The 47,233-nt window shown below is 44.8% G+C and carries 36 protein-coding genes and 11 tRNA genes; 8 read left to right on the top strand and 39 right to left on the bottom strand.

Translation table 11 applies throughout. The annotated features are described in order from the left end of the window. The 4 genes from IEY46_RS35345 to IEY46_RS35365 form a co-directional block, all read right to left on the bottom strand. Nucleotides 1–445, bottom strand: a 445-nt coding sequence (locus tag IEY46_RS35345; protein ID WP_189000865.1) for a DUF5060 domain-containing protein, incomplete at its 3' end; no start/stop codon positions are given. 225 nt (nucleotides 446–670) lie between these two features. Further along, the gene (locus IEY46_RS35355) at nucleotides 671–1,459 is read right to left on the bottom strand and encodes a carbohydrate ABC transporter permease (protein ID WP_229750762.1); all 789 of its coding nucleotides are present in this window, start codon (nucleotides 1,457–1,459) and stop codon (nucleotides 671–673) included. 29 nt (nucleotides 1,460–1,488) lie between these two features. Continuing rightward, complete coding sequence (locus tag IEY46_RS35360; RefSeq protein WP_189000874.1) at nucleotides 1,489–2,403, bottom strand: carbohydrate ABC transporter permease; 915 nt, start codon at nucleotides 2,401–2,403, stop codon at nucleotides 1,489–1,491. Between the two features lie 104 nt (nucleotides 2,404–2,507). Further along, a complete protein-coding gene (locus IEY46_RS35365; RefSeq protein ID WP_189000877.1) occupies nucleotides 2,508–3,875 on the bottom strand; it encodes an ABC transporter substrate-binding protein in 1,368 nt (455 codons plus the stop codon). Between the two features lie 220 nt (nucleotides 3,876–4,095). On the opposite strand from IEY46_RS35365, the gene IEY46_RS35370 reads away from it, so the two are divergent. Continuing rightward, a complete protein-coding gene (locus IEY46_RS35370) occupies nucleotides 4,096–5,952 on the top strand; it encodes a cache domain-containing sensor histidine kinase (RefSeq protein ID WP_189000880.1) in 1,857 nt (618 codons plus the stop codon). Then, nucleotides 5,933–7,573, top strand: a complete 1,641-nt coding sequence (locus IEY46_RS35375; protein WP_189000883.1) for a response regulator transcription factor — start codon at nucleotides 5,933–5,935, stop codon at nucleotides 7,571–7,573. The genes IEY46_RS35370 and IEY46_RS35375 overlap by 20 nt, the downstream gene beginning before the upstream one ends. 275 nt (nucleotides 7,574–7,848) lie before the next feature. On the opposite strand, the gene IEY46_RS35380 is transcribed toward IEY46_RS35375, so the two are convergent. The 14 genes from IEY46_RS35380 to IEY46_RS35445 all read right to left on the bottom strand — a co-directional run bounded on the left by IEY46_RS35380 (nucleotide 7,849) and on the right by IEY46_RS35445 (nucleotide 25,885). Beyond that, nucleotides 7,849–8,457, bottom strand: coding sequence for a phytanoyl-CoA dioxygenase family protein (locus tag IEY46_RS35380; RefSeq protein WP_268239563.1), 609 nt, complete (start codon nucleotides 8,455–8,457; stop codon nucleotides 7,849–7,851). Between the two features lie 90 nt (nucleotides 8,458–8,547). Continuing rightward, the gene (locus tag IEY46_RS35385) at nucleotides 8,548–10,794 is read right to left on the bottom strand and encodes a helix-turn-helix domain-containing protein (RefSeq protein WP_189000889.1); all 2,247 of its coding nucleotides are present in this window, start codon (nucleotides 10,792–10,794) and stop codon (nucleotides 8,548–8,550) included. Between the two features lie 95 nt (nucleotides 10,795–10,889). Further along, nucleotides 10,890–12,515 (bottom strand): extracellular solute-binding protein, encoded by a 1,626-nt coding sequence (locus IEY46_RS35390; RefSeq protein ID WP_189000892.1) that lies wholly within the window; start codon nucleotides 12,513–12,515, stop codon nucleotides 10,890–10,892. A 29-nt stretch (nucleotides 12,516–12,544) separates the two neighbouring features. Then, nucleotides 12,545–13,456 carry a carbohydrate ABC transporter permease gene (locus tag IEY46_RS35395; RefSeq protein ID WP_189000895.1) on the bottom strand — a complete coding sequence of 304 codons (912 nt, stop codon included), beginning with the start codon at nucleotides 13,454–13,456 and terminating at the stop codon, nucleotides 12,545–12,547. A 12-nt stretch (nucleotides 13,457–13,468) separates the two neighbouring features. Beyond that, nucleotides 13,469–14,422, bottom strand: coding sequence for an ABC transporter permease (locus IEY46_RS35400; RefSeq protein ID WP_189000898.1), 954 nt, complete (start codon nucleotides 14,420–14,422; stop codon nucleotides 13,469–13,471). Nucleotides 14,423–14,754: 332 nt separating this feature from the next. Beyond that, the gene (locus IEY46_RS35405) at nucleotides 14,755–15,657 is read right to left on the bottom strand and encodes an aldose epimerase family protein (RefSeq protein ID WP_189000901.1); all 903 of its coding nucleotides are present in this window, start codon (nucleotides 15,655–15,657) and stop codon (nucleotides 14,755–14,757) included. Nucleotides 15,658–15,674: 17 nt separating this feature from the next. Beyond that, nucleotides 15,675–16,826, bottom strand: a complete 1,152-nt coding sequence (gene dgoD, locus IEY46_RS35410; protein ID WP_189000904.1) for a galactonate dehydratase — start codon at nucleotides 16,824–16,826, stop codon at nucleotides 15,675–15,677. Beyond that, on the bottom strand, nucleotides 16,823–17,611 hold the full coding sequence (locus IEY46_RS35415) for an SDR family NAD(P)-dependent oxidoreductase (RefSeq protein WP_189000907.1): 789 nt from the start codon (nucleotides 17,609–17,611) through the stop codon (nucleotides 16,823–16,825). Before IEY46_RS35415 ends, dgoD begins: the two co-directional genes overlap by 4 nt. After that, the gene (locus tag IEY46_RS35420; RefSeq protein ID WP_189000909.1) at nucleotides 17,604–18,713 is read right to left on the bottom strand and encodes a glycoside hydrolase family 2 TIM barrel-domain containing protein; all 1,110 of its coding nucleotides are present in this window, start codon (nucleotides 18,711–18,713) and stop codon (nucleotides 17,604–17,606) included. The genes IEY46_RS35415 and IEY46_RS35420 overlap by 8 nt, the downstream gene beginning before the upstream one ends. A gap of 57 nt (nucleotides 18,714–18,770) precedes the next feature. Further along, complete coding sequence (locus tag IEY46_RS35425) at nucleotides 18,771–19,667, bottom strand: carbohydrate ABC transporter permease (RefSeq protein WP_229750759.1); 897 nt, start codon at nucleotides 19,665–19,667, stop codon at nucleotides 18,771–18,773. A 16-nt stretch (nucleotides 19,668–19,683) separates the two neighbouring features. Further along, nucleotides 19,684–20,625: an ABC transporter permease gene (locus tag IEY46_RS35430; protein ID WP_189000914.1), complete on the bottom strand. Its 942-nt coding sequence runs from the start codon at nucleotides 20,623–20,625 to the stop codon at nucleotides 19,684–19,686. An 85-nt stretch (nucleotides 20,626–20,710) separates the two neighbouring features. After that, nucleotides 20,711–22,483, bottom strand: a complete 1,773-nt coding sequence (locus tag IEY46_RS35435) for an extracellular solute-binding protein (protein WP_189000917.1) — start codon at nucleotides 22,481–22,483, stop codon at nucleotides 20,711–20,713. A 148-nt stretch (nucleotides 22,484–22,631) separates the two neighbouring features. Further along, nucleotides 22,632–24,233, bottom strand: coding sequence for a response regulator transcription factor (locus IEY46_RS35440; protein WP_189000920.1), 1,602 nt, complete (start codon nucleotides 24,231–24,233; stop codon nucleotides 22,632–22,634). After that, the gene (locus IEY46_RS35445) at nucleotides 24,233–25,885 is read right to left on the bottom strand and encodes a sensor histidine kinase (RefSeq protein ID WP_229750760.1); all 1,653 of its coding nucleotides are present in this window, start codon (nucleotides 25,883–25,885) and stop codon (nucleotides 24,233–24,235) included. Before IEY46_RS35445 ends, IEY46_RS35440 begins: the two co-directional genes overlap by 1 nt. Nucleotides 25,886–26,401: 516 nt before the next feature. Here IEY46_RS35445 and IEY46_RS35450 point away from each other — a divergent pair. From IEY46_RS35450 to IEY46_RS35460, 3 genes are read left to right on the top strand one after another with little or no spacing between them, the layout of a single operon-like run. Then, a complete protein-coding gene (locus IEY46_RS35450) occupies nucleotides 26,402–26,716 on the top strand; it encodes a hypothetical protein (protein ID WP_229750761.1) in 315 nt (104 codons plus the stop codon). Between the two features lie 53 nt (nucleotides 26,717–26,769). Further along, the gene (locus IEY46_RS35455) at nucleotides 26,770–27,132 is read left to right on the top strand and encodes a MerR family transcriptional regulator (RefSeq protein WP_189000930.1); all 363 of its coding nucleotides are present in this window, start codon (nucleotides 26,770–26,772) and stop codon (nucleotides 27,130–27,132) included. A 14-nt stretch (nucleotides 27,133–27,146) separates the two neighbouring features. Continuing rightward, nucleotides 27,147–27,965 (top strand): SDR family oxidoreductase, encoded by an 819-nt coding sequence (locus IEY46_RS35460; protein ID WP_189000933.1) that lies wholly within the window; start codon nucleotides 27,147–27,149, stop codon nucleotides 27,963–27,965. Nucleotides 27,966–28,396: 431 nt separating this feature from the next. Here the strand turns inward: IEY46_RS35460 and IEY46_RS35465 are convergent, their stop codons facing one another. The 14 genes from IEY46_RS35465 to IEY46_RS35535 all read right to left on the bottom strand — a co-directional run bounded on the left by IEY46_RS35465 (nucleotide 28,397) and on the right by IEY46_RS35535 (nucleotide 44,344). Beyond that, nucleotides 28,397–29,584 (bottom strand): YhgE/Pip domain-containing protein, encoded by a 1,188-nt coding sequence (locus IEY46_RS35465; protein ID WP_189000936.1) that lies wholly within the window; start codon nucleotides 29,582–29,584, stop codon nucleotides 28,397–28,399. Between the two features lie 93 nt (nucleotides 29,585–29,677). After that, the gene (locus IEY46_RS35470) at nucleotides 29,678–30,295 is read right to left on the bottom strand and encodes a TetR/AcrR family transcriptional regulator (RefSeq protein WP_189000939.1); all 618 of its coding nucleotides are present in this window, start codon (nucleotides 30,293–30,295) and stop codon (nucleotides 29,678–29,680) included. Nucleotides 30,296–31,245: 950 nt separating this feature from the next. Next, nucleotides 31,246–33,066: a glutamine--fructose-6-phosphate transaminase (isomerizing) gene (gene glmS, locus IEY46_RS35475; protein WP_189000942.1), complete on the bottom strand. Its 1,821-nt coding sequence runs from the start codon at nucleotides 33,064–33,066 to the stop codon at nucleotides 31,246–31,248. A 925-nt stretch (nucleotides 33,067–33,991) separates the two neighbouring features. After that, nucleotides 33,992–35,338, bottom strand: coding sequence for a phosphoglucosamine mutase (gene glmM / locus IEY46_RS35485; protein WP_189000948.1), 1,347 nt, complete (start codon nucleotides 35,336–35,338; stop codon nucleotides 33,992–33,994). Nucleotides 35,339–35,508: 170 nt separating this feature from the next. Next, nucleotides 35,509–37,095, bottom strand: coding sequence for a CdaR family protein (locus IEY46_RS35490; RefSeq protein WP_189000951.1), 1,587 nt, complete (start codon nucleotides 37,093–37,095; stop codon nucleotides 35,509–35,511). After that, nucleotides 37,088–37,927 carry a diadenylate cyclase CdaA gene (gene cdaA / locus IEY46_RS35495; RefSeq protein WP_189000954.1) on the bottom strand — a complete coding sequence of 280 codons (840 nt, stop codon included), beginning with the start codon at nucleotides 37,925–37,927 and terminating at the stop codon, nucleotides 37,088–37,090. The genes IEY46_RS35490 and cdaA overlap by 8 nt, the downstream gene beginning before the upstream one ends. Nucleotides 37,928–38,154: 227 nt before the next feature. Continuing rightward, nucleotides 38,155–38,781 carry a zf-HC2 domain-containing protein gene (locus IEY46_RS35500; RefSeq protein ID WP_189000957.1) on the bottom strand — a complete coding sequence of 209 codons (627 nt, stop codon included), beginning with the start codon at nucleotides 38,779–38,781 and terminating at the stop codon, nucleotides 38,155–38,157. A gap of 110 nt (nucleotides 38,782–38,891) precedes the next feature. Beyond that, the gene (sigW, locus tag IEY46_RS35505; protein WP_189000960.1) at nucleotides 38,892–39,458 is read right to left on the bottom strand and encodes an RNA polymerase sigma factor SigW; all 567 of its coding nucleotides are present in this window, start codon (nucleotides 39,456–39,458) and stop codon (nucleotides 38,892–38,894) included. Nucleotides 39,459–39,715: 257 nt separating this feature from the next. After that, complete coding sequence (gene ppc / locus IEY46_RS35510) at nucleotides 39,716–42,523, bottom strand: phosphoenolpyruvate carboxylase (protein ID WP_189000963.1); 2,808 nt, start codon at nucleotides 42,521–42,523, stop codon at nucleotides 39,716–39,718. Between the two features lie 285 nt (nucleotides 42,524–42,808). After that, a tRNA-Gly gene (locus IEY46_RS35515) sits at nucleotides 42,809–42,882 on the bottom strand. Between the two features lie 7 nt (nucleotides 42,883–42,889). Beyond that, nucleotides 42,890–42,966 (bottom strand) — tRNA-Pro (locus tag IEY46_RS35520). 26 nt (nucleotides 42,967–42,992) lie between these two features. Then, a tRNA-Arg gene (locus IEY46_RS35525) sits at nucleotides 42,993–43,069 on the bottom strand. 6 nt (nucleotides 43,070–43,075) lie between these two features. After that, nucleotides 43,076–43,150 (bottom strand) — tRNA-Gly (locus IEY46_RS35530). Between the two features lie 333 nt (nucleotides 43,151–43,483). Then, nucleotides 43,484–44,344, bottom strand: coding sequence for an ABC transporter ATP-binding protein (locus IEY46_RS35535; RefSeq protein WP_189000965.1), 861 nt, complete (start codon nucleotides 44,342–44,344; stop codon nucleotides 43,484–43,486). Nucleotides 44,345–44,653: 309 nt separating this feature from the next. Between IEY46_RS35535 and IEY46_RS35540 the strand changes: the two genes are divergently transcribed. From IEY46_RS35540 to IEY46_RS35550, 3 genes are all read left to right on the top strand, one after another. Further along, entirely contained in the window at nucleotides 44,654–45,310 is a 657-nt protein-coding gene (locus tag IEY46_RS35540; protein ID WP_189000967.1) for a TetR/AcrR family transcriptional regulator, read from the top strand. Continuing rightward, nucleotides 45,310–45,675: a DUF4180 domain-containing protein gene (locus IEY46_RS35545; protein ID WP_189000968.1), complete on the top strand. Its 366-nt coding sequence runs from the start codon at nucleotides 45,310–45,312 to the stop codon at nucleotides 45,673–45,675. Before IEY46_RS35540 ends, IEY46_RS35545 begins: the two co-directional genes overlap by 1 nt. A gap of 64 nt (nucleotides 45,676–45,739) precedes the next feature. Next, nucleotides 45,740–46,384: a formylglycine-generating enzyme family protein gene (locus IEY46_RS35550; protein WP_189000971.1), complete on the top strand. Its 645-nt coding sequence runs from the start codon at nucleotides 45,740–45,742 to the stop codon at nucleotides 46,382–46,384. A 109-nt stretch (nucleotides 46,385–46,493) separates the two neighbouring features. Here IEY46_RS35550 and IEY46_RS35555 read toward each other — a convergent pair. The 7 genes from IEY46_RS35555 to IEY46_RS35585 form a co-directional block, all read right to left on the bottom strand. After that, a tRNA-Leu gene (locus tag IEY46_RS35555) sits at nucleotides 46,494–46,578 on the bottom strand. Between the two features lie 36 nt (nucleotides 46,579–46,614). Continuing rightward, nucleotides 46,615–46,690: transfer RNA gene (locus IEY46_RS35560), tRNA-Lys, on the bottom strand. An 8-nt stretch (nucleotides 46,691–46,698) separates the two neighbouring features. Continuing rightward, nucleotides 46,699–46,773 (bottom strand) — tRNA-Gln (locus IEY46_RS35565). 6 nt (nucleotides 46,774–46,779) lie between these two features. After that, nucleotides 46,780–46,855, bottom strand: a tRNA-Val gene (locus IEY46_RS35570). Nucleotides 46,856–46,865: 10 nt separating this feature from the next. Then, nucleotides 46,866–46,940, bottom strand: a tRNA-Glu gene (locus IEY46_RS35575). A gap of 57 nt (nucleotides 46,941–46,997) precedes the next feature. Next, nucleotides 46,998–47,073: transfer RNA gene (locus IEY46_RS35580), tRNA-Thr, on the bottom strand. 5 nt (nucleotides 47,074–47,078) lie between these two features. After that, a tRNA-Asn gene (locus IEY46_RS35585) sits at nucleotides 47,079–47,154 on the bottom strand. Between the last annotated feature and the right edge of the window lie 79 nt (nucleotides 47,155–47,233).

A 47,233-nucleotide genomic window follows, 5' to 3' on the forward strand; every position in this document is an offset into this window, starting at 1 on the left:
AAGTGAAATATCTCCCATTGTCACTGATCCGCAAAAAACCATGTTTGTATATTTCCAATTTCCCTTTATACGGAGTGGCGACAATTTTGCCGGTCTGATTATGCAATCCTGCGTTGGAGGTGTCGGCCGAAGTAATGATATAAGACCACGCCCCCGGTAGCGTTGGAGCAAAACGCACTTTCCACGTATTCCCCCCGTCCCAATAGCCCGGCAGGGTAATGACTGTGTTTCCCGGTCCATTGAACGTGGCGGAAATTTCATTGTCCATGAAAGGGTTATCGTACGACACCGTACTTGTAAGAGTAATCTCCGCAACCTTCCACTGATCCACCTTCATTTCGACAGGTGCCGCCACCGCTAAACCGCCCGAACCGACTATAGAAATAAGTAAACACAGTAACATAAATACCGAAATTGTTTCTTTTCCTTTCCGATTGCGTACCATACCTAAACGCCCTCCTTTATAATTGGTAAAGTTTACGGCATTGTATCGTTTCCGAATACGCCGCGGATTGCCTCCAAATATTGCATGCCGGGAAAACGCGGCTTTGCTGCCTTTACCAGCTCCCATTCCTTGCTTAACTCCATTTTTTCATATTGGTTTACTGAGTTTTTATCCTTTAACGGCCCAGCCGTGATACATGCACCACCTACTTTCACGAGTCTTCTTCTATCCCTTAACCGCACCAACGGCTACTCCACTATAGAAATGCTTCTGATTGAGCAAGAAAAATAGAAACGGCGGAATAAATGAGAGACACATGAGTGCAAAAATAGATCCATAGTCGGTCTGTGTTTTGCTAGAGAATGCATAAACAAGCAGAGGCAAAGGAAATTTCGCACTATCCCGCAGGAAAAGCATCCCCGTAAAAAAATTATTCCACATCCCTAACGCGGTAAGTACGATAAATGCAATCATAACGGGTTTGGAAAGCGGAAGAATAAGATAAAGATACCTTCTGAAATAACCAAATCCATCAATAATAGCCGATTCATCCAGTGCACGGGGAATGGACTTAATAAATCCGCTGAATAGCAAAATTCCCATGGGAATCGTTCCCGTTGTGAATAACAGGATCATGACCGATCTGGTGTTAACCAGATCAAGCTTCATAACAATCGTGTAAAGAGCCGAGAGGCTTGAAGTTGCAGGAATCATCATCGACATAAGAAAAAAATAATAGATGAGCCCGAATATTTTTTCTCCGCGCCTTGCAATTGAATATCCTGCAAGGGATACAATGAACACGGCTGCTGCACTTGAAGCAGCTACATAGAACACCGAGTTGAACAGGCTCAAATAGAAATCATTTTTCGACAGAATAGTGAAATAATTCTTAAATTCAAGTTTCTCTGGCAGAAATGTGATCCGGTTGATTTCAATGTTATTTTTAAAGCTGTTTAGTATAACCACCGCTACTGGAAACAGCGCCATGACCAGAAAGAACAAAACGTACACATATTTCAACGAGTGAGATATCCTGGCTATCACAATTCCACCTCTCTTTTTCGCGTAATCCGAAGTTGAATGATAGAAAGTGTGGCAATAAATAGGAAGAATACAAAACCCATTGCACTGCCCAATCCAAACTGATTACGAGTAAATAGTACCTTGTAGATTAATGTTGTTATTGTAGTCGTGGAGTTGTTCGGGCCTCCATCGGGCGTCATCAGGAAAGGTAGATCAAATATTTGCAATGAGCCAACTATGCCCATAAACCACAATACGCTTAACGATGGCATGATCAGTGGGAAAGTAATCCTAAAGAATTTCGCCAGTCCATGGGCTCCGTCAAGATCAGCCGCTTCATTCACTTCCTTGGGAATTCCGTTAAGGCCGGCAGTAATGAGGACAATCCCTACCCCGAGGCTTTCGAACATATTAACGAAAATAATCGTATTCATAGCTGTGGCTTGATTTCCAAACCAGTCTATGGGTTCCTTGATCAGGTGGAGCTGCTCCAATATCATATTGATGTATCCGGTATACTGGAAAATATTGCGCCATGATAAGGACATAACTACAGCGCTGATCACAAGCGGAATATAAAATATCGCTCTCGCAATATTTTTTCCTTTGAAGTTTCTATATAGCATTAATGCGAGAGATAACTGCAATACTGTCCCAACGCTCATAGAAACTACCGCGAAATAAATTGTATTCCAAAAGGCTTGCAAAAAAAGCGGCTCGTTAAATACATTTTTAAAGTTATTCAGGCCAATGAAATTATAATTCAGACTCATTCCGTTCCAGTCCGTCAGCATATAGACCATGTTAAGAAAAAGCGGGCAAATCGTGAATACCGCATATAGAATCAATGCTGGAACTACTGCAACTAAGGCACTCAACATTTCATTCTTGAAGGAAAGTTTAGATTTTCTGATGGCCACGATTGGTTTCATTGAATGATTGTTATCCCTTCATTTCGCTTATTACCGTAGAGCGCCCTATCTTGCTCGGGATACGACGCTCTTCGGTACATATCAATTCCTGACTTTATTTTCCGTTATTCTAACTTTTTTACGGATTCCTTAACGATATCCCACTCTGTCTGAAGGTCTTTTAGCGACTTCTCCACGGTGACACCGCTATTGATAGCATCGAACATCGCTTTTTTATAAACATCCCCGAAAGAGGCCGGAACTTCATATTTGTCAGGATCACCGATAACCTTATTAACGTTAGGAGCATAAAGCTGATCATTTGATTGCTGTAATGCCGGGTCTAGTTCCAGCTTAATCCCCGGATGTATTGTCGTTGCTCCCATGCCTTGCACCATCATTTTAATGCTGTCAATGGAAGTCAAGCCATCGAATGCTTTTTTCGCCTGTTCTGGATATTTGGTCTTTGCATTGATCGCCAATCCATATCCTGGTGAAACCGTCATATTAATCTTTTTATTAGAATCAGCCGGATAAGGTAGCATGAATGAATTGAGCTTGAATTTCGCAGGATCAGCTTTTGTAATGGCTTCCAAAGTAGGAACCCAATTCCCTTGAGGCAGCATCGCAGCTCTGCCATCTGCGAAATACTGGACAGACTGGTCATATTTCAAAGTTGCAGAAGCTTTGGATACGTAACCTCCATCAGACAGCTTCTTCAGCATGGTGAATGTGCTTTCATAGATTTGCGGAATGGTGGCCGTACCTTCAACCAATGCATTAACTGCGTTTTTTATTCCTTGGTTGTTAACAGTAACGTCTCTGAATGGATTGGCTAACAGCCTGTATCCTGCCCAGTCTCCCGCACCAAATACCAATGGATCGACTCCGCTTGCTTTAATTGCCTCGCAGACTTGATAGAATTCTTCCATCGTTGTAGGCACGGAAAGATTTAATTTATCAAAGATGACTTGATTATAAAAGATCATATTCGTGCTGGCCCCGCTGTCGACCACAGACAGATAAACTTTGCCATTTATCTCCCGCGCATTGTACAGTTCCGGCAAATTTTCTTTAAGATCCTGAATTGAAGGCCGGTCAGTTACATCCATGAGATATCCGTTTTCTGCCCACTGTGGTGTCTCTCCCCTGTCCATGAACAACAGATCCGGCGCGTCTCCGGATTGAAACCGTGTCGTATATATGGTCTGCCAACTGTTCCCATCAATAATTTCTTCTTTAAGCTGAATATCTGGATTAGCTTTGTTCCAAGCCTCTATTGCCGGTGTAAGTTCGTTCTTGGAGTACCAATCAATTATTGTAAGGGTGACAGGTTCTACTGGCTCTGCGGAAGCACCTTCAGTTGGTGTTGTAGAAGCAACGCTACCCGCCGATGCAGGTGTATTCTCTTTATTCCCATTCGTCCCGCATCCTGCTAATAATGCAACGATAAGAATCGATACAATTCCAAATGATATAAAGCGCTTTCTCATTGATGAATCCCCCTGATTATGAATTTTACCGAGCTGATCATATGCATCTGATCAACCGGTTTGTGACATCCCTAGCTTAGCATTGAAATTGAAGTGTTAAATAGGGGGAATAACTTAAGAAAAGGAGTGCTTTTTTATTCAGTTTCCTTTCTTCCACTGATTTCATAAGGGAGTGATGATAGAATAATGATTATCAGCTAATCAGATCGCCGGACAGAAGGTGGAGAAAGCCATAGCTAAAACTCACATTTTTAATCGAAACATTGTCTACAAGCTTTTTGCCATCATGCTTCTGCTTACGATCATCCCGATCCTTATATTTGGAATTGCATCCTATTATTTGTCTGCTCGTGTGATGGAGAGCGATTCGATCAAGAACAGCCAGCTATCGAATGAGCAAATCCTTATCAATATGAACAACATTATCAGCACGCTGCAACAGCAGTCCTATGCACTGAACATGAGCTTAAAGGATATCCTGCCGATCGTTACGACATCCCCTGAAACTAATCCGAATTACAACGATGTACAGGTAAGAGTAAAGAATTATATGTCTACCTTGCTATTGTCCAATAAAAATATTAACTCTATCATCATTTATAACTTGGAAGGCTACCCTATCTTTTATATTGATAAGTCTGGAGGATCATTGCCATTAATTTCTTCCAGCGGGGAGTCATGGTTTGAACGGGCCATCCGCTTAAAGGGAGCTCCGGATTTATTAGAGCCGCACTCCAATAACACAACAAGTATAGTAGGAAGAAAAACAACCGTTATTTCGATAGGAAGAGCATTAGTCGATATCATTAACTCCCCTAAATACGAAACTAAAGGCGTACTTGTAGTGGATAGTAGCATTACCAATTTCGCCGATGCAGTAGCCACTAGTGGAGCTACACCGGATGTCCTGAACGTTATTTACAGCAACGGCGGAAACGTTATCTATTCCAAAGGTGCTCTGAGTGAACCGGAATATGCGAAACTGTTTTCCACCATCAATAAGTCTGAAAAATCTACATTAAATATGAAACTAGATAACAAAGACTATTTGATTACCAGTAATCCTTCTTCACAGTTCGGCTGGACTGCCGTTACCGCGATTCCTATTTCCACACTGCAAGCCAAGAGCGTATTTATCAAACAGATTAATATTTCGCTTGCCTTAATCATGGTATTCCTATGTCTGGCAGGCTCGGTTGGAATCAGCATATGGATCACATCCCCTCTAAAAAAACTGATGCGTGCTTTTGTAAAGCTCCGCAATGGCAACTTTGAAGCTCAGGTTGAGATCAGGGGGCAAGACGAATTCAGCATTATTGGGCTATCATTCAATATGATGGTGCGGAATATTAAACAGCTGATTATGGAGAAATATGAAATGACGCTGCTTCACCGACAGGCTGAGCTTGAGATTCTGCAAAGTCAGATCAATCCACACTTTCTGTACAATACCCTAAACTCCATAACAGCCGTTATCAAACGAAAGGATTATGAGAATTCAGTAGAAATGATTATGAGTCTCTCTGACATTTTTCGTTATTCACTCAACAAAGGGGTATATATTGTCACCATTGCGGACGAACTGGAGAATATCCGGAAATATTTGTTTCTTCAGCATTTCCGTTTCGCTGACAGGTTCAGTGTAAGCTATGACATCGCCAACGATGCTTTGCAATGCCCTATTCCACGGCTGACCCTGCAACCCATTATTGAGAATGCGATTATTCATGGCTTGAAGGAAGCTGCCGAAGACGGGAAAATCTCTATCATAGTCAAAACATATGGAGATAAATGCTTCGTATATATTTCGAATACCGGAAATATCATTGCACCGAAGAGAATAGAAGAAATCAATGCTTCTTTGGCACAAATACACTTCGGCTATACGGATAAGAAAGCAAATAAAATCAGTACGGGCATTTATAATGTCTGTGCACGAATTAAGCTATTGCTAGGTGATGAATATGGTATAAAAATCATGAGCAGTCCCGAAATGATAACAACCGTAAAATGTACTCTCCCTATTGATATAAAAAAAACGATAGGTGGCGATGTTGTTGAAGATTCTTATCGTTGACGATGAAAAACTGGCGCGTGAAACCATTGTCTCTATGGTTGTCGAGTTCTCAGAGAAGATGTCATTCGATGTCGAGATTCTGGAGGCTAAAGACGGAGAAGAAGCATTGCATATCATTCAAGGATATCAACCGGAAATCGTGATCGCTGATATCATGATGCCTAATCTGAACGGCATTGAATTGCTTTCGCAAGTAAATGAACTAGAGCTTCCAACCCTGTTTATATTTGTAAGCGGTTTCGACTCTTTCGAGTATGCGCAGAAGGCTGTTTCATTGGGCGCCTTTTCCTATATCCTCAAACCGGTTCACCAGAACGAGATGGAAGAAATACTAACTAAGGCTCACATCAAGCTTGAGAAGGAAACTAAAGCTGTAATAAGCAATCTACATCAGGATATTTTATTTAACAGGAACCTGAAGATTCTCCAGAAAAGCTTTATGACGAAGCTGGTTACGCACGTAAATAACACAGATGTCTCCGAGTCTATCGTTTTACAGCAATTGAAAGAAATCAATCTCCATTTTAGATATGACTGCTTTACCGTTATGCTCATCCATCTCAACTTCATAGCAGAAGATAACGAACGATCACGAATTGAAATTGAATCTGATATTGTCCTGAAAGAAATATTCCTGAAGAACAATATAGACGGCTACGAATTCGATGTGGATGGGAAGCTGGGTTATGTTCTTAACTTTACGTCATGCAGTAACATTAAAGAGATCATTTCCGATTGCTGCAACCAAGTTACACAGTATCTAAACAGCTTCTCCCACTGCACCATATCGACTGGGATTGGCCTGTTTACGAGCAGCCTTAACATGTTGCACACCTCTTACCGTGATTCAACCAATGCACTATTTCAAATCTGGTTTAAGTTTCAATCTGCTAACGATGTAACGCAAAACAACCTCGTATATTATGAGTCCGATCATGTTAACGAATCCATCATTGATGAAGAAATTAACGTTAATTATGTAGAAAATCTTAGGCATCAACTGGATTTAGGAGGAGCAAGCCATAACAAAACCGGTGCACTTGAACTCATTAACAAATACTATTCTATATTTTTCAATAATCACCTTGGACTTCCCCATGATCTGATTTCAAATATGAATTTTCAAACCATTATGGTTTTGACCACATTTTTGGATAAAGCCGGACTAGATCCCGATGATATTCTTGGCACCGAACTTTTCCTGTACAACAAGCTTAATTCCTGTACAACTGCTGAAGCGGTATTGTTATGGTGCGATGAGAAAATTACAATAGCACTCGATGCAACAAAGTCAGCCTTTGAAAATAACAATTCAAAATTGGTCAACCGTGTAAAGGAGTTTGTAAAAACCAACATCGATAACAATGTCAGTCTGACTATGGCCGCTAATCATATTTTTATGACTCCACAATACTTAAGCAAAATTTTTCACCAGGTAGAAGGTGATAACTTCGTAAACTATGTAAAGAAAGCAAAAATCGAACGAGCAAAACAACTGCTTAAACAAGGCTATAAACCAAACGAGGTTTCGGAGACATTAGGATTTAGCGATACCAAATATTTTTTCAAGGTTTTCAAGCAAGCTACCGGACTTTCCCCCTCTTCTTATAAAAAAATTTAGCAAATACAGCAAAAAGTCCTGCGGTGTCGGCCGCTAGAGCCTCCTTCGGAGCCGCCGCCCAACACCTCCAGGTACCCCGTGAGCTCCGCCTTATCCAGCTCCCGGTCCATCCATTCCTTGCAGGAAGCGCTCGCGCATCAGCGTGCGCGACACTTCGCGGTGCCGCTGGTGCCGCTCCAGGTTAAATGATCCGCTCGCGGCTGCGCTCCTCGTTCTCCGTAAACCTGAGGGACGGCCTCGAACATTAGTCGATCATTAAAAAAGACGTAACGGCATTATGCCGTTACGCCTTTTTTGTATATGACCGGGTACATGTCTCCCTGAACGATATCGCCATCTTTACCGCCTGAAGCCATGAATTGTTTGGTCGACAAGTATTGGTGTCGCTCATCGTACCGAAAGCGCGTTTCGCCGGTCATTAAGTGAAGCGCCGACGAGCGGCGTACCCGGTCCGAAATGTTAGGCCCGCTTCCGTGTATTGTCAAGCTGTGATGGAAGCTGACTTGACCCGCTTTCATGACGATCGGCATAGTTCGAAACACTTGTCCCTCAGGCACGTTCATTCCATTCTTTTGATTATCTAAATTTTGTTCGTAAAAGTCACTACCATTCAGAAGCCCCCATTGGTTGCTGCCCGGCACCATCATCATGCAGCCATTCTCTTCGTCAACGTCATCGTAAGCCACCCATGCCGTAAGCAACGTCTCTGGGTTCTGAAAGCACTTCCAATACGTATAGTCCTGATGCCAACCCACGTTTGAAGCGTGTCCTCCGGATTGTTCAGGTTTATGCAACAGCTGATCGGCCCAGAAACGGATTGTATCCGTCTCCGTCAAAGCAGCGGCAAGCTCGCCGATCACCGGATCGTGGGCGAGTGCACGGATCGTTAAGTCGGCATAGCTTTTTCACTCAGATTCCGCGTTTTCTCTATCGAACATAAAAACATTCAGAAGAGGCAAATATCCCATTGACCATTAAGCATATTGTTCATCGGATTTCTGTTTGTATTCATTCGGTTTAATTCCTTCATACCGGATGAAGGCACGTTTGAATGAATAGACGTTGTCATAGCCTACCCGGGACGCGACATTGTTGATTTCGCCGGGCTTCTCCCTTAGCAGCTCCTTGGCCTTTTCCATCCGCAGCCGGCATAAATAATCATAGAAATTGACGCCAGCCACTTCCTTAAATGTCTTCGATACGCCGGATACTGACATTTCGAATATCGCTGCAAGCGTCTTAAGCGATACGTCCGCTTCAGTATAATTCATTTTGACATACTGAAGCAGTTTACCACCGATCTCCATCGCGGATGGGGTGTTGGAATATTGAATTCGTTCACATATGACCGTCCCAACTTCGAATACATAACCCCACATAGGAGCGATATCCTCCGTGACCACATGACTCTCAAATTGCTTTGCATATATGATCGCATCCATGTTTAACTCGGTGAGTACCCGCAGCATGGTTTCTAGTAATAAGGAGACCAGCCTGATGGTAACCTTTGCCGGCAGGTTGCGCCGCTCGTTCTCCGCTCTGATCTCACTTAGAATATGAATGGATGTATCCATGTTCCCCACTTTCAAGTTATTGATCAGCTGGACTTCCCAGTCCGTTGGGTAATAATAGTGGACATCCGCATGGACCACTTCCTCCTGGCGGACCAGAACATGCCCTCGCGAGAAGATCGCCATCTGCAGGCTTTCATTTGCCGCATAATATGATTTACTGATGCCAATCAGTCCTTGCTCGACCGCACCATACCAAATATCGGGTTTCACCTGACAGGCCTGCTCTATGCCTGCCGCTATATCCGAAGCGATGCATCCCATCACCCCATGATCTCCAAACGGCTGCACCAACGATACGATGATAGCTTTATCCGCATCCGTCACCTCGAACAGCTCATAGTCCAATGAGTAACGCTTGAATACTTGTTCGGCGACGTATATGGTTATCATCTCGATTTGCTGAATTCTCGCGATATCCGTATAATCGTGAATACTAAGAAACCGCAGCAGCATCGTGCAGTAATACATATCGTTGGTATAGCTGACTCCAAATTTTCGGAAATCAACCAGCTGCTGATCGGCTATAAAGTACCCCTTCAGTAAGCGAAGCAGTAAGTTCGAGCGCGCAGCAAGTTCATAAGCGGACATTGCTTGCTGGAGAGCTTGATTCTCATGAATCAGCTGTTCAAACGAATTCTCGATCCGGTTGTACTCGCATCGTGCCGACTTCGCGTCCGTCTCGTCTCGCTGTGCAACAGAGAGCTTGTTCAACAATGCAGCAAGCGGTCGATAACTAATCTTCGCCAACCCGTACGCTGCCATAGTCCCCACTATGATGGAGATGAAGATGGCAAGGAGAGAACCGAACAAATTTTTCGCACTAATCAAACTGTCGTCGAAATAAGAAACGGTATACTGCCAATCACTTGCTTGGGAGTTAATTGTGAGCTCGTCTTCCATTCTTCGTTCTCTCTCCGTATCGCTTAAACCGCTTCTCACTTGCTTGTAGATGATCGCATCGAATGCAGAGATGGTGAAATCACCCGAATCGATACCACCTAACCGGTTCAAATACTCGATCAGATACGCATTATCGATGAACAGAACCAAGGTGGCCCGCGGATGGCCCACAACCTCCAAACTCTGCAGGACGGGAATGACTTTCTTTACGGTACCCCAGGTTCGGATGGTTTGCGGCTGTCCGATATCAAAATAGCGATAAAGACTGACATCATGCATCAGATTACGGCGTGCAGTTTCGTCAAACACGACAACATCCGAGAAGAAATCATTCTCAGCATAAGATCCCCATGGTGACAAGACCAGATGCTTCTCAGGATAGATGACTGCCCCGGAGGAAACGATGCCCAGCGATCCGACAAGATTTTGAAAGTCTTTTTTAATATCCAACATATTCAGAGCATCAAAATCTTGGTCAAATACATTGCTGTTTTCCATCCTTTTCTGAACCCAAGGCTTCTGACTCAGTACTTTGCCCGCGTTTTGCAGCTCATATAATTTGTTATCCATGATAGCTGAGGTCCGTTGAGCGTCTGTCATGTGCTTCTCATATAACCGATCCTGTTCTTCCTTCACATTTCGCTGCATGTTGATCACGCTGAATACGAAGATGGGAATCATCAGTATTCCAAAATAGGACAAGAAAGTTTTCTGAAAGATGCTACTTGCCAAACGCCACTTGAGCATTGTAAATCCCCCCTCAACCGACCGCTATAGACAAAGGGGCAGATCGGAGCTGAACGGGATCTGCCCCTTGCTCATGAATTCATCGCTCTCAATCGTTAATCGATGCTGTTATACCGGTCCAGCAGCTGCTGCTCGATCTCGATTAGCTGATCCAGTCCGAGTTTTTTCAATTCAGCGATATATTTATCCCAATCGTCGAGTGAACTTTGACCAAGTGCCAGCTTCGTGGCAAGCTCAGTGGAGTACGTCGTCAGATTGGTTAATAATTTGGTCTTGGTCTCCAGCTGCTTCTCATCGGGGATGGATAGATAGTTGTCATTTGAGCTTACATAATAGGGCTTGTAGGTAAGAACCTTCATTTCATTATCGGCCTTCTGCTGAGGAACACGGGACAATTCAAATTCCAGGTTCGGGAACTGAATGCGCGGAAAGACCGTGCCGCCGAACAGCAGTGCGCCCTGGACCTGCTTCTTATCGGCGAGCTCCTGATCCGAGCCGTTGTTCATGAACGTCTTGGCGCCGTTTGCGTCTAAGTTATATGTCTGATCTTTAATACCCCAGTATAACAAATCGGCGTATTCCTTCGAATAGACCACATCGAAGAATTTGATGGCAGCCTCGACATCCTTGGCATCCTTCGTAATGGCGTACTTTTCCCACACCAGATAAGGAGGCTCAATTTGTATGGCAGGGGTAATACTGTCAACTGCTTTTAGAGGCATCAGCGGAAGATAGCTTCCACCGCTCTGAACATTCAGCTCAGACCACATTTCCAGGTTGTAGTTATTGAAAGAGGAGATTTTGTTTTCGATCATTTTTTGCTGCGTTTGCTCGCTGTTAGCGGCAATCAAATTCGTATCAAGAACGCCCTCCTTCACCATACGCTGCAAATACTTGAAGTAATCCTGGACTCCGTCTTGATACCACGGGGAAACGATTTTTTTGTTCTCGACATCGACGGCTGTAATGCCGGTGCCCAGCCCGAACCATTGTGCGATAGATTCCGAGAAGGCGCCAGGATTGTAGAGGAGCACCTCATCCTTCTGACCGTTACCGTTAGCATCCTTATCGCGCATTATCTTGAGCGTCTGCAAATATTCCTCGGCGGTTGCGGGTACCGGGAGGTTTAGCTTATCGAGCCAGTCTTTACGTATCAGCATCGTTAAGGAAACAGGCGCGGGCTGTTTGTCTTGATACAACTTTTTGTGAAGACTGCTGAACCAGTACATCTTACCGTCTGGGGACGTGGTCGTCTTCTTGGCGAATGGGAACTCCTCATCATACATTTTTTTGATATTACCGTTACTGTATTTCTCAATAAGCGGATTCAAGTCGAGCAGCGCCCCCTGCTTGGCCAAATTAAGCACCGTCGTATTGTCCAGTGCGGAGATGTTTACGATATCGGGAAGCTTGCTGCCTGAAGCCATTCTCGTCTTGATCACGACGCTATACTGCTCATTGGGAACCAGCTCGTAATCCGGATCAAGCCCTGCATGGGTCAGCATCTTGTCCAATTCCGTCCATACGGGATATTTCTCCCGATCATCGAACTTGATGAACCGGCTCGTATTGGCAGGACCAAGCAGTCGAAGCTTGCTGAGCTGTTGTCCATCGTTGGAGATACTACCCTCTTCATTGTTGCTGCCACATGCGCTTACAGTCACGACTAATGCTAGAGCTACTGAGCCTGGTAAGAGCTTGTTTGTCCAATTTTTCTTCATTAATATCCTCCTTGAATGTGGGTTAAGACCTATTCCTTCAAAGAACCGAGAAGCGCTCCTTTGATAAAATATTTCTGGAAAAATGGATAGGTGAAGATGACGGGCAGTGCAGTGAACACAATAATCGAATATTTCAGCTGGATGTTCGACAGAATCTGGGTCATGGCATTAGCTGAATCTTCCATTGTCATCGCCTTTAAATCTACGGTCTGCTGGACGATGACGCGGTACAGATACATCTGCAGCGGATGCAGCTTCTCGTTAGGCAAGTAGACAAGCGCGTCGAACCAGCTGTTCCAGATTCCAACGATGCTATATATGGCAATGACAGCCATAATCGGCTTGGATACGGGCAGAATGATCCGGAAAAGAAGCTGCCAGTGGGAGGCACCATCCATGAAGGCGGACTCCTTCAATCCCTCCGGAATCGACATAAAGAATGTCCGGACAAGGATAATATTCCATATACTGACTGCACCGGGGATAATGATTGCAAATATTGTATTGTATAGACCCAGATTGTTCACCAGGAGGAAGGACGGGATCAGTCCACCCCCGAAATACATAGGAATAATCAGATAGGCAATGACCCATTTGCGTCCTTTCAAATGGCGGACCGTTAACGGATATGCACCCAGTATGGCTGTAAGACAGTTCAGCAGCGTACCGCTCAGAACGTAGATAATGGTATTGGAATACGCCCACCACATCTGCTTATCCTTGAGGATCAGCTCATAAGAGCCCAGAAAAAAGCCTTTGGGATACCAAAACACGTTCATTGCCGCTACCTCTCTCGGCGAGCTAATGGACATAATGATGACAAAATAGAACGGATACAGTGTGGCGAGACAGATAGCAATCACAATGGCATAAATAATGAAATCTACTAAGGTCGAGCCTTGCCGAACGGCATTCGGATTTCTTCTGACCCAGGTGCTCATCGCACTCCTCCTTTACCACAAGGCATAATCAGAATATTTGCGGCTCAGCTTATTCGCCAAGAACAACAATGAGAAATTAATTAGGGAGATGAACAGTCCAATTGCCGTTCCCGAGCTGAAATTGCCTCCTAGAAGACCATCGCGGTACAAATAAGTTCCAATGACGTCGGCAGTCTCATACAGAATCGGATTGTAGATGAGCAGAATGAACTCGCTGTTCGCCGTCAACAGATTGCCGATTGCGAATATGAGTAGAATGAAGATGGTAGGCCGAATAGATGGAAGTGTAATATGTAGAATCTGCTTGAACCGATTTGCTCCATCCATCTTTGCCGCTTCGTACATATGGGGATCGATCGACGACATGGCTGACATATAGAGAATGCTCCCCCAGCCGAAGGACTTCCAAATGGTCGTAATCGTGTAGATGGCGGGAAAATAGCCCGGCTCAGTATTGAGCGAAAGCGGCGAACCGCCAAACAGTTTGATGATGGCATTAATGATTCCATCCGTATTGATGAAAGACAAGACCATCCCCGCAACGACCACATTGGAGATGAAGTGAGGCAAGTAGCTGGCTGTCTGCACATACTTCTTCAAGAAGCCATTCCTCAGTTCATTCATCAGCAGTGCGAACAGAATCGGCACCCAGAAACCAAAGACCAGTGACAAGAAGCTGAGGGTGAACGTATTGCGCATTAAGCGCCAGAAATAGGGACCATTAAAAAAGTTGGTGAAGTGCTTGAAACCTACCCAATCCACCCCTCTACTAAGGGAAATGAACGAATCCCCTGGGGAGTAATTCTGAAAGGCGATGACGATTCCGTACATCGGGATGTAGCTGAACACGAAGATATGCAGCAGTACGGGAAGCATAATTAAGTAAAGCTGGATATTCTCCTGAAAGCGAAACGAAGGTTGTTTTCTCGACTGTCTATTCACTTTCGTATGTGCAACTGCTTTCATGTAGGCTGAGCTCTCCTTTCAAAAAGTGATAACGGTTTATCCGGGCCCGGTCCGTAAGATTCATGTTAGATAGTATCCCATAACAAAGCAACAAACAATTTTTGAACAGGTTCGCAATTTTTTCCCACACAGAAATAAAGGTCATTCCTTATAAACGCATGGTTGCCATGCATTGGTTCTAACCTTCGAATCGTCCAAAACTAAAAAATTTCAGTCACACTTCATTGATCGGGCAGTAAAAAATAAAAAAAACACGGGGGTTCCGAGACCCCCGTGGTTATTAAATATGATTCTTCCAAAGTTGCATTCCCTTTCATCTAACGGGTTTAGATTTAATTTGATTGACCTAATTCAATTTCTAAATACCATTTACAGCTCTCATTTGGCGCAATATATGCTGCTGTTCCGTTTTCCAGCGCTCTTGTCAGTAAATCAAAATAACCAATGGACGGCTCTAAAGCGATGACAGGGCGATCATTAAATAAGCCGCGATCAATCCAAATCCCCAAATATCTAGCGATATTCGCATCCGTTTTCAGTTTAATATAGCTCTTGCTTTCCAAGCCGTATAAACCGGACCATGCGTCGGCCACAGGCTTAGGCGTATAATATTTTTCACCGGTTTGATTGCATATCGGATCAATTACCCAATTCTCAGGGATTGCAGCTATATGATTAATCTTCTGTTGATCGCTGTTGTAAACACATAGAAGCTCATTTAATGGTTCAGGAAGAAGAATCCGAGTTGGCTCCGATAGACTAAACTGCGGATGCGGTATCCAAATAAAAGGTATTTGCTGTTCACTCGAGTTGAATACATCATAGCTTAAGACAAGCCGGTTATCTTGTAATGTCATGAGGCGACTAAAACGGCAGGTAGGGTACTTATTCATCACGGAAGACAATATCCCCCCCGCCATAGATTCAGCGTTCCATGACATGTCCCATATGTCTCCATGATCAGAGAATTCCGTACCGCTAACTGTGCATGGTTTCACCGTTGGAAAGCATTCATCCCATCCGCTCATGTCCGCTTCAACAAATTTCGTTCCAGAAGCAATGGGTTGTAGTTCTCGATCACCAGAATTCAGCAGCCACTCCTTTCCAGTTGATTTATCAAAAATGGAGACCAGTTTTCCGCCAATAGATGGAACCGTGATAGCCAATACATAATCATTTTCGATCATATAAGCATGATTATTTTTGTATTGGGTCTCTCGAATGATTGATTTCATTATAGAAGTCTCCCTATTTACCAATCTGCTAATGAACCGTCTTCCTCATACAATAGTGGTGTTTCCCATATGCCATCAAAGATTTTGTCCTTCATTGCTTCTTCATCCAGTTCAATGCCTAATCCCGGACCTCTTGGCAATGGAATATATCCATCCACAATAACAAATGGATTTTTTAAATATCCTTCGCCAAGATCCCACTTTTCAGGCATGCCAGGATGCTCTTGAAACAAGAAATTCGGGATGCATGCATCCAACTGCAAACACGCAGCTAACGAGATTGGGCCAAGCGGATTATGAGGTGCTACTGAACGATAATAAACCTCTGCCATTGCAGCAATTTTTTTCGCTTCTAAAATACCGCCAACATGACACAGATCCGGCTGCACAACGGCAACGGCCTGCTTTTCTAATAATTCACGGTAGCCCCACTTTGTAAATAACCGCTCGCCTGCAGCAATGGGAATCGTTGTGGATTGCGCAATTCTGACCATAGCATCGACATTTTCAGGTAAGCACGGCTCCTCAATAAACATAGGGTAGTATGGCTCCAATGCTTTGGCCAGACGAATCGCCATAGCTGGACTGACGCGACCATGAAAGTCTATGGCCAGATCGATATCCTTGCCAATAGCCTCTCTAACTCTGGCAAATCGTTCAACATGTTCTTCTACTGCAGCCAGTGTATCAATATTTCTAATCGGTGGAATAATCGAATATTTAATCGCTGTATAACCTTGTTCTTTTCGCTCGCGAGCCATTTCCACCATTTGATCTATGCTATTGCCGTTTTTGATCCCTACCTGCTTAACATGTGTATACATTCGAATCTTATTGCGGCAAGCACCGCCTAGCATTTCATACACAGGCATATTATAGTATTTACCTTTAATGTCCCAGAGGGCTTGTTCAATACCGCTAATCGCGCTTAAAATGACTGGGCCGCCTCGATAGAATCCGCCTCTGTACATAACCTGCCAGTGATGCTCAATAAGCATTGGATCCTGTCCGATTAAATATCGCTCAAATTCCTTAATCGCGGTTTCAACGGTTCGAGCGCGGCCTTCCAGTACGGGCTCGCCGTAACCTACTATGCCTTCGTCGGTGTGAATTTTCAGAAACAACCATCTGGGCCTGACATGAAATGTTTCCAGTTTGGTTATTTTCATAGGTTTGGCTCCTCTCTGCCTGCAACATACGTATTATCAAGCAATGCCGGCAACATCGCTCCGCCGTCAACCGCTAAGGTGGTGCCGGTAATATATTGTGCCGAATCCGAGCTTAGAAAAAGAACAGCCCCGGCAATCTCCTCCTTAACGCCCATTCTTTGCAGCGGCGTTCTTGAAATAAACATTTGTTGTCTTGGTGTATACGCTTCGCTATTATCGTTTTTGATCGAACCAGGCGCTATCGCATTTACACGTATGCCATAAGGTGCTAATTCCAAAGCTGCGTGCTGCGTAAATTTATTCAGCGCAGCCTTAGAGGGTCCATACACACTCGCATGGGGAAAATTCAATTCCTGATGGACAGACGTAATATTTATAATGGATCCTTTAACGCCTTTTTCCACCATATAGCGGGCAGCTTGCTGTGTGCAAAAATAGGAGCCTTTCCAATCCGTGTTCGTTATTTTATCCCATAGCTCCTCAGTAGCTTCAAGAAACGGCTGGAATTTTGTAATTCCCGCATTATTTACGAGAAGATCGATCGTCCTGTACTTTTCAATGAACGCCGCAAACATATGCGCAATGCTTGCTACAGAGCTGACATCGCCATAAAATACATCATGCGTTCCGCCATATTTCGCAGCTTCTTGACAGGCGCTTTCAGCTTCTTCTTTATGCGTAGAAAAGTAGTTAAATCCAACATCGTAACCGTTCTTTGCAAGCTCAATCGCAATCGTTCGGCCAATACCAGAACTAGAGCCTGTTACTAGCGCTTTTTTAGACATGTTCGCCCTCCTGCTGACGTTCAAACTCTCCGTCAGCAAGCTTGGTAAACCGTTTGATCAGTTCAATTTCCTTCGGGTCATACGGTCTATGATTCGGACGGAATAAATCGTGAAACCATTTTGTGAAATCCAGATGATCTCCTTTGCCCAGTTCATAACGTTGCCATGAACCTTCCCATGGCTCATAGGTTTGATACAATCCTGCAACGAATCCCCAGTTATAGCAGGCGATTTTCTCTAAATAAAACAGCGGGAATAGTTCATGTAAATGATTATTCGTTACACGGCCTAACCATTCCGTATTCATAATAGGTCTGCCGTATTCTTTTAGCCGTTTAATGATTTTGATATTATCCTCATAGGATGAATAGTTGTGATAACTGATAATATCAGAGTTCTCAACAATAAATTGTTCAACTTCAGGCAGCTCATTGTCATAATTAAGACCCTTCCAAACACAGGATGTAATCGGCTGGTCAGGATTTACCTCTCTGGCAATTTCAAAAAATTTCTTAACATGAGGAATAGAGATCTTATCACGATGAGAATTACCTGCTTCATTGTATAAATCCCATATAACGACACGCGGATCGTTTTTGTATTTCTCCATAATTTCGCGAACCCACACATAGTGACGTTCTGCAATTTCCCGTTCATCCATAATATGATAGCCCATTTGTTTTAAGAGCGAATGCTGTGAATGTTTACGGCCGCCATGATAGCCCCAATCAAAATTTTGCTTTCCAAGCTTTAACGGTTTATAGTGCTCATCCTTAGGAGTCATACAATCATTGCCGAAAACAATCATTGAGCGAATGCCATGCTTATAGGCCATGCTTAAGTAACGATCAAACCGTTCCATAAAACCGTCATGATCCTGATCCCAGACAATAAACTCCAAAATGATACGAATGCTATTAAACCCAATCGAACCTGCCAGCTCCAGTTCTTTATCAGCGGTTGCAAACCGCTCCTCAAAGCCCAGCTTCTGCCATTGATCAATTCGATTCGCACAATCACTGGACATAAAGTTACAACCGCGTAACCAAGGCGTATTGTTATACCAATTCCATGCTTTTTCTTTAGACCATACTTGCGACATTTCAATTCCTCCTCCAGTTTTATATCGCCACTAAATGGATACATAGACTTGCTCTCCCTAACCTTTTACGCTGCCTACAACGATTCCTTTGACAAAATATTTCTGCAGAAACGGGTACACGCTTAAAATTGGAATCATGGCAATTATGATTTGTGCTGATCTTAAGGAGCGATCCGAAAGTGTTTTTAGAAGCTCCCAGTCATCACCGCCCATTTCCGATACATTCATTTCGATAATTACACTTCTCAAATAGGTTTGTAAGGGCAGCTTATCAGCTGAATTCATGTAGATCATGCCATCAAACCATGCATTCCAATGTGCCACCATACAAAATAGTGAAATGGTTGCGATAGCCGGCACTGATATTGGGATATAGACCTGCGCTAATGTTCGCAGATGCCCTGCTCCGTCTATAAAGGCTGCCTCCTCTAGCTCCTTCGGAACCTGCCTAAAGAAATTGAGCATGAGCACTAAGCTAAAAATAGGCAGTGCGCCGGGCAACACTAATGCCCATATGCTGTCGCGTAAGCCCAGCTCATTAATGAGAATAAAATTTGGAATCAATCCTCCGCTTATGAGCATGGTCACAAAGAAAAACCAAGCATAAAAGGTTCTCATTTTAAGTCTGGACGATTCCTTTGACAGCGGATATGCCGTCAACATAATTAAAATCAGGTTGATAGCAGTGCCAAGCACCAAGCGGATCGCCGAAATCTTAAATGCCTGCCAAAATGCTGTTTTGGCCAATAAGTATTTGTAAGATTCTATCGTGAAGCCTTTCGGCCATAACGTAACAAATCCCGCAGATACATTAAGTTTGTTGCTAAAGGAGACAGCTACAACATGCACAAATGGGAGAATGCAGATGCTTGCAAGAATAATAAGAATTACAATGTTGCTAATGTTAAACACTCTAGTTAACATTGAATTCTTGATTCTAATGCTTGAAGACATGTTGCCACTTCCCTTTCTAAAAAAGTCTATAGTCAAAAAGCCTATAGGCTGCATAATAAGAAATCGAAATAAAGATCAAAGATACAATTGATTTAAACATGCCAATAGCTGCAGAAGGACCATACTTGGCATTTTCAAGTCCAAGACGATAAACCATCGTGTCTATGATATCTCCTGTTTCATAAACAATTGGACTATACAGATTGAAGATTTGATCGAACCCTGCATTTAGGACTTGCCCTAGGCTTAGTACCATCATTAGCACTATAATCATTCTCATGCCGGGTAAGGTTACATGCCATGTCTGCTGCCACTTATTAGCGCCATCAATTTTAGCAGCTTCATAGGTGCTTGGATTAATCGTTGTAATTGCCGCTAAATACACGATCGTTCCATACCCGAAATCTTTCCAGGTATCAGTGAATATGATGGTTTCTCGAAAGAATTCATTACTGCCTAAGAAATGAATGGGTTCAATCCCGAACAAACCTAAAAATTGATTAAACAACCCTCCTGACGGCGACAATAAATCTACTACGATCGAACCAAAAACAACCCAAGACAAGAAATAAGGAAAGTAAATGACGGTTTGAATAGATCTTTTCAATAAGCTTGAACCAATCTCATTTAATAAAATGGCAACCGTAATGGGCACGAGTAAACCTAAAACAATTTTCCATCCGGCTATAATGACTGTATTTTGCAACACATTCATTGTGTTGGGCATGGAGAACACATAGTCGAAATTCCCCCAACCGATCCATTCCTGGTCTCCGAATAATCCCTTTGCCGGTATGAACTTTTGGAATGCTATTATTAATCCAGCCATAGGCACGTAACTAAAAATAAGGATAATAATAATGCCAGGCAGTAACATAAGATGGAGTGGAAGCTCTCTTATTCTAATTTGGTTTTTAGTTTTCTTAGGTCCAATAGAGGTATCAGACTTTAAATGCATTTCCTACCTCCTTTTCTGAAGCGGTGTACTTATAATGGGAGCCATTAGAAGTACACCATTCTGCCATTGCGTTATAAGCACGCTTCTATTTCTTCTGATACGCCTTAAACCACTCATTAACCTCAAGGGTAATTTTATCGCCGCCTAAGTTGTTAAAGGTATCCACCCAAGCTGAAAACCCTTTATCAATACCTATTTCGCCAATAATCATTTTTGTAAAAGCAATCAATTGCTCATCCTGAATGGTGCTCCATCTTTCTTGCATAAAGGAGCTTTGCGCACCTAAGAATGCATTGTAGAATAATCGATCCTCTTTATAGAACTCATCCAGTGTTGACATCGCGGCATCTTCGCCAGGACCAAACATTAATTCCCACTCCCACTTGAGAGGACCATGCAGGTTAGCCCAATAAGGAACAGCTTTGGCTCTTAACATAGAAGTATCATTGTTCTTCTCATAAGCTTCCATAATGTTGCGGTACGTAAACAAATTATCGAAGGCGGATACATTTGCGCGTACAGGCGAGAAATTCCATGCGACATTATCTTCGTACCACCACCACTCAGCATTCTTGTCTTTTAACGTATAAGAGTGCAGAGCACGCATCTTAAAGGCTATTTCCGGGTGTTCAAACTTAGAATTAACGACTAACCAGCCATGATTTGATGGCACTATCGGCGCTTTAACGGTATTCCCGTTACCTGATGGAATCGGAACACTGATCCAATCAGATTCAGGATCTAACTCATGTAAATCTCCAAGCGTATGTCCAATCCAATGTCCGCCTAACACAATACCCGCTTTACCATTCAAAATGCTTTCCATAGCGTCGGTATTTGATTTTGTAATAAACTCCTTATCGATGTTGCCCTTTGCGTATTGATTTGCCAAAAATTTTAGTGCTGCCTTATTTTCTTCAGCGGTCGCTCCCCATTGCAATCCGTTGGCTGTTTCAACCCAAATTTCCGGATACGCTGCAAATGCAGAGAATATACCGCGTGTGTTATAAAATAATGATTTATCAATCACTAATCCGGTCGTATCTTTAGCTCCATTTCCGTCCAAATCCGCATTCACAAAGGAATCAATGATGACTTCCAGCTCTCCCATCGTTTTTGGGCGCTCCAGCTTTAATTTTTCCATCCAATCTTTTCTGATCCATAGATACGAGAAATTATCAGTGTGAGACACAGAGCTCGGTAAGCCGTATAACTTGCCGTCATAGGAGGCCATTTCTAACAAGGCACCGTCATCTGACTCCCAGGCTTCCTTATCAATGTCTGCTCCCCACTTGTCCATCAATTCTGATAAGTCCCAGATCGATCCGGATTCAGCCAATTGAATCAGATCGCTTTGCTCTCTAACCAGAAAAATATCAGGCAAGTCGTTGGCTGTCATATCTAGACGAAGCTTTGCATTGTAATCACCGTCTGGCGACCACCATTTATAGGCCACATCAATGTTAAACATTCGCTTCATTGCATCTGTCCATCGATTGGCTTCCATCGTTTCGCCGTACATCGCGCCGAATTTTGTCATGCTGGATTCCATTGTCGGTGTATACCAGTTACTGACCGAGACTTTAATCGGCTCCTCATATTTGGCGACTTTCTCCGATTCACCAGATTTTTCGAAAAACGGTCCAAAATTTCCTTGCAGATAAGCAAGGTTTTGATCATATACCTCTGCTTGTGTACCAGATGCTTTAACGTTTTCTTCTGCTGTTGTTGCTGTGGTCGAAGTTGGGGTTGTTCCATTTGCTCCCTTGGAATTGGTGCTCCCACTCTCTGAATTATTGGTGCAGGCTGATAAAAGCAAACATAGCGTAATCATTAAAACTGAAAATCGCTTTCTCATCAGAATTCTAGCCCTCCTTTAATTTTTGAATGTTATATTCAGTAACACATACATAATTGTAAGCGCATTCAGGTTAAATAAAAAGGAAGACATTTTTGTAAATAGGCTTAAAAACGCACAACATGATCCTGTCAAAAAGTAAAAATTTCTACTCCGTTTTTCCTTCTCTGTAGGATGTTGCAGAGATACCTACGAACTTTTTAAAAACTTGATTAAAATACTTAGAGGAGTTATAGCCTATTCTTTTTGATACTTCACTTATTTTATACTCGGTTTCACGCAACAATTTCTTAGCCTCACTAATTCGCAATTCATTGATATAGTCCATTAATCCTTTGCCTGTTTGCTCTTTATATATCCTGGACAAATAAGAAGGATTATAGTGCTTTAATTCTGCTAACTGCGTCAATGACAAATCGTCAGTAAAGTGCTGCTCAATATAATCATTGACCGATGTAATCAATGTGGAGTAACGCTTTTCTTTCATCAGAAACCTGTGATCAAAAATTTCAGTAATTAGCTCCAGACATCGATTAAGCCATGCAGCTCCGCTCATCTTCTTTTCATTGCTTCTTTTTGTAAAATCAACAACGTACTGTTTTTGATCCAGGTCGTAATATCTCACCGCCTCAAGAATGAGCCATTCCATTGCAGAAACAGCTGCTAACGGCAGTACCAAATGGATATCATTGATTTTGTTCATAAATACGAGCTTGGTCCGCAACAAATTTAGAAAGCTATCTTTACTGTCATTTTTCAATGCATTCCATAGATGATTGAGTTCCTCAATTCCAGGGTAGGATCTTTCATCAATATGCAATTGTGCCGAATCCGACAAGTCCAATAAATATACGCCGCTATCTCCACGCATTCTTTCTAAATGCACAATGGAATGTTGAAAAGAATGAGGGACTTCTGTCCAGTCCAAAAAAGTATGACCCGTAATTAATGATAATGTTTCACCGGTTTGCTTCATAAGCACGTCCGGGATCTCACTAAACGATTCATGAATATAATTGGCCAAATCTTCAAATGGCTGTGATTCAATATCCTTCGTTTTTTGAAAAAACCAAACGGCATAATTTTCGAATATATGAAAAACTACAGATATTTTTCTTAATACAATCCTTTTCTCTACATATTCCGATATTTCCGATAGTCGTTTTTTGACTTCTGCAGCATTCAAATCACTTAATAATCCCACTGTTATAAAGACCGAGTCATCGATGACTAATGGAATATTCAACAAATCTAAATCTGATTGCACTAAAGTTCTGTCGCCTGACAGAATACGGTTGAGCATATCACTACGAAGATATGGCGTCATTCTTGAAATTCGATTCCCTAAATTCAAGAAAAATTGCTCCTTTTTTTGATTATCCTCCATTTGTCGCAAATGCTGCTCAATCGTATCTCGAATGACTTCATATCCTTCAACCTTTAAAATGAAATTAACGTTGTCATATTTAAGAGCATTATAGGCGTATTCAAACTCATTGTAAGCGGTTACAATTATGACTCTGCAGTCTGGCCAATAGCTTTTAATAAATTCTAACAACTCCATACCATCCATCGCAGGCATTGATATATCTGAGATGATAATATCAAATCTAACCCTTCTCATAATATCGATTGCCTCGTAGGCAGAATATGTACGATGGATCTCTAACTCTTCAAATTGAGTACTTAAAAAGCCGCTTAAGGTATTAACAATCAATTCTTCATCATCAACAATTAATAATCTATACATCAGAATCCACCCTTTTTTTCAATTGTGAGTGTACAACAAATACCACCCAACTCTGATTTACTAATTTTCAGTCCACTCAAATCACCAAAGGTCATTTTTAATCGGTAATGAATATTATGAAGTGCAATTCCATTTGCATTTGTCTGATTACTATCTCTTAAAATATTGTTCAGCTTTTCAAGCTTCTCATCCGATAATCCCTCTCCATTATCCTCAACTGTAATAACGAGATAATCGTTAGAGACTGTACAATTAATTTTGATTAAACCGCCTTGTCTAACATTTTTTATACCATGTTCAAATGCATTTTCAATTAATGGCTGGATAATGAGACGAGGAACATTAAAGTTTAAATATTCGTTCGGACATTCCCCGAATTGTGTTTCTACCCGATTCGAATAACGTATCTGTTGTATCTCCGTATAAACACGAGCATGTTCCATTTCCTCACTCAGCAATGCATGCTCATTATGAGAATTGGTCATGTAGCGCAGAAATCTGCCCATTGTATCCGATAACTTTATAGCTTGTTCAACCTCTTCTTCCTGTAGTAATCCACATAAAATAAAGTAGGTATTATATAAAAAGTGGGGACTGATTTGGTATTGCAGCTGCTTCAGCTCTGCTTTCGTGCTTAATATTTTCAATTCATATTCATTCTCAACCAGATCCTGAATGTGGTCTGACATACTATCAAATTTTTGATATAAATGCTGAAATTCAACATACCAAGACTGCCCCATTCTGACACTTAGATCGCCTGACTCTATGAGAGATACCTTCTTTTGGGCATGTGCAAGCGGTCTGTAAATCATCAAATAAACGATTAGTGTCGTAATGAGCGTTAAGATAATGATAATGGCAAAAAAGATAATAACCGTTTTGTTATAACTCTCTAATGGCGTAAGAATTGCATTGTGTGGTGTTAGCTGGTAAAAGGTCATACCATATAGATCCGAAAAATAACTCGTCAACAAATAATTTTCATCCTTAAATGAAATTAGCTTATGAAAGATCCCCTTCTCCATATCCTCTTTTGAAATAAACTCATTTAAATCGTTAATCTCTGTTGATGTTCCGCCTAGATAATGATTAGTTCCGCCAATATTAATATAAACCGCATAATGCGGTGATGATTCACTTGTATGGAAGGTATTTAAATACTTTGTAATACTCGCTTTACCGACCAAGCTCGTCAGTATGACCGAGGATTCCTCATATTCAATATTATATTGATACGGATAGTTCATCCAAAACATTAAGCCATCATCTGTAAACACAATCTTTTCCTTATTCGTTCGTATGAGTTTAATTAATTCAAGTTCGTCCTTATTGTTAATGGTTTTTATTGAGTTTACACTTAATTCTTTTTTAATCTTTGGGAAAATCACCTTAAATGAGTCTAAGAAGGTATGACTATTCTGTTTTGACTTCATCGAAGACTGAAGAATATCTATCTCATACGCAAATCTGGTTGTTGGGGATTGAGTCTGAAATTTAATCGGAAGAGAAATCAACGTATCACTGGACATCAGATCGTACATTTCGTCATGGATTTTCTCAATATGGTGCTCAAATAACTTTGTAAATGATTGTGTTTCAATCAATTTATTATCAACCAAAGTATCTTCAATCTTATTGATTGAACTCACGTAAATAAAACATACAAAGACAATTAATGCAATTATGCTGCTTAAGGAGATACATAACATAGTAAATAAAAGTGATTTGAACGGATTACCTATTTTTTCTATAATGATTTCCCCTTTCATACGAGTTAATAAAAAATAAATAGCCGTGTTCAGAACTGACAGGAATGCATTGAATGGAAAAATATGCCCTTAACCTATGACCATATTACTTGAATGCTCTTTCTCGATCAACAGGTCTTATGAGGAAATTGCAAATGCTGTAATAGACTGGATCGGCTACAGTAAGTTGGACAGATAAATTGAGGGATGGTAGATAAGACCGACTCCAATGCGTCCACAACGGAAAAGCCATTTGCAGTGCCCGTTCACTCCGAACGAGCCCTATACCGTTGCGGCCAGCGATTTAACGTACAGCTGGAGACAAGAGATGAACATGGAAGCACTAGTTCAATCAATTGATACGTTTCCGGATGGCTGTTCAGGCCTTATACCTCGGTTAGGACATATTAGGTGGAAATGGGTAAGGAAAGTCCACATGAGGTGCGGATAGGAAAATTAATTATACGGAAGCACAATCTGGAGATTGACCGGGAAGTGATGATTCATCCGGATCAGTTCCAGCTATGGGACAATTGGAGGATTGATCTACTGCTCGACGAAAATCAGGAGAAGTTGCGCTCGTTCCAGCAGGCAGCCATACCCAAGGAAAATTTAGACAGGCTTCATAAAACTCGCAGCAAGACGCTGATTACAACCCCCTCGCAAAATAAGTTTCTGTTTTATCCCACTGAAAGCCTTGACATAGAGTGCACTCTAGCTGATATGCTTTAAACTAATTTCATTAGAAAGGAGAAATGTCCGATGAATAATGGGTGGGTCTTCATATGAGTCTGCAAATTAGTCAACTCGCCAACGAGACTGGATTGTCAATTCACACGCTTCGTTACTATGAAAAGGAAGGTATTCTTCCGCCCGTAAAGCGTAGTGAAAACGGTAGTCGCATTTATGACTCCGAAGACATTGAATGGATTAAGTTCGCATGCCGCCTTCGCGAAACGGGAATGAGTATTGCCGAAATGAAGAAATTCGCGCAACTCGTCATTCAGGGAGACGAATCTAAAAACGAGCGTATAAAACTGCTTCGACAACAAAACATGCGAATCAAAGACCAAATTGAGCAACTAACGCACTGCATGGAACTCATAAATCACAAAATCGAGTTATATTCTTCCCCGGCAGGGGATTAGAGGAGGAACTATAGATGAAAACTATATTGATTACCGGTGCATCGGCAGGAATCGGGAGAGCATCGGCCTTACATTTCGCGCGCAAAGGATGGAATGTAATTGCAACCATGCGTTCTCCTGAAAAAGAAACGGAATTTACCATGGTCGAGAACATTTTGGTCACCCATCTCGACGTTGAAAACAAAGAATCCATCCACAACGCGATTGAGCAAGGGATCACGAAATTCGGGAATATTGATGTGATTGTAAACAATGCAGGTTATGGTGCATTTGGTATCTTTGAAGCTGCAACAGAAGAACAAATCCAAAGACAGTTTGACGTCAATGTTTTTGGCCCGATGCGGGTAACAAAATCGATCCTGCCTCACTTCAGAAAGAATCGCCAGGGACTTATTATCAACATTACCTCCGGGGGAGGAAGGGTCGCGATTCCGTTGTTTTCTCTTTATAATGCTTCCAAATTTGCCCTAAACGGACTTACGGAAGCTCTATTGTACGAGTTAGCCCCACTAAATATTCGGGTAAAGATCGTGGAGCCGGGCCCCACCAAAACCGAGTTTACAGGCAGATCTATGGATTCGCTGCAGGATACCCAATTGACGCATTATAGTGAATTCGAGCAAAAAATCGGATCAGTGTACCAAAGCTTATTTGACCCTCAACAAGTCGATCCTCCGAATCTTGTTGCCGAAGTGATTTACAAGGCGGCAACCGATCCTTCCAGCCAATTGAGATACCATACCGGCGTTGACTTAATGAAGGAACGTGAAGAACTGAACGAAGATGAATTTATTAGCAAAATGGCACAAAGATTTGGTATTGACATTCCATAATATTGCAGCAAAAAGATGTCGACGTCCATCACATGGTAGCAAGGACAAAGACGAACAGTTTCCTGTAAATAGTTGCTGTTCGTCTTTGTAATTAAAGTAGCACTAGGTAAGCATTTGATGTGATCTCCAGCTTTTCCTCTGCTCCACACGGAGCGTGCCCGTTTCCAAAGCACTCCGCGTACCATCTAATTGAAATTGAAATTACTAGTTCATCAGCTCCTCGTTACTCATGGATATGGATGGCCCCTATGTTTCCATATGCTCTAACTTCGGTTGTTTGTCAGTTCCGTTTTTCGGAACATACCCCCTCCCTAAACGTTTCTTTCTTCTTATTAGAACAATGGAAAAGAGAGGGTCAATAATTGAGGCCGAGGTACTGCGGGGCAACACACTCCGCAGCGCCTTATGACGTGATTTATTCAGAAATCGTTTTATGATGTCGCTTCTAATTTCCTCTGCTCTTCGTTCGTGTTTCTAGATGGTTTAAGCGCAGATGCAAGCAAAACGAGAATGCTGACTATCCCAATCCACATCAGGACACTCGTCGGATGATTCATCTTTAGCCCTTCGCCGAAGTAGAACAGTTCGCGCAGTCCATCCACCATAAAGCGCATTGGCAACCATGACATCACCCAATCGCGATAGAACGGTGAAAGCAATTCAGGCGCGAAGCTGAGGAGAGGAGCTCCGAAGAATAAAAATAGAACAAAGATGGCCATTCCACCCATTCCAATCCAGGAGAAAACGGCGGAGATCATTAGGAAGAAAGCAAAATATGCAATCGCCAAGAAAAGAGCGATATTCATGAAGTCTGGAATGTTTAAACCCCAGCTATCGGCGAATAAAGAGAAGCCAAATCCCGCTACAAGAGCCAGTATTGCGCCCCATACAACTTGAAGTCCGTTTGCCTGCAGTTTTTCTTTGCGATTAGCAAATTTTGTTTTATTCTTGGCCAGTAGGAAAATTAAGCTTCCGATCAAGCTGCCCATCCATAAAGGTTGAAACAAACTTACCGGAGCATTGCCGTTCGCGCTATTTGTGCCGATTGTATTTACGGGAATCACCTTGCTGACAATAGGGGAAGCCAATGCAGCCGCTTGTTTCGTAGTAACGGTACCACCTTGCTTGTCGTCAAGTGCAGCGATCAATTGTGTGCGCATTTTCTCGTTCAAGCCGTTCACCATTTGAGTGAGGATTTGTTGAGACATATTGGCGGCAGTCACATTCATACCTTGATTGATATAAATCCTGATTTCAGGAGAAACTGGTTCAGGTGAGGCGAGCGAAGCCTGGCTCGCACTAAAATCCTTGGAGATTATTAATGCGGCATAATAGTCTTGATTATCAAGACCTGTCTTTGCCGCCTCTTCACTTCGCACTTCAATCCATTTGATCGGTGGTTGTTCGGAAATTGAGGCAGTAGCCATTTTTATATTTTTAGCAATTTCGCTCCCCATATTTTCTCCAGAACTCAATCCTATATCCTCATTCACAATGGCGACCGGAAGGTTTTTGGCAGCTGGGTTTATGCTGGGAATTACAGTTAAACTAAAAACGAAAACAATCGCAAGTACGATTATAGGCAAAGCCACTATCAGCTTGTTCTTGAAAAGGCTCATTTTATTTTCCACCTAACCTTTAAATTATTTTTTAATTGATTGAACGAACGGTGAATTTGAGAACTAAAAAATTTTATTGTCTGCTACTGCTCTTCAAAGGCCTTTCCACAAGCCGATGCTGAAATCCACTACTCTCTCGAAATAACGATCAATGTCCGGTTCATTAAAAAATTGTATGCCTGTTATGCGTGAGATGCCAATTTGCATCACCATTGTAAGAAACTGTCTTGTGGCAAGTGTTACATCAAGATTGGCTTTTATTTCTCCATTCAGTCTCCGACGATCCAGAAAATTAGAGAAAACAGTGAAATGTTCTTCTACCCAAAAAGACAATCGTCGTGAATCCTCCTGTTCCAATACGTCATTCTCTCTAAACAAAATCTTCATGAGGTCAAGATCATCCATAAACAAACCGAACAGTTTTCTTACGAAAATAAGCAAAGCATCGCGAAGAGGGAGATGCTCAACTGACCGGTTTGTTTGCCCGATCGCTTCTCTTCGGCGATCTAAGCTTTCCCGAATCAAGACAGTCAATATTTCTCTCTTACCGCCTGGAAAATAGTGATAAAGAATGCCATCCCCCATGTTAATTGAACGATTTATCGACCTTACCGGAGTTGCATGGAATCCCTTCTCAGCAAACAAGGATTTAGCGGTTTCTAGAAGTTTCTCCCTCGTTTCGGCAGCTTGTTCGCTTCTTATACCAGACAAGGTTCCGCCCCCCTTTTTTAATTCAACGATCGTATAACGAAATTATATACACGAACAACGACGCTGTCAACAGGAAATGACGCCCTTGCATCTACCCAAAAATCCGACGTTTTGGGCTTCATCACCTTCATTGCCATTCAGCATAAAACTTATTCAAGGGATCTTCATGCTAATCATCAAGGCACAAATAAACACCGACTCCTCCGCCAAACTCGGGCATTGGCTGAAAGCTGTCTCGCACTTGTTGAGGAAGATTACGGTTGATTGCTTGAATCCACAATAGTGCGTGGGACGTAAGACTGGAGCGAGCGTGTTGCCGAATATGATAGTGCATAGCCTCTTCTATCCAGTTAGCGATTTATCTTTGGTGAAACCCTTGCGCATAAACAACGAGCATCATCTTTGGCATGTTGTTAAAGAAAAAGCTTTAGTCGCCAACCTGAACATTTTTCTGTGGTGCCTCTAGGAACTTTTCAAGATTCATAGATCTTTTTTACGGCGTGTTTGTCCTTGAGGTCAACCTTGATTCATTGTACCGGCGGCTTGATGAGCAACCGGAGAATTTTTATGCACCTGCTCGCAGCAACAATGGGCGGTGCTCGTGAAGACAGGGATTAGGGGTCAGGAAAGTGCCGCGGAACAGTATGGGGAATGACCTGCAAAGGGCTTTTGAGTCGGATAAAAGATTGGGGAACAGCCTGAGAAGTGCAGATGTGATGCGGCATTCCGGATTTGATGTAGCAGGAGAAATAGCAGGGAGAACGGATTAGGGATGGGCGGGATATTGGCTGGAGAATGCGTGGGGGGAAAAGAAAAGCCGAGCGATATCAGGGGAGATGCCTGAAAATCGGTCGGCTTGCGTCAAACTTTATTTGGTGAGTGGTAGACTTTGTGGGAAAGTTGCAGACTATTTTGGATTTCTACAACAAACATCCCCACATTCCCCATTCCTACTCCACCGTCACACTCTTCGCCAAATTTCTCGGCTTATCAACATCATTCCCGCGGGCGAGAGAGGCGTAATACGCCAGCAGCTGCAGCGGAACGACGGACAATGCCGGCGAGAGCAGCGGCAGGGTGCACGGGATGGCGAACAGCTCGTCGACCTCCACCTCGGAGCCTTCGTTAACCAGACCAAGGACGTGAGCGCCGCGCGCTTTCACTTCTTTAATGTTGCTAAGCGTCTTCTCATACAGATCTTCCTGTGTGATAAGCGCCACAACCGGAATGCCTTCTTCGATCAGCGCCAGTGTGCCATGCTTCAGCTCACCCGCAGGATAAGCCTCCGAATGAATGTAAGAAATTTCCTTTAGCTTGAGCGATCCTTCCTGCGCAACTGCGAAGTCGACGCCGCGCCCGATGAAGAACAGGTTATTATGTTTCGCGAGTGATTCCGCAACCTGCTTCAGCACTTGCGCCCGCTCCAGGATCATTTCCACCTGATCCGGCAGCTTCTGCATCGACGCAAGCACATCCGCAATCCAATCCTTCTCGCGGGTCGCAAGCGTATCTGCCAGGAATAAGCCATACAGCATAAACGCTATCAGCTGCGAAGTATAAGCTTTTGTCGAGGCGACGGCAATCTCCGGCCCAGCCTGAGTAATGATCACATCATTCGCTTCACGCGATACGGAACTGCCCACAACATTGGTTATCGCCAGCACTCGCGCTCCGCAGCGTTTTGCTTCACGAAGAGCAGCAAGAGTATCCGCCGTCTCACCGGATTGGCTGACCACAATCACAAGCGTCTCGGGCGTAATAATCGGTGAACGGTACCGGTACTCGGAAGCCACATCAATCTCGACGGGTATACGGGCGAGACTTTCTATGATTGTCTTGCCAACCATCCCTGCATGATATGCCGTTCCGCAAGCGACAATTTGTATATTGCGAATGCTGCGGATTTGCTCCGGAGTCATTCCGATTTCCTTCAGCTCGACGGATCGTCCGTCTGCCGATATCCGGCCCATCATTGTATCGCGGTAGGCTTTGGGCTGTTCATAGATTTCTTTCAGCATGAAATGATCGAATCCGGCTTTTTCCGCCGTGACCAAATCCCAATCGACATGAAATATTTCCTTGGAAATAATTTCGCCATTAATCGTCCTCAGCTCGACACTATGGTTCGTCAGAATCGCCATTTCACCATCATCCAAAATATAAACATTGCGCGTGTGCTCCAGAATCGCTGGGATATCCGACCCAATGAAGTTCTCGCCTTCTCCGATGCCGATGACAAGCGGACTGGCGTAGCGAACAGCAACCAGACGATCCGGCTCAAATTCCGTCAACACGCCAAGAGCAAATGCACCACGCATTCTTTTCACCGCACGCTGGACAGCTTGCACGATATCGCCGTCATACTCGTCGGCTACCAGATGGGAAATCACCTCGGTATCTGTCTCTGACAGGAAATGATGTCCTTTGGCCACCAGTTCGTCCTTTAAATCCAGATAGTTTTCAATAATGCCGTTGTGTACGACCGAAAATTTATGCGTATTATCGGTATGGGGATGAGAATTCTCATCGGAAGGCTTGCCATGCGTAGCCCAGCGCGTATGCCCGATCCCAACCGAGCCATGCAGCGCATCGCCGATAAGCTTCTCCTCCAGAACGGCCAAGCGGCCTTTCGACTTGCGGACTTCCAATCCATTATGGGTAAAAACGGCTATACCTGCGGAGTCATACCCGCGGTACTCCAGTTTTTTCAATCCATCAATTAATATTTGCTGCGAATCCCGTTTACCAATATATCCTACGATTCCACACATTTGAATAGACCTCCGTTTAGGGTAGTATTCCCGAAAACAACGGATACCAACATATGATGGGGCAGCACAGTTATGGGTTGCTGACACTTATGACCTGTTTATCCTGAAGGTGCACAAGAAGAAACGTCCAGCGCCCCGCAAGAGCCACCGAGCCCGATTAACATGCGGCTCATGGTTCTGTACTGCTTGTGTGGCGATACAAGTTTCTTCCCTAAGAAAGATCAGCCAAACCTGATACGCGCTGTCTTCTGATCGTTCAAGAAACCGTTCGTCTTGTGCCGCCCTCACTCAAGGGTTGGCATCGTAAGCAAACGGGTAAATAAAGCATGTTTCAAACAACTTCAAGCAGGGCGTCCAGCAGCCTCCGTTGCTGTCTGGCGCTCTTGATTCATTCATTGGCATCTTGCCGAGCCTTTGTACGACTGGTCGCCCTGTCGTTTTGGGAAATCGGCTTACGGTCGCATGCATAACCGGGAGGTCCCCGCCGAACAATTCGAACACCTCCACCTCGTCAGCTTGCCGCTGCCTTCCAACGAAAGCGTCATCCTACCCGCTTCCAATGATAAGGCAATCGCGCGCAAGCTCTGGCGCTTGTGTAGCTAATGAACTGCTATCCTCACTTTCATTTCTGGAATCATACTTCTTATCATATTCATTTTATGAGATTGGTGCAACTGAAAAATTTTCAAAAATATTTTCACAACGCTTTTTCCATGCCGGGCAGCCGGCTATACCACCTTGCAAATGACGCGGAAAGTCCGGGTTCAGAGCATTGCCTTATCCAAAATAAAGAGGCCGTTCAGGTGCGCCTGATTTGCTGCGCACCATGGGAACCGCCTGCTTTTGCAACTGTATTAATTAATATGGAGAAAACTTCATAGGATTTACCTTTGGTCAGGTTAATCGGTAGGACACAGTCGGATCGTTATACTCCGCCAAGCTCGGCTCTTACGGTATTCGCGATCTGATTCACATAAGCTTCCACCTGAGCTTTGTCAGGACCTTCAGCCATGACGCGAATGAGGTGTTCCGTGCCTGATGCGCGTACGAGCACACGGCCGTTATCGCCGAGCTCCTGCTCGATTCCGGCAACGACAGAGGCAATCGCTGCATTATCCTTGTACAGGGATTTATCCGCCACACGCACATTTACCAGCACCTGCGGGAATTTACGCATCAAAGCCTTCTGCTGGCTCAGCTTCTGGCCGGAGCCCACCAGTGTATTCACCAGTTGAAGCGCTGTGAGTATGCCGTCCCCAGTCGTATTGTGATCGAGAAAAATTACATGGCCGGACTGCTCACCGCCCAAATTGAATCCGCCGCGGCGCATTTCCTCCATAACGTATCGGTCGCCCACCGCAGTCTGTGCGGTTTGGAAGCCATGCTGCTGAGCCGCTTTAAAAAACCCGATATTGCTCATGACTGTCGTCACGACAGTATCACCCTTTAAGGTGCCCTCGCGCTTCATGGCATCTGCGCATATGCACAGGATAAAATCGCCATCGACTTCATCGCCATTCTCATCGATTGCAATCAGCCGGTCGGCATCGCCATCAAACGATAATCCCAGATCCGCGCCATGCTTGAGCACCTCGCCACGCAAATATTCAGGATGCGTAGAACCGACGCCATCGTTGATATTCAATCCGTTTGGCTCGGCGCCGACCGTGATTACCTCTGCGCCAAGCTCGCGGAATACAGTCGGGGCAAGCGAATATGCAGCGCCATTGGCGCAATCCAGTACCACCTTGATACCCATGAACGAATGCTGCACTGTTGTTTTCAAAAAGTCGATATAGAGACGCTGGGCATTCTCATCTTCGGATACAGACCCAATATCTCCGCCTTCAGGGCGGGGCAATTCATCGGTCTTTGCATCCATCAGCTGCTCAATGGCAAGCTCGGTTTCGTCTGAGAGCTTATAGCCGTCACCACCGAAAAATTTAATGCCATTATCTTCAACCGGATTATGGGAGGCTGATATCATTACCCCCGCATCCGCGCCCAGAACACGCGTAAGATAGGCTACAGCGGGCGTGGATACAACTCCCAGACGAACGACACTGGCGCCGATCGACAACAGCCCGGCAATAAGCGAGGCTTCGAGCATAGGCCCGGAAATACGGGTGTCGAGTCCGATAAATACTTTTGGTTTCTCCGCTTTACCAGCGAGCACATAACCGCCGCAGCGGCCGATTTTATAAGCAAGCTCCGGTGTTAATTCACGATTGGCAACGCCTCTCACACCGTCAGTCCCAAAATATTTTCCCATTGTATATTGTCCCCTTCAAACTTGTATTTCTAAATCTATTCCAATAATAATGGCTTTTTTTCTATGGTTAGGAAGAAGCAGCATACTGATTCTATGTATATGTGAATGCTGCTTGAAGAGCATCACGAATGATCCGTTTTAATTTAAAATCCCTGCTCTTGATTTGTCCATTACCCGCTCCCGGGCTGGCTGTTATTCGTTCCGCTTTCATTATGGAGATCCGGTTCAGTACCCGTATCAGGATTGGAATTCGTTTCGGAATCCGGTGGATTCCCTTGTCCATCTGCAGAGCCGGGGTCGGAAGGGCCTGCAGAACCTGCGTCCCCTCCGCCTGCGTTGTTTGCTGTATGATTGCCTGTTCCAGCTCCAGATGAGCCGTCTGTACCTTCATTTGTTCCTGCATTAACATCTCCGGGATTATCCGAACTGCCTGTTCCGCCATTCCCCGTATCATTGTCTTTCGTTCCTGTCGGACCCTCTCCGGCCGGCGGGTCGTTTCCGCTCCCTGGAGGAGCAGTTGCCAACGGGTTTTCTGCAATCTCCACGGTAATATTCATCGGGATCGTACTTGTCAATTCCACAAAGCTCGGCAGATGAACCTCAAGCGGCACAATATGGCTTCCCGGTCCCAGGCCGTTCAAATCGGCGATGATCTGCACATCCTTGGCGGTAACGCCAGCAAGGACGCTTGTCGAGCCTCTGACAGGCACATCGACCATGCCCTTCTCCGGAGCCGTTATCTTGGCGGTAAGCCCATCAGACAGACTGATAAAGGTCACCTTCAGCTGTGTCAGCGTTTTGACGGATACGGGTACAAGCGTGTACTTGACCGTCACCTTCGAAGGTTCCACGGAAACAACGCCTTCTGGCGGAGGTATGTCGAGCTCAATCGTACCTGATTGAGACAATTTCGACAAGTCCACTTTGAGTCCATCATAAAAATCAACCTTGTCGAGCACGTTTTGCGGTCCATAAATAGATATCTGCTCAACGCTTGCCGTGAACGAGTCCATTGCATTCCCATCCGGGAGATTACCGGTTAATCCAATCTGCAGCGGGATTTTTTTGACGGGCATCGTTATCGGAATTTCCACTTCGACAACGCTAGGCGTGGCAATGGCCTCCGTCATTTCCTTCCCGTTTTTGTCCAGAACAATCACTTTGACCTTTTTCTGGTTAATGGTCGCTTCCTCGCCGTCGACAGATACCGTTGCACCCACGAAACCTACATCATTCATGACATCCTCGGGGAGCGTAACATGGACACGTTTATTCGGCTTCACAATAGGCGTACCTGGCTTGTACCCGTTCTTCGGTTCGCCCTCCGTCTTCACCTGTATCTCAAATTCCTTTGTAATCATCCGCTCCAGCACAACCGTTACTGTACTCGGCTGCTTGGAGACAACCTCTACACCGTTGGGCTTGCTGATGGTAATGGGGAGCACCTGGCTGCCTTCCTTAGCCTGACTCACATCGACTGTCACCTGAAAGTCGTCGGGAGCCGTCTGCAGCAACGTAGACTTGGTAGCCCGCACCGCCAGTTTAACAGCCGACGGCTCCACCAGACGCAGTGCATAGTTGTTCTCATCAAGACCCACAGCATTGACCTGCACAGCCTCATATTCTTTGACTTCCGTCAACGAGGCAACCGAATTGGGCGACCGTTCCGAATCAAAATGGACCACTGCCCATAGCAGAATTCCGATCGCAAGCGAAATAATTTTCAGCGCGGTCGGATGACTCAGCCATTTATCCATTCTGTTCGCCCCCTTTCCGTTTCCAGAAAGGCCGTCTCATTTTAGTATTCTCCTGTGTCTTCGGATTCGGATTAAGCTCCTCAAACAGTTTGGATATCAATGATTCTTCCTTAATATCGCGCACAATCATGCCACCTACCGCCAGCGAAACCTGCCCGGTTTCCTCTGATACGATAACCGAGACCGCATCGCAGACCTCCGAAATGCCAATCCCGGCGCGATGCCGGGTACCAAGCTCTTTGCTGATAAAAGGGTTCTCGGACAATGGCAAATAACAGCCCGCTGCCATAATCTGATTTCCGCGCACAATTACCGCACCGTCGTGAAGCGGCGCATTGGGAATAAATATATTCATCAGCAGCTCAGAGCTGACCATGGATTCCATCCGAATACCCGACTCAATATAGTCGGATAGACCTGTACTTCGTTCGAATACAATCAATGCCCCGATTTTGCGTTTTGCCATATAGTTCACCGCTTTAATTAATTCCCCAATCCGCTCGCTCACATCGCGCTCCACAACGGATGAACGGGCAAATAATTTCCCCCGCCCCAACTGTTCCAATGCGCGCCGAAGCTCCGGTTGAAAAATAATCAGCACCGTTACGACACCAAAGGTGAACATTTGGTTCATCAACCATTTAAGCGTATATAAATTAAGCCAGGTACTGATGGCCCAAGTTCCAACCAGTACGAGTATTCCCTTGAGCAGCTGAACCGCTTTGGTGCCGCGTACAAGGATGATTAATTTGTAAATAATATAACTGACAATGATAATGTCAATTATGTCTTTGATCCAGTCTTTCCAAGTCAAATCTGCAAAATAACTCATACGTCAGCCCCCAACAACCAATTGCACAGGTCCTCTATACCTTATATCGGTTACTTAACCTTATTATTTTCTAGAAAAGAAGGACGAAATCCTTTTTTTAAGCAAAGACTTTATCAGAACTTTAGTATACCCTGATTTTCTGTTTTGACAAAATCCTATATCTTTTCTCAGGGAAATCTTTCTAGGGTGTATATAAAAAAACCTCCCGCGTAAGGGAGGTTGGGGCTTCAATAAGCCAAGCTGCTGATCGAATGTGAAACTTTATACCAGAACCAGTTAAGCGCCTGGTCAATTGTTTTCACTTTCCCCGAGATATGAGCCGTTGAGGCTTGATAAAGAGAGCCTTCAATTACGGTTACATCTCCGTTCACTTCGCCGAGCACATTGGCTTTTCCATTCTCTATCGTTATACTCCCATTCACATGTGCGCCTGCCGGAATTGTAACGGTGTCCCCTTCAATAACAACTTGATTGAGATCAGATCCCCGTACCGTCAAGTCGGTATTTTTTTCCCACATGGCCAGCGCACTCGAGAACATCACAAGCGCAAAAACAGCAGCTACCGCAACGGCAGGGTGGCTCCGAACCCATTTAATCCAGTTGGACCGGGTTCTCTTGACCGGCGGCAATGCGCTCATGATCCGCTGATTAAGCTCAGCCGATTGCGAGGCTTCGATCGGGGGACTGTAATCCATTAATTTATGTGTGAGCGCTTCGGTACGCTCCAACTGCTCGAATCGCGCCTTACAATCCGGGCAGGAGAGCAAGTGTTGTTTTAGCTGCAAGATATCTTCGCGGGGAAGCTCGTCGTCTAAATAGTCATGCATCCATACAATGGCGACATTGCAGTTCATAGCAGCCATTCCTTTCTTCAGTGTAACTGACAGCAGTATACGATACGTGCGACCGACGAGGATGTTTCACTTTTTTTAAATCTGCTGCATTTTCCCTTGTCCCGGACTCGCTATAGCTTATGCTCCAGCTTCTTGCGAAGGTACTCACGGCCGCGGTGCACGCGTGTCTTCACAGTTGTAACCGGCATTTCCAGCACATCACCGATCTCCTGCAGGGACATTTCCTGAAGATATCTAAGAACCATGACCGATTTATATTTCGCCGGTAGCGTCTCGATCGCCTGGTGGATGATCCGCTGCGTGTCCGACAGCAGCAGCTCGCTTTCCGGCGTCCGGTTGTCGCTTGGAATCATCGCATAGCCGTCCAGACCTTCATGCTCTCCGGATTCGGCGTCTAGTGAATAAATCGGCTTCCTCTTGCGAAGCCGGTCAATGCACAGATTTGTGGTTATCCGGTAGATCCAGGTTGAAAATTTCATGGAATCATCATAACGATCCAAGTTTTTATAAACCCGCAGAAATGCTTCCTGAACAACATCTTCGGCTTCCTGACGATTGTAGAGCATCCGGTAAGCCATATGATAAAGCTTGTCCTGGTACATGTCGACGATCTCCGAAAATGCCCGCTGATCGCCTTTTAGAGCCAATTGCGCTAACCGCGCCTCAACTGATTTCACCGTTTCTCCTCCAGACACGCCGCAAGTCCCAACTTGATGAAAGTTGAGAAGCGCGGCTGCACCGATCCCTGCAAGGATCGGATCCCAACCTTACTTGCTTTATGCCACAAATGCGGCCGACTTCGCCCTTAGCTCATATCTATAAACCGGCCAGTTCTTATTTGGGGGAATAAAAAAAACCGGACGCGGGGCAGAGGACTCCTGCCGCCCGGGCGTCCGGCCCTTCATGTGAGTATTGTCGGTAATCGATCTGTTGATCAGCCTGTATTGCGAAGTCCGGCAGCGATGCCGTTAATCGTCAGCAGCACTTCCCGCAGCAGTTCCGGATCATCCTCTTCTCCGCGGGCGCGCGACTCGCGCAGCTCAAGAAGAAGCTGAACCTGCATGTAGCTGAGCGGATCCACATAAGGGTTGCGCAGGCGGATAGACTCCTGTATAACCGGAACATTATCCAGGATTTCGGCTTGACCTGTTATTTGTAGAATGAGCGAAGAGGTCCGTTCATATTCCTCTTTAATTTGTGTAAAGATGCGTTCGCGAATTGTACTCTCGCTGATCATCTCCGCATATTCCGCCGCGATCTGCAAGTCTGCTTTGGCCAGCGCCATCTGCAGATTATCGATCAGCGATGTGAAAAACGGGAACTGATCATACATCGCGCGCAGCGTTTCCAGTCGATCCTTGTCACCTTGCACATAATCCTGCAGGGCTGTACCCGCGGCATACCAGGCAGGCAGCAAATAACGGCTTTGCGTCCAGGCGAATACCCAAGGGATAGCCCGCAGGTCTTCGAAACGGTCACTGTTCTTGCGTTTCGATGGACGGGAGCCGATATTAAGCTCGCCAATCTCCGGCAGCGGCGTCGATTCCTTGAAGAAGGTCAGGAAGTCCGGGTCGCGGAAAATCAGGTCCTGATATTTACGCAGAGCGGTTTCGGAGATACCTTTGGAGATCTCATCCCACTCTGCGACATCCGCAGCCTCCTGCTCCGGATATCTTGCCAGCCGGGCCGCGGTCACAAGAGCCCATGTTGCCTGCTCCAAACTGCGGTAAGCAATGCCCTTCATGGAATAACGGGAAGACAGCACTTCTCCCTGCTCCGTGATTTTGATTCCTCCGCCTACGGTGTGCGGAGGCTGTGCAAGAATGCTGCGGTTCAGCGGCATACCGCCGCGCCCAAGCGCACCGCCGCGTCCATGGAAAAACTTCAGCTTGACGTCGAATTTTTTGGCTGCAGAGGTGATGGCGTTCAGGGCTACCCGCAGCTCCCAGTTGGCTGTAACCGCGCCGCCGTCTTTGTTGCTGTCGGAATAACCCAGCATAATTTCATGCAGGTTGCCTCTGGCTTCAACGGCCTGGCGATAAACTGGCAATGCAAAGAGCTTCTCCATGATGTCCGGCGCCTCATGCAGATCGTCAATCGTCTCAAACAAAGGAACGGCTTGCAGCGTACAGCGAACTTTACCGTCGTTTTCCTGACGGAACAGGCCAACTTCCTTGGCGAATACCATCACTTCCAGCATGTCGCTTGCCCCTTGTGTCATACTGATCAGATAACTTCCGATACAATTCACGCCGAATTCCTGCTGGGCACGGTAAATCGTGCGGTACACATCCAAACATTCCTGAGTCCCTTCCGAATATTCAAAATGCGGGGAAGTGAGCGGACGCGGATCCTTCAGCAGACGGTGAAGAAGGTCGATTTTCTCCTCCTCGTTCAGCGCGCCGTAGTTCTCGACTATATTCATATTGGACAGCACTTCCGACATCGCATTCTCATGCTCTTGGCTGTGCTGACGCACATCAAGGGCAGCAAGATGGAAACCGAACAGCTCCACTTGGCGGATCAGTTTGCGAATATGGGTATCTGCCACATAATCGGCAAAATGATGGCGCAGGCTGCGGTCGATTACAAGCAAATCCTCTTTCAACTCTTCCGGGCTGTTGTAACGCAACTGGGAATGCTTCAACGCGTCATTATGTGTATTGACAAGCTTCTCCAGCATATAGCACAGCTTGATTTTGTAAGGTTCGTTCTCATTGCGCCACAGCTCTACTGCGCGCAGTTCCAGATGCTGGCGGTCTTTCTTAATGGATTCCACCAGTTCCGCGGAAACCGTAACGATATTGGTACTGAAGCTCAGCTGCCCCATTAATTCACGAAGCAGCTCATCGTATTTCTCCAGCACAAGCTCACGTTGAAGCGTCAATGTCTCCCATGTGACATTAGCCGTTACAGAAGGGTTGCCGTCACGATCACCGCCGATCCACGATCCAAACCGCAGATAAGCGGGAACATGCCAGCGTTCTTGCGGATAATACTTATCCAGACAGCGCTCCAGCTCCTCATAGACGCTTGGAAGCACTTCAAACAGCGTCTCATCGAAGTAATACATGCCATTGCGGACTTCATCAATGACAGTCGGCTTACGGTCACGCAGCTCATCTGTTTGCCATAACGTAAGCACTTCGTTCAGGAGCTTCTCTCGAAGCTTCTCGCGTTCGCGGTAGGTCAGTGTCGGATTGTCCAGCTCCATCACTTCGTTAGCAATACGCTGATGAATATCCAGTACGGCACGCCGTGTAGCTTCCGTAGGATGAGCGGTCATGACAAGCTCAAGGGAGATGCCCTCAATCATTTCCTTCACTTCATCCACAGCAATCCCTTGTTCGCGGAGTACCTGAACGGCACTCTCAATAGAACCGGGCTGAACCGTTTCCCCTGCGGACCGTTCGTAATCCCGTTTGCGCCGAATCCGGTGATTCTGCTCGGCGATATTAACCAGTTGGAAATAAATGGCGAAGGCCCTTATGACCTGATGACGGATTTCCGGATTCAACGCATCGATAACCTGTTTAAACTCGTCAAAAAGCTCCGGCAGAAATTCTGCACGCAGCGCTTTGCTCATCTCCCGAATTTTCTCCACGATTTCAAGCAGCTCATGCCCGCCTTGATGAACGAGCACATCGCCCAGGATGTTACCCAAAAAGCGAACGTCACGCCGCAATAAATTGTTTGAGTGCGGCCGGTTGACCGCCAATTGTGTCGATTCTTGTTCAGACATCTTGATCCTCCTCAGATTTCACTTCAAGTAAAATCTATTCGTAAGTATATTTACCACACGCACAAAAAAAACAACCAGAGACGGTTCCTGGATTTTCAGCTTCATACTATCACGATTCACCACAAATATAACCTCGCGAACGGTTTTTGACTTTTATTATCATACTACAAATTACGGGACGGTTGAAGCTTTTTCATACGTCTGTCGAAAAATCCCGTTTCATCCGAATGATGCCAAATAAATAAAAAAGAAACCCTGAGCACAGGGTTTCCGGTTATTTGATTATGGAGCGGGTGATGGGAATCGAACCCACGCTATCAGCTTGGAAGGCTGAAGTTCTACCATTGAACTACACCCGCGCAGAAATGGTCGGGACGACACGATTTGAACATGCGACCCCCTGGTCCCAAACCAGGTGCTCTACCAAGCTGAGCTACGTCCCGTTAATGATTTCTGCAAGTTATGAAAATGGCGTGCCCGGAGAGATTCGAACTCCCGGCCTTTTGATTCGTAGTCAAACGCTCTATCCAGCTGAGCTACGGGCACTAATTATGGAGCGGAAGACGGGAATCGAACCCGCGACCCTCGCCTTGGCAAGGCGATGCTCTACCGCTGAGCCACTTCCGCATGTTTTGTGTCAGTCGGCTTATCTCAAGCGCGACAAGTAATAATATATCATGCCCCTAAGAAGAATGCAAATATTTTTTTGAAATAATAATATTCAGATTATTCAAAAGCTATATTCCCAGTTATATCCACATAAAGGAACGCTCAATCGTGTTATGCACATTTATTTAGGGGCCTATTGTATAAGAAAATAGCAGCCGTATACCCATCACATATGGACAACCCCTTCATAGAAAAAGACAGCCAAACGCGATTAACGTTTTGGCTGTCTGTGATATTCCCGATAAGCCGCTATAGAAGCCCGTCAGAGCGGTTTAACGGATCCGGATGGTATTAACCCCCTGCTGCGGCCATTAAAGGCATCTCAACCTCTTCCTGCGCGTTCTTCAGTACTGCCGCATGTTTATCCTTGCTTGCCAGGGAATATGGCAGGCAAAGCGGCAATCCGGTGCGGGGATCCGGGATGATATCTGCTTCTATGCCAAATACGTCGCGCAGCACCTCCGGCGTCATAACCGTTTGAGGCGATCCCTCGCCGGATACCTTGCCCGATTTGATCGCAATCATATGATGCGCGTAGCGCGAAGCATGATTCAGATCATGCACAACCATAATGATCGTCCGGCCTGAGCTCGCATTAAGCTCCTGAAGCAGCTCCAGCACTTCGAGCTGGTGGGCCATATCCAGAAAAGTAGTCGGCTCATCGAGAAACAGCATATCCGTTTGCTGGGCCAGTGCCATGGCGATCCAGGCACGCTGACGTTGACCGCCGGATAATTGATCAATCGGACGCTCAGCAAATTCGGCCATCCTTGTCGCTTCGATGGACCATTGAATAATGGAACGGTCATCCCGAGTCAAGGAGCCAAAGCCTTTTTGATAAGGAAATCTGCCGTAGGAAACAAGTTCCGATACGGTCAAGCCATCGGGAGCGGTCGGATTTTGCGGCAGAATGGCAAGCTGTTTCGCCACTTCTCGCGTCGATTGTTTGTGAATGGATTTGCCGTCAAGCATTACAGCACCGGCAGCCGGAGACATGATGCGTGCCATTGTTTTCAATATCGTCGATTTCCCCGAGCCGTTAGCCCCTACAAGTGCTGTTATTTTGCCCTGCGGAATGGCCACATTCAGATTCTCAACAATCATCCTGTCATCGTACGCGATATTTAATTGCGATGTCGTCAACCGAATCACTAAAATCCGCTCCCTTCAAACCACTGCATTTATTTGATAGTGATAATTATTCTCACTTTATTCTATAAGAATGATAACCATTCTCACACCATTCGTCAAGAGATGTTTTCACATTCCTTTTACAAATTGGGCTTTTCTAGTCTGCTTATCCCTTTTATCTTTGTCCATTATGGATATTTAGACACATTCCTTGGAGCAAATAGCTAATGAGCTTGACAGAGCAGTGAATATCCGATATCTTTATTTTATTCCGACCGTTCGGTATAAATAAAATTAGTTATCATTTCTTGAAACGGAGAAGCGCACAACATGCCAAAAGTAGGAATGGAGCCCCAGCGTCGAGCGGAGGTAATCAACGCTACCCTGGTGTGCATCAGCAGACATGGGATAGACGGCATGACTCTGGATAAGGTCGCAGAGTATGCGGATTGCTCAAAAGGTGTTGTAACTTATTACTTTAAGAATAAGGATAATTTGATTATTGAAGCTTTGAAGTCGTTCCTGGCCTATTACGGGTTGAAAATCGGTTCTCAAATTCAGCTAACGATGACACCCGAGGCTATGATCGATGTAACCTTGAGGAACATTCTCCCGCCTTATAGTGAGAAAGCACGAGGGGCACTCAATGTTTCAAATCAAGAGGGTGCTGAAAAAATGTTTATCTCGTATGAGGATCAAGGTAAGCTATTTCTTCATTTCTTTTCTAAAGCCATACTGGATCCCCGTTTACAAGAGGTTCTTTCTGCAGGATATAAGGAAGATATGAAAGGTATCGCGAGAATCTTTGATCATGGCAATATTCTTGGGAATATGAAGGTGGATGACTCGAATTCTGCTGCATATGGCCTGCTCGCTATGGTCGTGGGGCTAAGCTTCTTTAGAGTCGCAAATATTCAGCCAATGAGCGGTGAAGATAATCGATATATCTGTGAGGACTATGTCAATAAACTAACCGGAGGATCATGATGAACGTAACAAAGATAAAAGAGAATGATGTTGAAATTGCGGTGATAAGCGGTAGCGAGATGCTGATAACGGATGTCCAGTCGGCATTGGATTTGATTGCAACCGTTAATTATGAAACTGGCTGTAACCGGATTGTTTTGAATAAGTCGGCTGTCTGCGAGGATTTTTTCAACTTAAAAACACGGCTTGCCGGAGATGTCTTGCAAAAATTTATTAACTATCACATAAAGATTGCGATCGTTGGAGATTTTTCCGGATACTCAAGTGAAAATTTGAAAGATTTTATCTTTGAGAGTAATAAAGGGAAAGATTTATTTTTCTTGTCGGATGAAAAACAAGCTCTTGAGAAATTGAGCACCCGTTAGCTATGGAGACGAGGAGGGCCTTTGCAGAGTGTCAGATGCTTTAGAGAGCCAATTGAACTACCCAATGATCAACATCCCCTGTGGAGAGATAGAATTAAGAGATGACCGGACAAGAAGGATATGGAAAGCCGAAATAAAACCGTTCCTGCTTGCTCCATATCCGGTAACCATGGCGTTATATGGCTCGATTACAGGGAAATCCTCCCTATCCGTTGACGGAAATCAAAAGCCGGTTGTAGATGTTTCATGGAATGAAGCCATCCTCTTATGCAATCTGCTTTCGCAAAGAGCGGGATTGAAGGACTGTTATACAATAGACAGTTATAGCGAAAAAGTCATCTGTGACTGGGAAGCAGACGGCTATCGTCTTCCTTCGGAAGCAGAATGGCAGTACGCTTGTAAAGCAGGAACTGCAGGATATAGATACGGAGAGATTGACAAGATCGCCTGGTATAAGGGGAATTCAGCAGGTGAAATTCATGCAGCAGGAATGAAGGAACCGAATGCATGGGGGCTCTATGATATGATCGGAAATGTCTGGGAATGGTGCTGGGATCTTTATGATGTGAACGTATATGGAGCTTACCGAATATTTCGTGGCGGGAGCTGGGCTGAGGAGGAAAGAGGCTGCGGAGCTACATGTCGCCGTCGCAGTCACCCGGCCTTCTGCATCGATGATCTTGGGTTTCGCCTTGCCCGGTCTTTATAAAGGGCTGGGGAATGTGATACACGGCACCACGCCTACCTGCGAATTAAATAGCAGACAATTAAAAAACCTCTAAGATCATTTCTGATCCTAGAGGCTTGTTTGTCATTAGTGGTGCGCGTAGAGGGACTTGAACCCCCACGTCGTGAAACGCCAGATCCTAAGTCTGGTGCGTCTGCCAATTCCGCCATACGCGCACGATTGTTGCAATTCCATTTTCAGCAGGTAGAAAATGGTGAGCCATGAAGGACTCGAACCTTCGACACCCTGATTAAAAGTCAGGTGCTCTACCAACTGAGCTAATGGCTCGAAATAAATGGCTGGGGATTCAGGGATCGAACCTGAGAATGACGGAGTCAAAGTCCGTTGCCTTACCGCTTGGCTAATCCCCAGCAGGATGGTGGAGGCTGACGGGATCGAACCGCCGACCCTCTGCTTGTAAGGCAGATGCTCTCCCAGCTGAGCTAAGCCTCCAAAAATGCAGTGGTGACCCGTAGGGGAATCGAACCCCTGTTACCTCCGTGAAAGGGAGGTGTCTTAACCGCTTGACCAACGGGCCGCGATAGCTGGCACTTCGGATTCCTTCCGAAGCTAGCTCAATGCCTTGTCCAATAAATGGAGCTCTCAACCGGATTCGAACCGGTGACCTCATCCTTACCATGGATGCACTCTACCTACTGAGCTATGAGAGCATGAATGGCTCCCCGAACAGGACTCGAACCTGTGACAACTCGATTAACAGTCGAGTGCTCTACCAACTGAGCTATCAGGGAACGGTTATACATCGGGTAACTTACACCCTGAAAACTGGATACGAACGTTTGCGAAACGTTTAGTGGTTGAATGTGTTAG

Origin of the sequence: Paenibacillus nasutitermitis (genome assembly GCF_014641075.1) — a bacterium.
Classification (GTDB): domain Bacteria; phylum Bacillota; class Bacilli; order Paenibacillales; family Paenibacillaceae; genus Paenibacillus_Z; species Paenibacillus_Z nasutitermitis.

Coding starts and splice junctions, on each gene's coding strand:
- IEY46_RS35360 (WP_189000874.1), bottom strand. CDS start 2,403: ATGAAACCAATCGTGGCCATCAGAAAATCTAAACTTTCCTTCAAGAAT.
- IEY46_RS35365 (WP_189000877.1), bottom strand. CDS start 3,875: ATGAGAAAGCGCTTTATATCATTTGGAATTGTATCGATTCTTATCGTT.
- IEY46_RS35385 (WP_189000889.1), bottom strand. CDS start 10,794: ATGCTCAAGTGGCGTTTGGCAAGTAGCATCTTTCAGAAAACTTTCTTG.
- IEY46_RS35390 (WP_189000892.1), bottom strand. CDS start 12,515: ATGAAGAAAAATTGGACAAACAAGCTCTTACCAGGCTCAGTAGCTCTA.
- IEY46_RS35395 (WP_189000895.1), bottom strand. CDS start 13,456: ATGAGCACCTGGGTCAGAAGAAATCCGAATGCCGTTCGGCAAGGCTCG.
- IEY46_RS35400 (WP_189000898.1), bottom strand. CDS start 14,422: ATGAAAGCAGTTGCACATACGAAAGTGAATAGACAGTCGAGAAAACAA.
- IEY46_RS35405 (WP_189000901.1), bottom strand. CDS start 15,657: ATGAAATCAATCATTCGAGAGACCCAATACAAAAATAATCATGCTTAT.
- dgoD (WP_189000904.1), bottom strand. CDS start 16,826: ATGAAAATAACCAAACTGGAAACATTTCATGTCAGGCCCAGATGGTTG.
- IEY46_RS35415 (WP_189000907.1), bottom strand. CDS start 17,611: ATGTCTAAAAAAGCGCTAGTAACAGGCTCTAGTTCTGGTATTGGCCGA.
- IEY46_RS35420 (WP_189000909.1), bottom strand. CDS start 18,713: ATGTCGCAAGTATGGTCTAAAGAAAAAGCATGGAATTGGTATAACAAT.
- IEY46_RS35425 (WP_229750759.1), bottom strand. CDS start 19,667: ATGTCTTCAAGCATTAGAATCAAGAATTCAATGTTAACTAGAGTGTTT.
- IEY46_RS35430 (WP_189000914.1), bottom strand. CDS start 20,625: ATGCATTTAAAGTCTGATACCTCTATTGGACCTAAGAAAACTAAAAAC.
- IEY46_RS35435 (WP_189000917.1), bottom strand. CDS start 22,483: ATGAGAAAGCGATTTTCAGTTTTAATGATTACGCTATGTTTGCTTTTA.
- IEY46_RS35440 (WP_189000920.1), bottom strand. CDS start 24,233: ATGTATAGATTATTAATTGTTGATGATGAAGAATTGATTGTTAATACC.
- IEY46_RS35450 (WP_229750761.1), top strand. CDS start 26,402: ATGGGTAAGGAAAGTCCACATGAGGTGCGGATAGGAAAATTAATTATA.
- IEY46_RS35455 (WP_189000930.1), top strand. CDS start 26,770: ATGAGTCTGCAAATTAGTCAACTCGCCAACGAGACTGGATTGTCAATT.
- IEY46_RS35460 (WP_189000933.1), top strand. CDS start 27,147: ATGAAAACTATATTGATTACCGGTGCATCGGCAGGAATCGGGAGAGCA.
- IEY46_RS35465 (WP_189000936.1), bottom strand. CDS start 29,584: ATGAGCCTTTTCAAGAACAAGCTGATAGTGGCTTTGCCTATAATCGTA.
- glmS (WP_189000942.1), bottom strand. CDS start 33,066: ATGTGTGGAATCGTAGGATATATTGGTAAACGGGATTCGCAGCAAATA.
- glmM (WP_189000948.1), bottom strand. CDS start 35,338: ATGGGAAAATATTTTGGGACTGACGGTGTGAGAGGCGTTGCCAATCGT.
- IEY46_RS35490 (WP_189000951.1), bottom strand. CDS start 37,095: ATGGATAAATGGCTGAGTCATCCGACCGCGCTGAAAATTATTTCGCTT.
- cdaA (WP_189000954.1), bottom strand. CDS start 37,927: ATGAGTTATTTTGCAGATTTGACTTGGAAAGACTGGATCAAAGACATA.
- IEY46_RS35500 (WP_189000957.1), bottom strand. CDS start 38,781: ATGAACTGCAATGTCGCCATTGTATGGATGCATGACTATTTAGACGAC.
- ppc (WP_189000963.1), bottom strand. CDS start 42,523: ATGTCTGAACAAGAATCGACACAATTGGCGGTCAACCGGCCGCACTCA.
- IEY46_RS35540 (WP_189000967.1), top strand. CDS start 44,654: ATGCCAAAAGTAGGAATGGAGCCCCAGCGTCGAGCGGAGGTAATCAAC.
- IEY46_RS35545 (WP_189000968.1), top strand. CDS start 45,310: ATGAACGTAACAAAGATAAAAGAGAATGATGTTGAAATTGCGGTGATA.
- IEY46_RS35550 (WP_189000971.1), top strand. CDS start 45,740: ATGATCAACATCCCCTGTGGAGAGATAGAATTAAGAGATGACCGGACA.